This window comes from Streptomyces sp. JHA26, assembly GCF_002005565.1.
Lineage (GTDB): Bacteria > Actinomycetota > Actinomycetes > Streptomycetales > Streptomycetaceae > Streptomyces.
The window spans coordinates 111672-168831 of the sequence record NZ_BDJC01000006.1 but is presented as its reverse complement, the minus strand read 5'-3'; the positions used below and the strand labels follow the sequence as shown (position 1 = coordinate 168831).

Sequence of the window (57160 nt, the reverse complement as noted above, 5' to 3'; positions counted from 1 at the left end):
GAACTCGCCAGGTCCTGCCGGGACGTGAGTGCCGGCAGGGCACTCGGCGGTGCCCGCAGGCACGCGCTGACGGAGGCGGCCGGCGGCACCTCACGGGTGGACGCGTTCTGCCGGAGCGTCCTCGGCGGCGCCGACGCCGCGACCCGGGACCGGGCCGGGGACGGCGACGGCGTCGGTGAGACCGCGGAGGACCTCCTGCGCGGGACGGTGGGCGAGGGTGAGCCCCGGAAGGACACCGGCGGCAGGAGCGGCAAGGGCGAGAAGAACGGCAAGAGCGGCAACGGCGGCACGGGTAAGAAGAGCGACACCGGCGGCAACGACGAGAAGAGCGGCACCGGCAAGCAGGGCGCCGGCAAGCAGGGCGCCGGCAAGCAGGGCGGGGACGGCGGGGACGGGGACGACGACGACCCCCGCGCGGCCCCCCGCGCCCAGAGGGACCCCGCACCGCGACCCGCGCGCACCACGGGCGCCCACGCGGCCCTCGTGCCCCTGCCGGACCGGCGGCCGGAGCGCGCGCCGCAGGGGTCGGCGCCGCTTGGCAATACCGCCTGACTTGCGTTTTCGTCAGCGGGCAGAGCGCGTTCCGGCGTAGGTGTGACACTTTCGGCCGCCGATGCGCAGTACTGGGTGAGCCGACTGGTCATCGGCTTCCGCGCCGAGCCGGGGTTCCCCCCGTACCCGCGGCTCGTGCGCCCCCGGCGCGGGCGGGACCCGTTCCCCCGGTCCCGCCCGCGCCCCCTTTCCGCTCCCGTACCGTCTCACCGGTACACGACGACCTTGTCGCCGTTGCGCACCCGCGCGTACAGATCCGCGATCGCCCCCTCGTCCCGCACGTTGACGCACCCGTGCGAGGCGCCGGCGTAGCCGCGGGCGGCGAAGTCGTACGAGTAGTGCACGGCCTGGCCGCCGCTGAAGAACATCGCGTACGGCATGGGCGAGTGGTAGAGCGTCGACCAGTGGTGACGGGACTTCCAGTAGACGTGGAAGACGCCCTCACGGGTCGGCGTGTACTGGGAGCCGAACCGCACCGCCATCGTCGACACCGTCCGGCCGTCGACCATCCAGCGCAGCGTCCGGCTCGACTTGCTGACGCACAGCACCCGCCCGGTCATGCAGCGCGGGTCGGGCGCCGCGGCCGGCTGCCCGCCCATCAGGTACAGCTGCCACCTTCCCGGTTCGCGCGTCATCGCCAGCAGCCGCTGCCAGGTGACGGTGTCCGTACGGCCCGTCCCGGGCAGTCCGCGCTTGCGCTGGAAGCCGCTCACCGCCCGTTCGGTGAGGTCGTCGTACGTCCCCGTCGGCCCGTCGACGAGCCAGCCGATCTGGCGCAGCCGGGCCTGCAGTTCGCGGACGTCCCGGCCCGTGTCGCCCCGCGACCACAGCACCGGCGCGGGCCGGGCGGGCGGAGCGGCGGCCGGCCGACGGACGGACGGGGTCCGCTTCGACGGCACACCGGGGGCGGCCCCGGGCGCGGGCGAGCCCTCCGCCCCGTCGGCACCGGGCACGGACCGGCCCGTGCCGTCGACGCCCGGCAGCGGCCGGCCCGTGCCGTCGATGCCGGGGCCCTGCACCGTGCAGCCGCCCGCCGCCAGCACGGCGCCCAGGGCGCAGGCGACCGCGCCCCGTCCGTACCGCACACGTCTCACGCGCCTCATACGCATCACTGTCCCCGCCGTCCCACGGTTCCGCACGGATGTCCCCCGGAGATGCTCCCCGCGGATGACGTGTCGTGAACGGCGCGGCATCGTTGTGACCGGGACCGCAACACGGCTGTGAGGAAGGTCCCAGCGTGTGCCCCTCCACCCGGGTGCGCGCCCGCCGATACAGTCCGTCGGAGGGTCGGTCTGTACTGGCGAGTAACTGACGGGTAGTTCGAGCAGCTCGAACACATGCTCAGCGGGAGGCAACACACCATGACGCGCGAGTCGGGCGGTGCTCGATCCACCGAGAGCGGACTGCCCATCGAGCCGGTCTACGGGCCCGACACCCAGGAGGGCTGGGACCCGGCCGAGAAGCTGGGCGAGCCGGGGGCGTACCCCTTCACCCGCGGCGTGTACCCGTCGATGTACACCGGCCGGCCGTGGACGATGCGCCAGTACGCCGGCTTCGGCACGGCGACGGAGTCCAACGCCCGGTACAAGCAGCTGATCGCCAACGGCACGATGGGTCTGTCGGTCGCCTTCGACCTGCCCACCCAGATGGGCCACGACTCCGACGCGCCGATCGCGAGCGGCGAGGTCGGCAAGGTCGGCGTCGCCATCGACTCCATCGACGACATGCGCGTGCTGTTCGACGGGATCCCGCTGGACAAGGTCTCCACGTCGATGACGATCAACGCCCCGGCCTCCCTGCTGCTCCTGCTCTACCAACTCGTCGCCGAGGAGCAGGGCGTGAGCGCGGACAAGCTCACCGGCACGATCCAGAACGACGTGCTGAAGGAGTACATCGCGCGCGGGACGTACATCTTCCCGCCCAAGCCCTCCCTCCGCCTGATCGCGGACATCTTCAAGTACTGCAGGGCCGAGATCCCGAAGTGGAACACCATCTCGATCTCCGGCTACCACATGGCCGAGGCGGGCGCGTCGCCGGTGCAGGAGATCGCGTTCACCCTGGCGGACGGCATCGAGTACGTGCGCACGGCGGTCGCGGCGGGCATGGACGTCGACGACTTCGCGCCCCGTCTGTCGTTCTTCTTCGTGGCCCGCACGACGATCCTGGAGGAGGTCGCCAAGTTCCGCGCGGCCCGCCGGATCTGGGCGCGGGTGATGAAGGAGGAGTTCGGCGCGAAGAACCCCAAGTCGCTGATGCTGCGCTTCCACACCCAGACGGCCGGTGTGCAGCTGACGGCGCAGCAGCCGGAGGTGAACCTGGTCCGCGTCGCCGTGCAGGGCCTGGCGGCGGTGCTGGGCGGCACCCAGTCGCTGCACACCAACTCCTTCGACGAGGCCATCGCGCTGCCGACCGACAAGTCCGCCCGCCTCGCGCTGCGCACGCAGCAGGTCCTGGCCTACGAGACGGACGTGACGGCGACGGTCGACCCGTTCGCCGGGTCCTACGTCGTCGAGAAGATGACCGACGACGTCGAGGCCGCCGCCCTGGAACTGATGCGGAAGGTCGAGGACCTCGGCGGCGCGGTCAACGCCATCGAGCAGGGCTTCCAGAAGAGCGAGATCGAGCGCAGCGCCTACCGCATCGCCCAGGAGACCGACTCCGGCGAGCGGGTCGTCGTCGGCGTCAACCGCTACCAGCTCGACGAGGAGGAGCCGTACGAGCCGCTGCGCGTCGACCCGGCCATCGAGGCCCAGCAGGCCGAACGCCTCGCCAGGCTCCGCGCCGAGCGCGACCAGCAGGCCGTGGACACCGCCCTGGTCGCCCTGAAGAAGGCCGCCGAGGGCGAGGACAACGTCCTCTACCCGATGAAGGACGCCCTGCGCGCCCGGGCCACCGTCGGCGAGGTGTGCAACGCGCTGCGCGAGGTGTGGGGCACGTACGTGCCCTCGGACGCCTTCTGAGCGCCTTTCCGATCACCCGTCGGACGCGCTGCGTGCGCGTCCGTACCGACGGCTGGAACACCGGGGCGGAGTGTCGCACTCCCGTGCGACACTCCCTCCATGTTCGGCGTCATCGACCTCCCCACCTACCTGGCGGGCCTTGCCCTCATCGTCCTGCTGCCCGGCCCCAACTCCCTCTACGTCCTCTCCGTGGCCGCCCGCCGGGGCGTGCGCGCCGGGTACACGGCCGCCGCCGGGGTCTGGTGCGGGGACACGGTGCTGATGACGCTGTCGGCCGCCGGGGTGGCCTCGCTGCTCCAGGCCAACGCCGTGCTGTTCGGGATCGTGAAGTACGCCGGCGCCGGATACCTCACGTGGCTCGCGATCGGCATGATGCGGGCCGCGTGGGCGATGTGGCGGACGCGGCGGGAGCAGGACGCGCCGGACGCCACCGCCCCCGTGGCCGGGGACGAACGGCCCTTCCGCCGGGCCCTGGTCGTCAGCCTCTTCAACCCGAAGGCGATCCTCTTCTTCGTCGCCTTCTTCGTGCAGTTCGTCGACCCGGGGTACGCCTACCCCGCCCTGTCCTTCGTGGTCCTCGGCGCCTTCGCGCAGTTCTTCAGCTTCCTCTACCTCAGCGCGCTGATCTTCAGCGGCACCCGGCTGGCCGCCGCCTTCCGCCGCCGCAAGGGGCTGTCGGCGGGGGCCACCACGGCGGCGGGCGCGCTGTTCCTGGGCTTCGCGGTGAAGCTGTCGTCGGCCGGTGCGTAGGCACCGCCGCCCGGCGGGCCGTCAGGCCGGGCCGAAACGGGCCAGGTAACCGCCGAGGCCGGTCGCGTCGTCGCCCGCCCAGCCGACGTAGCCGTCCGGCCGGACCAGGAACAGCCCCGTCCCGTACGCCCCGTGACCGGGCCCCCGGACCACGGGAACCGACTCCGGCACCGGCGGCGCCGCGGTGCCCAGCGCCAGCAGCGTCCAGTGCGGTCCGCGGAACGCGTCGAAGAGCCGGACGCCGTCCACCGTGCCGTCGGGCGCGCGGTCGCCGGCCCGCAGCGCACCGTCCGGGACGGTCCGCGTCTCCGCCGTCAGGGACGACTCCCGGTACCCGATCCCCAGTTGCCGGGTCGCGTCCCCGCGCCGCACCTCGCCGCGGTGGACGCCGGTCGACAGGCCGAGCACCTCGGCGGCGACCGGGCGCCGCTCCTCCTCGTAACTGTCCAGGAGTCCGTCCGGGGCGCCGCCCGTGAGCACCGCGCCCAGCTTCCAGCCCAGGTTGTAGGCGTCCTGCACGCTGGTGTTCAGGCCCTGTCCGCCGGCCGGCGAGTGCACGTGGGCGGCGTCCCCGGCGAGCAGGACGCGGCCCGCGCGGAAGCGGTCGGCCAGCGCCGCCCGGGGCCGGAAGTCGGAGGCCCAGCGGACCTCGGTGACGTCCTCGGGGGCCAGGTGGGTGCGGTCGGCGACGACCTTGCGCACGCCGTCCGCGGTGAGGTCCACGTCGGTGCCCTCCGGGAACCGCGCGACCACCTGGAAGTCCTCGGTGCCGGCCAGCGGGCACAGGGTGAGGAGGTCGACGTCGCCGCGGGGCGGGAAGATGTGCCAGTTGTCGCGGTCCAGCCCGCTGATGCGCACGTCCGCCACCAGCGTCGGACCCGGGTCGACCGTCTCGCCCGTCATGCCGATGCCGAGCGCGCGCCGCACGGCCGACCGGCCGCCGTCGGCGGCGACGAGGTACCGGGCGCGGACCGGCTCCCCGGCGGCGAGGCGCGCGGTCACGCCGTCCGCGTCCTGCGTGAGGCCGACGACCTCCCGGCCGAAGGCCACCGTGCCGCCCAGCTCCTGGAGGCGGGCCAGCAGGATCTCCTGGGTCCGCCACTGCGGCACCATCCACGGCTCGTCGTACGGTGCGCCCTCGCTCGGCTCGGCCGGGTCGAACAGGGAGTGCTCGCCGAGCCGCTCGCCGTCCCGCCAGATCATGCCGACCGGGTAGCCGCCGCCGGCCGCGTGGATCGCGTCGAGGACGCCGAGGTCGTCGAAGACCTCCATGGTGCGGGGCTGGAGGCCCTTTCCGCGCGAGCCGGGGAACAGCGTTCCCGCCCGCTCCAGCACCAGCGCGTCCACGCCCCGCCGGGCCAGGTCGATGCCGAGGGCGAGTCCGGTGGGGCCCGCGCCGACGATCAGAACGTCCGTGTTCATGCCGCTTCTCCTTAACGGTGTTAAGTGCCGCCCGCCCCGAGGATGTCCTTAACGGCGTTAAGGTGTCAAGCTGTGGGCGTGGGAACGGAACGACGCGCCCCCCTCGACCGCCGACGGGTCGCGGACACGGCGCTGAAGCTGCTGAACGAGGTGGGCCTCGACGGGCTGACCCTGCGCACCATCGCCCGGGAACTGGACGTCAAGGCGCCCGCCCTGTACTGGCACTTCAAGGACAAGCAGGCCCTGCTCGACGAGATGGCCACCGAGATGTACCGCCGGATGGTCGCCCAGGGCTCGCTCGACCCGGCCGACACCTGGCGCGAACGGCTGCTCAAGACCAACCGGGGCCTGCGCGCGGCGCTGCTCGGTTACCGCGACGGCGCCAAGGTCTTCAGCGGCTCACGCTTCACCGGCCTGGAGCACGCCGAGCAGATGGAGGACAGCCTGCGCCTGTTCACCACCGCCGGCTTCACCCTCCCCCAGGCGGTGCGGGCGACCTCGACGACGTACGCCTACACGCTCGGTTTCGTCACCGAGGAACAGGGCGTCGCCCCCCTGCCCGACCAGCGGCGCGAGGGGTACGACGTGGACGAACGCGCCCGCCGGATGGCCGACTTCCCCCTGTCGGCCGCGGCGGGCGCGGAGATCTTCACGGACTACGACCGGCACTTCGAGGAAGGGCTGGCGCTGGTGATCGACGGGATCGCGGTGCGCTACGGCCTCGACTGAGCCCCGGCCCGCCGCCGGGCCGCCCGGCGGCGCACCGCCCGGGTGACGACCGGCGGCAGCAGGTCCAGGGCGAGGCGGCGGACCCGGGCGCGGGGGGACGGCGCGGGCGCCGGCCGTGCCGTGCGGACCGCCCGCGGTACCGCCTGCGTCCGGCCCGGCGGGGACGCGGCACCCGGCTGCCGGTCCGCCGGGCCCGGCGCGGGCGCCCGGTGCCGGGAGACCGGCAGCGACGCCGGCCGCACGGTCCCGCCCCTGGCGCGGACCCGCACCAGCCGGTGCCCGGCGGCCTGCTCCACGGTCACCGCGACGTCGTCGCGTTCCCGCAGCGCGGCGAGCAACTGCTCCCGGACGGGCTCGGGGTCGCCCCAGGTGCCGTACATCTTCTGGCTGCTCAGGCAGACCGGACGCAGTCCCCGGTCGAGCACGGCCTCCCAGGCGGCGGCGGCCACGCCCGGGGTGTGCTCGGTGCGGTAGTCGTCGAGGACGACGATGCCCTCGGGCAGCAGCAGATCACGGGCCGCGCCGATGTCCCCGTGGACGTGCTCGTACAGGTGCGAGGCGTCGATGTGGGCGAAGCGGCAGGTGCCGGGCGCGACCTCCCCGGTGATCGCGGAGCTCGGGGCCTGGACGATCGCGGGCAGGGCGTCGTGGAAGGACAGGTAGTTCCGTTCGAAGGCCTGCCGGGTGAGCGTCGAGTACGACTTCGCCCACTCGGCCCGGTTCGCCTCGTCCGGGGCGTCCGCCTCGAACAGGTCGCAGACGGTGAGCTTCTCGCCGTCCCGCAGGTGGTGGCCCAGCAGGATCGCGCTCTTGCCCAGGTAGGCGCCCAGTTCGAGCAGGTCGCCGCGGGTGCCCGCGGTCCCCTGCCGTTCCAGGAACCAGGAGAACAGCATCTGGTCGAGCGGCCAGAACCAGCCGGGGACGTCGTCCAGCCCAGCGGGATGCGTGTGCGTAGCCTGCGCGGTCGCCATGAGGGGAGGATGCCCCCTCGGCACCGGAAGACGGCGGGCGCGCGCGGTCCGGTGGGCGGAACATCGCACGAATCGCTCAACGCGGCCGGTTGAGCACCGCCCGCAGCCGCGGCGTCAGCGGCTTCTCGACGAACCGGTACAGCAGCCAGGCCAGCCCCAGCATCCCGGCCACCGTCAGCGCGAAGGTCGCCGCCGACGGCACGTGCAGCCCGCGGTGCAGGAACCGGATCACCACCCAGCCCAGGTGCTCGTGGACCAGGTAGAACGGGTACGTCAGCGCGCCGGCCACCGTCAGCCAGCGCCAGTTCGCCCGGTTCAGCCATCCCAGCGCGACGGCCGCGACCGCCACGAAGCCGAAGGCGACGACCAGGACGATGCCGAACGTGGTCCGGTGCGCGAAGGCGTTCGGGTCGGTGGCGTTCCACAGGTCGCGCACCGCGTGGTGCTGGCCGATCAGGAAGCCGGCGGCCACCAGGCCCCAGGCGTACGCGTCCCGCCGGTCGCGGTGGACGAGGTACAGGCCCACGCCGCCCACGAAGAACGGGGCGTACTCCGGCATCAGCACCAGCTCCAGCAGCGGCTCGTGCGCGGCCTGCGCGAGTGCCGCGGCCAGCAGCCAGCCGGCGCAGAACATCAGGACGCGCCGGCGGTTCACGCCGGGCAGGACGACGCACACCGCGAACAGCGCGTAGAAGCGGATCTCCACCCACAGCGTCCAGCACACGCCCAGCACCCGGTCCGCGCCCAGCGGCTGCTGGAGCATCGTCAGGTTGACCAGCGCGTCGCTCGGCGACACCGCCTCGTAGACGACCACCGGCAGCGCGAACACCGCCGTCACGAGGATCACCGCCGCCCAGTAGGCGGGCAGCAGCCGGGAGGCGCGGGAGGCGACGAACGACGTCAGGGACCTGCCCCAGCCGCTCATGCAGATCACGAAGCCGCTGATCACGAAGAAGATCTGGACGCCGAGACAGCCGTAGGCGAAGAGGGTGTGCAGCGTGGGGAACTGGAGCTGGGCCGAACTGCCCCACGCGTCGGTGACGGAGCCGCCGCGCCCGCCGTAGTGGTACGCCGCCACCATCAGCGCGGCCACCAGCCGCAACCCGTCCAGGGCCCGCAACCGGGCCGGCGCCGCCTTCGCCTTCGGCGCCTGCGGCGCCCCCGGTATCGGCGGGCCGGACTCCGCGGTGGGGGCGGCCGCCGTACCCGGCCCCGCTGCCGTCGTGCTCACGACCGTCTCGGTCACTGCTCGTCTCCCTTGGCCGTTCCCTCACCCGTCGTCGGTCAGGACGCCCGCGGACAGACCGGTGCGAACGGCCGTGCGGGGAACGCGTGTGTGGTGGGGTGGGCCAAGGCTAGGCACGCCCCCGGCCGGGAACGGCGCCGCCGAGCGAACCACCGGGGGAATTTCTCCCGAACGCCGGACGACGGAACGGTGACGGCACCCGGCTCCCCCGCCCGGTTCACCTTCCCGTCATCCGGCGGCACCTCAGCGTTTGATCGAGCGACGAATGGCCCGCGCCTGCCGCACCACCTTCCGCGCCGCCGAATTGCGCGGCAGAAAGGCCAGCCGCACCGGAATCCCGCCGGGCAGTCCCAGTGAGGTGAGCCGCCGCTTCTTGAAATACCGCCAGGTGCGGGTGTTCAGATTCCCGCGCAGGAATTCCTCCGCGTCCGGCCGCAGCCCGGTCAGGATCTTCGGCTGCATCGCGAAACCCACCGCCCGCACCAGCGCGCCGAGGGCCTCCGTGTCCATGCCCCGGGGCCCCTCCGCGACGGCCGCCGCGTCGTCCGGCTCGGGCAGCAGCGCGTCGACGATCGTGACGGGCACCCGGTTGCTGTTCTCGTACGGTGTCAGCCGGTCCAGCAGCGCCCCGGTGCCGACCCGCGCGACCGGCAGGCCGTACAGCGCGGACGCGGTGAGCAGCGCCGTGGAGAAGCAGCCGACCACCAGCGCCGGGCGCATCCGCTGGTACAGCACCTCCGCGAGCACCGGCGTGTCCACCACCGTGAGGGCGACGCCGAGCCGCTCCGCCTCCTCCTCCAGGATGCGCGTGAAGCGGGCCGGGGCCGTGGGGTGCGGCTTGAACACCACCCGGGTGTGCCCGAGGCCGACGGCGCCGGTGAGCATCCGCACGTGCAGGGCCTCCTCCTCCTCGGCGGTCAGGATGCCCAGCGCCGACAGGTACTGCCCGAGCAGCAGCGCGGGCCCCTCGACGTCCGGCAGACCGGCGCCGGTGTCCGCCAGCTCGGCCAGCACCGCGGTGAACGCCGGGGTCGGCACGAGCTCCGGGCCCACCCCGAACTCGGTCAGCAGCAGCGGGGTGAGCCCCGGCACCAGGTCGAGGTGGAGCAGCCGCTCCACACGGGTGCCGACCAGCGGGTCGAGCTTGTTGCGGGTCGGCCCGTAGCTCATCAGACCGTCCGCGTACACGGTCAGGGGCGCGTCCGGGAACATCTGCGCCACCCCCAGCGCCGGCTGCACCTGGATCGACTCCACGACCAGGGCCACGTCGTCGTCCCCGAGCCCCCAGGCCAGCCGCAGGTACCGCTCCCACATCGGGGCGTCGTCCACGCGCGGGGCCCAGCCGCCCGGGTGGAACGGGAAGACCGTCTCGTTCCACGACACCACGTCGTCGAACCGGTCCCGCAGCCTCCCGAACCCCGGCATCGTGTCCAGGGACGGCGTCGTCTCGGGCGTCGCCGCGTTGTTGGACACCAGCAGGATCCGCCGGTCGGCCGCATCGAAGCAGCCCGCGTCCAGGGCGGCGGCCAGCGTCGCCGTGCCGTACAGCGTCGACGCCATGAAGATCTGCGTGCTCACGCCGCCACCTCCGCGGCCGGCGCCGGACGGCGGCGCAGCCGGCGCAGCCGCGTCGCCCGCTCGGTGTCCATCGAGGCGAGCACCTCGTCGAGCGCGTCCTGCGGCATCCGCCGCAGCGCGGCGGCGCTCATCGTCTTCAGCTTGCGTGCCACGGCAGGCTCGAACCTCTCGATGGAACCCAGATGGTGGGAGATGATCGCGCAGTACGTGCGCACCGCCTTCGGCAGCAGCCGCGCGGCGTCGGCGTCCGCGGCCGTCTCCGCGACGACCTGGTCGAAGGCGCGGATGAAGTCCAGCTGGCGGACGTCCCCGATCTGGGTGAGCGAGGACGCCACCCCGCGCCGGTAGAAGACACCGAGCAGCCCGGTCACCGCGAAGGACTCCGCCTCCCGGTGCAGTTTCCAGATCCACGGCCGGTCCTCGGCCGTGCGCAACCCGTCGGTGAAGTGCAGCAGGCCCCGGTCGACCAGCCGGCGGTGGTAGATCCCCGCCCAGGCGTACGCGTAGTCGACCGAGGTGGAGCGGTGGGCGGGCAGGATCGCGTCGCGCGGGTCCAGGGAGACGTTCCGGCGCCCGTGCGGCACCCGGGACAGGGTCCGGGACCTGGCCGTGCACTGCACGTGGTCGGTGCGCACGAAGTCGCAGCCCAGGTCCTCGATCACGGCGACCAGACGGTCGTAGTGGCCGGGGGCCAGCCAGTCGTCGCCGTCCAGGAAGGTCAGGTACTCGCCGCGCGCCCGGTCGATGCCGGTGTTGCGGGCGGTCGCCAGACCGCCGTTGCGTTCGTGGCGGACCAGTACCGCCCCCGGCAGCTCGTCCTCCGCGCGCGCGAGGAGGTCCGCGGTGCCGTCGGACGAACAGTCGTCGACGAGAATGAATTCGAAGTCGTCCCGCGCGTTCGCGCGCAGACTCCGCAGGGTGTCGGGTGCGTATTGCCGCACGTTGTAGAACGGCACGATGACGGAGAGCTTGGGCACGTCCGCGACGTTAGGCGCCGGCCCGACATGCGGCTTTACCTGTGCCTTGATGCGAGGTGAACGAGGCATGGCGAAGCCGTGAAGTGGACGGGATTTCCGGCGTCCGGCGCCCCGATTCGCCGTTCGGCGACGTGCTGTTCACCCTTTGTTGCTTTCCGGTTGGGCGGTTCCTAGAAATGGGTTCCTAACGTCTTCGGCGTGCCAGCAAGTGCAACGAAGGCCCGGCGAGTCGCCGTTCTCGCGGATTCCGACACCCGGTGGAAATGGGGCGCGCTCACCGCGTCCCGCATCTCCCCCGACGGTGCGGACCTCCACCTGGACGGCTACCTCCTGCGGGGCCGAGCCACCCCCACCGCCCGCCAACTGGCGGAAGTCGGCGCCGCCGCGGACTCGCTCCGCGAGGTGACCGCCGCCGAGTTCCTGCGCGCCATGGCCGAGGAGCCGTACGACGTGCTCGTCCTCGCCCTGGTCGGCGGCGGCGTCCAGGCCGTGCTGCACGGTCTGCGCCACGCGTGGGAGGGCCGCACCGACCGGCCCGTCGTCGTCACCGGCTACGTCGGCGTCGTCTACGAGAAGCTCACCGACGGCCTGCTGCTGCGCCACGGCGCCGACCTCGTCCTCGCCAACTCCCGCCAGGACGCGGACCGTTTCCGCGCCGTGTACGAGGGGGTCGGCGCCGACGCCTCCGCGGTGACCGAGGTCGCGCTGCCCTTCCTGGGCGGGGCGGAGCACACCGGCGAGCACGGCCACCCCTACACGGTGGTCTTCGCCGCCCAGCCCTCCGTCCCGGACGGCCGCCGGGACCGCACGTACCTGCTCGACCGGCTCGTGGGGCACGCCCGCCGGCACCCCGAGCGGGAGGTGCTGCTCAAGCTGCGCTCCAAGCCCGGCGAACACACCACGCACATCGAGGAGCTGCCCTACCAGAAGCTGGTGCAGAAGGCCGACCCGCCGCCCAACTTCCGCCTGGTCTACGGGCACATGGGCGACGTCCTCGACCGCACCGACCTGCTGGTCACCGTCAGCTCCACGGCCGCCCTGGAGGCCCTGCACCGGCGCATCCCGACGGCCGTGCTGACCGACCTCGGGGTGCGCGAGGCCCTCGGCAACCACCACTTCGTGGGCTCCGGCTGCCTCGCCTCCTGGGACCAGCTCGACGACGGCCACCTGCCCGTGCCCGACCCGGCGTGGACCGCCCGGCAGGGCGTCGCGGCCGACGGCACGTACGGCACCGCCTTCGACACCGCCCGCGCCCGCATCACCGCGCTGCTGGACCGGCCCGGCGGCCTGCCCCCGCTGGCCCCCTACTACACGCCCGTCACCGCCCCCGGCTACCTGCCCGGCATCCTCGCCCGCCACCACCTCGCCCCGGACGGCAGCCCGCTGCCCGGCGCCCCCGCGGCCGACCGCGCGCCCGGCCCCGTCCGGCAGATCGTGCGCCGCGCCGCCCGCGGCGCCTACCGGCACGGCGTCCAGCGCGTCGCCCCGGTGATCCGGCGGATGGGGGAGCTGTGACCGGCCCGCACCCCGCCCGACCCCGCACCCGTGTACCCGCAGGAGACCGAGGAGCCCCTCCCATGACCCAGCCGGACGACCCGCGAGCGGGCCGAGGCGCCTCGGTGCGCCGCGTGCTCGCCGTCATCCCCGCGCGCGGCGGCTCCAAGGGCGTGCCCGCGAAGAACCTCGCCCCCGTCGGCGGCGTCCCCCTCGTCACCCGCGCCGTCCGCGAGTGCCGGGCCACCCGCCTGGTGACGGACGTCGTGGTCTCCACCGACGACCGGGCCATCGCCGCCGCCGCCCGCGAGGCCGGCGCCGAGGTCGTGCTGCGCCCCGCCGCCATCGCCGGGGACACGGCCACCTCCGAGGCCGCGGTGCTGCACGCCATGGACACCCACGAGGCCCTGCACGGCGCCGCCGTCGACGTGGTGCTGCTCGTGCAGTGCACCAGCCCCTTCCTCGTCCGCGAGGACGTCGACGCGGTGGCCGGCGCGGTCGCCGAGGACGGCGCCGACACCGCGGTCACCGTCGCCCCCTTCCACGGCTTCGTCTGGCGGGACGGCGAGGGCGAGGACGGCGGCCACGGCGTCAACCACGACAAGGCCCACCGCCCCCGCCGTCAGGACCGCCCCCAGGACCTCCTGGAGACCGGCGCCGCCTACGCCATGGACGCGGCCGGCTTCCGCAAGCACCAGCACCGCTTCTTCGGCCGCACCGAACTGGTCCGCACCGACCCGGCCCGCGTCCTGGAGATCGACGACCCGCACGACCTGGCCCGCGCCCGCGCCCTCGCCCCCCTCCTCGACGGCGCCCGGCCCGGCGCCCTCCCGACCGGCGAGGACGTCGACGCGGTCGTCCTCGACTTCGACGGCACCCAGACCGACGACCGGGTGCTGATCGACTCCGACGGACGGGAGTTCGTCTCCGTGCACCGCGGCGACGGACTCGGCATCGCCGCCCTGCGCCGCAGCGGCCTGCGGATGCTGATCCTGTCCACGGAACAGAACCCGGTCGTCGCCGCCCGCGCCCGCAAGCTCGAGATCCCCGTGCTGCACGGCATCGACCGCAAGGACCTCGCCCTCAAGCAGTGGTGCGAGGAACAGGGCATCGCCCCCGAGCGCGTGCTCTACGTCGGCAACGACGTCAACGACCTGCCCTGCTTCGCCCTCGTCGGCTGGCCCGTGGCCGTCGCGAGCGCCCACGACGCCGTCCGCGGCGCCGCCCGCGCCGTCACCACCGTGCCCGGAGGAGAAGGCGCCGTCCGCGAGATCGCGAGCTGGCTCCTCGGCCCCTCCCTCGACGTACCCGACTCCCTCTGAACCCCCACGCACACCCGGCCCACGTAAGGAACCCCCAGCCATGAGCACCGACTCCCGCATCCGCACCTTCGGCACCCGCGAGGCCGGCCCCGGCCGCCCCGTCTACATCACCGGCGAGATCGGCATCAACCACAACGGCGACCTCGAGAACGCCTTCAAGCTGATCGACGTCGCCGCCGAGGCCGGCTGCGACGCCGTCAAGTTCCAGAAGCGCACCCCCGAGATCTGCACCCCGCGCGACCAGTGGGACATCGAGCGCGACACCCCCTGGGGCCGGATGACGTACATCGACTACCGGCACCGCGTCGAGTTCGGCGAGGACGAGTACCGCCGGATCGACGAGTACTGCAAGGAGAAGGGGATCGACTGGTTCGCCTCCCCGTGGGACACCGAGGCCGTCGCCTTCCTGGAGAAGTTCGACGTCCCCGCCCACAAGGTCGCCTCCGCCTCCCTCACCGACGACGAGCTGCTGCGCGCCCTGCGCGCCACGGGCCGCACGGTCATCCTGTCCACGGGCATGTCCACCCCCAAGCAGATCCGCCACGCGGTCGAGGTCCTGGGCAGCGACAACATCCTGCTGTGCCACGCGACGTCCACCTACCCGGCCAAGGCCGAGGAGCTGAACCTCCGCGTGATCAACACCCTCCAGCAGGAGTACCCGAACGTCCCGATCGGCTACTCCGGCCACGAGACGGGCCTGCAGACCACGCTGGCCGCCGTCGCCCTCGGCGCCACCTTCGTCGAGCGCCACATCACCCTCGACCGCGCCATGTGGGGCTCCGACCAGGCCGCCTCCGTCGAGCCGCAGGGCCTGACCCGCCTGGTGCGCGACATCCGCACCATCGAGGCCTCCCTCGGCGACGGCGTCAAGAAGGTCTACGACTCCGAGCTCGGCCCCATGAAGAAGCTGCGCCGCGTCACCGGCGTCGTCGCCGAGGCGGAGATCGCCGCGGCGGCCGGCGAGCCGGTCACGGTCTGACCCACCCCCCCACCACGCCCTACGACGGGACGGTCGTACACCGATGAGCCCCCGTGCCGGGAACACCGGCTCCCGCACTCTCGCCTTCGTCGAGAGCCCGGTGCAGCTGCTGAACGTACTGGAGTGGGCGCACACCCGTGCGCCCGGCGCGGAGCTCACCCTCGTCGTCCTCTCCCCGGTGGACCCCATGACCCGGGGGCAGCTGCGCCGCATGGCGGAACTGGCCCGGCGCGAGGGCCACGAGGTCCGCTGGGAGGAGGCGCGGGGCGGCGCCACGGCCCCCTTCCGCACGGTGGGGGGCCTGACGGCCCCCCTGCGCCGCGCCGACCGGGTCGTCATGGGCGACCCCTTCTCCCGCTACGTCCAGCTGCTCCTGACCATCACCCGCGCCCGCGACCTGGTCGTCGTCGACGACGGCACGGCCACGATGGAGTTCGTCACCCAGCTGGCCCGCGGCGAACGCCTGGTCCGCTGGCACCGCAAGGGCGCCCGGCCCGGCCCCCGCGACCTGCTCTTCGCCCCCGTGTCGGCGTCCGCCCGGCGACGCCTGACCCCGGCCCGGGGCCGCGACGTGGAGGTCTTCTCCGCCATGCCCGTGGACGACACCCCGGACGGCGTCACCGTCACCCCCAACGCCTTCGCCTGGACCCGCGCCCGCTTCGGCCCGCCCCGCGTCACCAAGGGCGCCGACATGGTCGGCACCTCCCTGGTGGAGACGGGCGTCGTGGACGGCGACCGCTACGTGGACGCCGTGCGCGGCCTCGTGAGGACCCACGGCGCCGCCCGCTACTTCGCCCACCGTCGCGAGAGCGCGGAGAAGCTCCACCGCCTGGCCGTCGAGACCGGCTTGGAGATCGTCCGCCCCGACCTCCCCCTGGAACTGATCGCCCGCCGCGGCCCCATCGGCCGCACCGTCCTCAGCTTCCCGTCCACGGTCGTCCACACCCTCCCGCTGGCCCTGGCCGGCACGGACGTCCGCGTCGCCGTCTGCGACATCGACCCCGCCTGGCTCACCCGCTCCGCCTCACCCCGGGCGAGCGGCTTCCTGTCGGGCGTGACGGGCACGGCCCGGGACGTACACCGGCTGTCGACGGTGGCGGGCCAGACGGCGTAGGCACCCGGTGAAGCGACGACGGCGCCACCACGAGAGACGCCGCCCGGCCGGGCCGGAGCTTGCGCGGATCTGAGTACGGACACTCAGGTGTCCTGGTGACTGTCGCGGGTGGGACCCGTGCTGACGGCCCGTTAGCGTTCTCCTCGACCACAAGCAGTACACGCGTACGCACAGCTCAGCTTGGCGGCGTACGTCAGGAAGCCGGGGGAGGCCACGCATGGCGTGGGGCGAGTGGGAGCAGCTCAAAGCTGCGGCGGCCGAGCGGCGATCCGCGCACATGCAGCTCAATCAGTTACCGGCCGACCGGGGAGGAACGGGCGGTGGCGGTACCTACGGCCCTCCGTCGGGCAGGCTGCGGTCGGACAAGTCCGCATGGTCCAAGGCGGGGGAGGGCCTTGGCGAGGTGCGGACCGGTATCGGCAAGGCGTTGACGAAGCTGAAGGATTCCCAGACCGGTCTCGACGAGGGTTCCGCGTTTCTGACCGCCGCGGCGCAGAAGGGGGTCTTCGACTCGTGGGAGCGCCGGGTGAAGGACATCGACGAGTGGTGCGACGGGCTCGCCGGTGTGCTGGAGAAGACGGGGAACGACCAGCTGAGGACGGACCAGGCGATCGAGGCCGAGATCGCCGCGCTGAGCGTCGGTTCCCAGGACGCGTCCGCCGGCCACGGCAAGGGCCGGTGACCGGGCGTGGACCTCAAGACCCTCAAGGCGCTCAAGCCGGCCGAGCACGCGGAGGCCGCGGACGGATACCGCGCGATGAGCGATGCGGCCGACGCATCCAGGGAACGTATCGGCAAGCAGATCACCAAGGCCATGGACGCGGCCAACGAGGGAAAGGCCGCTGACGCCGCGCAGAAACAGCTGAAGAAGCTCGCGGAGAACCTTCACTACACCCAGGTCGAGTGCGGCCTGGTCAGCGGGGCGCTCAACGGCTTCTCCGCCGAGATCGCCTCACCTCGGCGCCGCCTGATCGAGGCGTTGGACGACGCGGCGGCTCTGGGATACCCGGTCAGCCCGGCTGGAGACGTCACCTTTCCCGCAGGCGGCGAGAACAAGGCGACCGGAGGCGAGGTCCCGGGCGGCACGGCCGTCGGCAACAACGGCATGCTGAGTCCCGACAACAGAGCCCTGTACGGCCCCGGACCCGACGGGTTGTACTCACCGGACGCGAGAGCCAGCGGTATCGACATCCACCACGGCAATCCGCACTTCGCGAAGGCCCAGGACATCGCCGACCGCATCGCCCACGCCCTGCGGGAAGCCACGGAGATCGACGAGCGCTACAGCGAGGCCCTGGGCAAGCTCAAGGCGGAGCCAGGGCTGGGCGTCACCACGAAGACGTGGGCGGACGTGGCGTCCGACGTCGGTGCCGTCAGTTCGGCCGCGAGCGAATACCTCCGGGACACCATCCCGCTGGACAAGCCTCCCGCCGACCGCAAAGAGTGGTGGGACAGCCTCAGCGACGAGGAACGCGAGGAATACAAGATCGCTTTCCCTGAGATCATCGGAAACCTGGACGGCATTCCGGCAGCGGTGCGCGACGAGGCGAACCGCGAGAACCTGCCCCTGCTCATCGCGTCACTGGAGGGCCGGCACGACGAGGCGTCGCAGACCAAGCTGGGTGGTCTGGAGAAAATCCAGGAGAAGCTCGGAAAACCCAGTGTGCCACCGATGTACCTCTTGGGCATCGGCCTCGAAGGTAACGGGCGTGCCATCGTCTCCTTCGGTAATCCAGATAAATCCAAAAATGTCTCGGCATACGTCCCTGGACTCGACACGAAGCTTGACGAGTCATTCGCCGGTGGCACCGTGAACCGCGCCTTCTACACCGCCAAGCTGGGCCAGGAAATGAATCCCTCGACGGCGTCGATCGTCTGGCTCGGTTACGATGCGCCACAGATGACGCCCGGTGACCTGGTGTCCGGGTCCAGCGTCATGTCGAAAAACAATGCCGAGGAAGGGGCTCCGGCCTACAACAGCTTTATGGGCGGCATAGCGGCCACCAACGAAAACGCCGATCCGCATATCACGGCAATCGGTCACTCGTACGGATCGCTGACCGTGGGGACGGCCGCGAAAAAGGGCGGGGGTATTCCCGGTGTCGATGACATCATCCTGGTCGGCAGTCCCGGTGTCGGCGTGGATAAGGCCAGTGACCTGGGAGTCGACAAGGAGCACGTCTGGGTGGGGGCAGCCGAAAACGATATAGTGACCAAACTGCCGTCCCCGAAGGAGGGCGGCGGCGCACTCCTCGGCGCCGGCATCGGAGCGGTCGCGGGTGGCTTGCCCGGCGCGCTCATCGGTGGTGCCGCCGGTGGCAGCGTGAGTGATTCCGACGACAATGACCTATGGTTCGGCAAGGACCCGGTGAGCGCAGAATTCGGTGCGAACAGATTCAAGACGCTACCTGGCCCGGCCCTCGTCTCGGTGCCGGACGTCTGGAATTCGGGCCTGACTATTGACGCGCATTCGAACTACTTCAATCCGGAGCAAGGAAAAGATCAGGTGTCCGCGAAGAACATTGCCGCCATCGTCGCCGGTGAACCGGGTTTCGTTTCGAGGGAGAAGCCCCGGTGAGAAGGACGGTATTGGCTGCTGCGGCGCTGACCCTGTTGCTCACTGGATGCGGACCCCTCGACTCTGATCCCTCCCCCAAGGAGCAGGAGGCCACGATGAACATGCAAGAGGCGGCCGATCGCGCCGATGCCATCCTCGACAAGACGTTCGCCGCGATCAAACCCCCCGTCCGATGGACGCCCACGTTCACCATGCCGGGCGACTGCTACGTGGACCGCGACCGGACAGTCATGACGATCATCTCGGAGCAGCGGCGCGCCGCGTTTCTCGGTGTGGTGGAGCGCCACTGGAAGAGCGAGGGCTACGAACTGGTCGACGTCAGCGCGAACGGGCTGGCTGCCAACTTCAGGACCAAGGACGGGTTCCAGTTGCAGGTGCTCGTCGGCGCCCACGGACAGGCCCACTTCAGTGTGACCACGCCCTGTGTGGAGAAATCCGAGGTGTCCGATCCGGCCGGCCCGCCCGACGGCCCGGACTACTCCCAGCAGCAGGTTCCGGCTCCGAACGTCCACTCGGACTTCTGGTCGTCCAGTGATCCCCTCCCCTCGTCGTCCCCCAGCCGGACGTGACGACAGGAGCGGGGCGGTGGCGGGCCCTCCGGCACCGTTGCCCAGGATGATCCCGGGGATCGCGCAGGACCGGTGATCGTCCCGTCGTGGTCCTGCGGGGGCCGGATGCCGGGGGCCGGAAGGGGAACGGGTGGGCGAGCCGCCCGTCCGGCCGGTGGACGGGGACGAGTGGGGTGCGCGGAGCGTGGTATCCGTGGAGGGAGTGAGGAAACAAGAAAAGCGGAGACGGGTGCGGCGGTCAAAAGGGTGAAAGCTTACCCACCTCCGTCGGCACCCATGCGCCGTACGGCCAACTTTTCTTCCCCTAACGGGTTGAACTTTTGTTGATCGCAGGACAGTTGACCGTCCCGGCGTCCTACCCTTCAAAGGGTGAAGCAATTGATGTCCCGAGAGTCCGAGGTCGACCCGTCCGGGGAAGCGCTGCTTCCCGGCACCCTTCCCGAGGCGCTGCGCGCCGAGCTCGTGGCCTTCCGCCGCGACCTGCACATGCACCCCGAGCTGGGCAATCAGGAGTTCCGCACGACCGCCGCGATCAAGGAGCGGCTCGAGCGGGCCGGCCTCAAACCGCGGGTCCTCCCCGTCGGCACCGGGCTCGTCTGCGACGTCGGCACGGACTCGGGACAGTGGGCCGGCGGGCCGCGCATGCTCGCCCTGCGCGCCGACATCGACGCGCTGCCCATTCCGGACACCAAGAGCGAGTGCCCGTACCGCTCGATCGTCCCGGACCGCGCCCACGCCTGCGGGCACGACGTGCACACCACCGTCGTCCTCGGGACCGGCCTGGTCCTCGCCGCCCTGCACGAGCAGGGCCTGCTGCCCCGCCCCGTGCGGCTGATCTTCCAGCCCGCCGAGGAGGTGCTGCCCGGCGGCGCCGCCGACGCCATCGAGGGCGGCGCGCTCGACGGGGTGCGCCGGATCCTGGCCGTGCACTGCGACCCCCGGGTGGACGCCGGGAAGATCGGGCTGCGAGTGGGCCCCATCACCTCCGCCTGCGACCGGCTGGAGATCTCCCTGAACGGGCCTGGCGGGCACACCGCCCGGCCGCACCTGACGACCGACCTGGTCACCGCCGCCGCCCGCGTCGTCGTCGACGTGCCCGCGATCGTCGCCCGGCGGGTGGACAGCCGCAGCGGCCTCGCCATGACCTGGGGCCGGATCGACTGCGGCCACGCCCCGAACGTCATCCCGCAGCACGCCGAGCTCGCGGGCACCGTGCGCTGCCTCGACCTCGACGCCTGGCGCCAGGCGCCCGACCTCCTGGTCGGCGCCATCGACGAGGTCGCCAACCTGCACCGGGCCAAGTCCGAGATCACCTACGTGCGCGGGGTCCCGCCCGTCGTCAACGAGGTGACCAGCACCGAACTGCTCCAGGCCGCCATGGCCGCCCGGCGCGGCACGGACGCCGTCGAGAGCACCGAGCAGAGCCTCGGCGGCGAGGACTTCTCCTGGTACCTGGAGCACGTGCCCGGCGCGATGGCCCGGCTCGGCGTCCGGCCGCCCGGCGAGCGCACGGTGCGGGACCTGCACCAGGGCGACTTCGACGTGGACGAGCACGCCATCACCGTCGGCGTGGAGATGTTCACCGCGGCCGCCCTCATCGACGCCGTGCAGTAACCCGCTCCGGTACCGTCCGGCCGCGTCCGGTCCGGTGGTCCACCGGACCGCGACGGGCCAGCGGCACGAATGGATAACGGCCCTGCGGAATCCCGTTCCCAGGAGTTTCTACGCGCGTTAATGTGCGCCGAACCGAGCGCCCGCTGCGGGGCTTTGGAGAATGGGGAACTTCAGATGCGTCGGATATCGAGACTGACCCGCGTCGCGGTCGGGGTCGCGTCGCTCGCACTCGCCGCCACGGCCTGCGGAGGCACCAGCAGCGAGAGCGACAGCGGCGACAAGGGCGGCAAGGGCGACAAGGGCCTCGCCCTCGCGTACGACATCGGCGGCAAGGGCGACCAGTCCTTCAACGACGCCGCGTACGCGGGCCTGGAGCAGGCGAAGAAGGAGTTCGGCTACGAGACGGCCGACATCGAGCCCACCGAGGGCGAGACGGACGCCGACAAGGAGCAGCGTCTCGCGTCGCTGGCGAAGCAGGGCTACAACCCGGTCATCGGCGTCGGGTTCGCCTACGGCCCGGCGATGAAGGCCGTCGCCGAGAAGTACCCGGACACCACCTTCGGCATCGTGGACTCCGTGGTCGAGGGCAAGAACGTGGCGTCCCTCGTCTTCGCCGAGAACGAGGCCTCCTACCTCGCCGGCGTCGCCGCGGCCAAGGCCACCAAGACCAAGACGGTCGGCTTCGTGGGCGGCGTGGACGTTCCCCTGATCCACAAGTTCCAGGCCGGCTTCGAGCAGGGCGTCAAGGACACCGACCCGAAGGTCAAGGTCCTGCCGCAGTACCTGACGCAGACGGCGGAGGAGGGCGGCTTCTCCAGCCCCGACAAGGGCCGCGCCGCCGCCGAGGGCCAGATCGAGAAGAAGGCCGACGTCGTCTACCAGGCGGCCGGCCTCTCCGGGCAGGGCGTGATCGAGGCCGCCGCGAAGGCGAAGGTCTGGGCGATCGGCGTCGACTCCGACCAGTACAAGCAGGAAGCCCTCGCCAAGTACAAGGACTACATCCTGACCTCCGCCCTCAAGGACATCGACGGCGCGGTGTACGCCCTGGCCAAGTCGGTCAAGGACGGCAAGCCGCTGACCGGCACCCAGACCTTCGACCTGAAGTCCGACGGCGTGGGCCTGTCCGACAGCAACCCGAAGTTCGCCCAGGTGCCGGGCGCCAAGGACGCCGTGGCCAAGGCCAAGGAAGGCATCGTCGACGGTTCGATCAAGGTCAAGACCGAGTAGACGGCCGGCACGGAACCCCGGAAGCGGGCGGGCGCCCCCGGCGCCCGCCCGCTTCCGCGTTCCCGCCGGGTGCTTCCGCGTCCCCACCGCCCGCTTCCGCGTCCTCGCCGGGTGCCGCCGCGTCCTCGCTGGGCGCCCGCACGTCACCCTCCGCCACCCCCCGTTTGCGGCCGGCAAGCCCCGCCCCTTTGACCCGGCCCCCTTGCTCACGGGCGGATAACAAGGTGGACAGAAGGGGTTTTCAGGCAGGTCTACGCGCGTTAATCTGCGGCGAAGCCAGCGCCGAAGCCGAACCGTACGGCGCTTGTACGACAGGAGCTCCACAATGCGCCGGATTTCCCGGATCACGGTCGCAGGCGCAGCGACCGCCTCCCTGGCCCTCGCCCTCGCCGCCTGCGGTGGTACCTCGACCTCCTCCGGGTCGTCCGAGTCGAAGGGCGACAAGGGCCTCGCCATCGCGTACGACGTCGGTGGCAAGGGCGACCAGTCCTTCAACGACGCCGCCTTCTCGGGCCTGGAGCAGGCGAAGAAGGAGTTCGGCTACGAGACGGCCGACATCGAGCCCACCGAGGGCGAGACGGACGCCGACAAGGAGCAGCGCCTCGCGTCGCTGGCGAAGCAGGGCTACAACCCGGTCATCGGCGTCGGCTACGCGTACGCCTCCGCCATGAAGAGCGCCGCCGAGAAGTACCCGGACACCACCTTCGGCATCGTGGACGACGCCACGATCAACGCGAAGAACGTGGCGGACCTGGTCTTCAACGAGGAGGAGGCCTCCTACCTCGCCGGTGTCGCCGCCGCCAAGAGCACCAAGACCAAGACGGTCGGTTTCGTGGGTGGCGTGGACGTCCCGCTGATCCACAAGTTCCAGGCCGGCTTCGAGCAGGGCGTCAAGGACACCGACCCGAAGGTCAAGGTCCTGTCGCAGTACCTGACGCAGACGGCGGAGGAGGGCGGCTTCTCCAGCCCCGACAAGGGCAAGACCGCCGCCGAGGGCCAGATCGAGAAGAAGGCCGACGTCGTCTACGCCGCCGCCGGTCTGTCCGGCCAGGGCGTGATCGAGGCCGCCGCGGCCCACAAGATCTGGGCGATCGGCGTCGACTCCGACCAGTACAAGCAGGAAGCCCTCGCCAAGTACAAGGACTACATCCTGACCTCGGCCACCAAGGACGTCGCCAAGGCCGTGTACAACCTTGCGAAGTCGGTCAAGGACGGCAAGCCGGCGACCGGTATCGTCAAGGGCGACCTGAAGTCCGGCGAGGTCGGCCTGTCGGTCTCCAACCCGAAGTTCGCGGGTGACGCCGAGCTCCAGGCAGCCATCAGGACGGCCAAGGAGAAGATCGTCAGCGGCGAGATCAAGGTCAAGAGCAGCTGAGCCCCAGCACCACCTCGAACAGCGTGTAACCGCGTGCCGGTTGCGCCGCTCGGCGGGGTACGGGGAGGGCCTCCTTCAGGACACCTTCCCGTACCCCGTCGTGTCGACGTGCCGCCGCCGCTTTCAGATGCCGTAGGGGCGCTACGCGCGTAGACGACCCCCGTCCCCAGGAGAGTGCGCCATCAACGCGTCCAGCAGCCCTCCGGCCGGAGCGGCGGTCAACGAATCGGTGACCGCCGTCGAACTCGCCGGGATCACCAAGCGTTTCCCCGGCGTCGTGGCCAACCGCGACATCCACCTCACCGTCCGCAAGGGCACCGTCCACGCCCTCGTCGGCGAGAACGGCGCCGGCAAGTCGACGCTGATGAAGATCCTCTACGGCATGCAGAAGCCGGACGAGGGCACCATCGCGATCGACGGCGAGCAGGTCTCCTTCTCGTCGCCCGCCGACGCCATCGTCCGCGGCATCGGCATGGTCCACCAGCACTTCATGCTCGCCGACAACCTCACGGTCCTCGAGAACGTGGTCCTCGGCAGCGAGAAGCTCCACGGCATCGGCGGCAGGGCCCGCCGCAAGATCAAGGAGATCTCCGACCGCTACGGCCTCGGCGTGCGCCCCGACGTCCTGGTCGAGGAGCTCGGCGTCGCCGCCCGCCAGCGCGTGGAGATCCTCAAGGTCCTCTACCGCGGCGCCCGCACGCTGATCCTCGACGAGCCGACGGCCGTCCTGGTGCCGCAGGAGGTGGACGCCCTCTTCGACAACCTGCGCGAGCTGAAGGCCGAGGGGCTGTCCGTCATCTTCATCTCCCACAAGCTGGGCGAGGTCCTCTCCGTCGCGGACGACATCACCGTCATCCGCCGCGGCACCACGGTCGGCACCGCCGTTCCGTCCGAGACCACCCCGCGCCAGCTCGCCGAGCTGATGGTGGGCAGCGAGCTGCCGACGCCGGAGACGGCGGAGTCGACGGTCACCGACCGCCCGGTCCTCACCGTGGACACGCTGCGCCTGGTGGCACCGGGCGGCAAGGCCCTGCTCGACGACATCTCCTTCACCATCCACGCCGGCGAGGTCCTCGGCATCGCCGGCGTCGAGGGCAACGGCCAGACCGAGCTGGTCGACGCGCTCATCGGCCTGCGCCACGCCGACTCCGGCAGCATCCGCTTCCTGGGCGAGGACATCACCTCCCTCCCCACCCGCAAGCGCCGCGAGCAGGGCGTCGGCTACATCCCCGAGGACCGCCACCGCCACGGACTGCTCCTGGAGTCCCCCCTCTGGGAGAACCGCATCCTCGGCCACGTCACCGAGAAGCCCAACGCCAAGGGCGTCTGGCTGGACCCGAAGGCCGCGCAGGAGGACACCCGCCGCATCGTCGAGACGTACGACGTCCGCACCCCCGGCATCGACGTCACCGCGGCCTCCCTGTCCGGCGGCAACCAGCAGAAGCTGATCGTCGGCCGCGAGATGAGCCACAACCCGCGCTTCCTGATCGCCGCCCACCCCACCCGCGGCGTGGACGTCGGCGCGCAGGCCGCGATCTGGGACCACATCCGCGAGGCCCGCCGCGAGGGCCTGGCCGTGCTGCTGATCTCCGCCGACCTGGACGAGCTGATCGGCCTGTCCGACACCCTCCGGGTGATCTACGACGGCAAGCTGGTCGCGGACGCCGACCCGGCCACCATCACCCCCGAGGAGCTCGGCTCGGCGATGACCGGCGCCGCCTCGGGTCACCTGGAACACGACGAGACCCCCGAGATCCGCAAGTCTCCCGAGTCTCCGGAAGACGAGGCCCGCTGATGAAGAAGTTCGACAAGGAGCGCGTGCTCCTCGCGGTGGCCGGACCGGTCATCGCGCTCGCCGTGGCCTTCGTGCTCAGCGCGATCGTCCTGATCGCCTCGGGCAAGAACCCGGTCGAACCGTTCGCCCTGATGTTCGAGCAGGCCGGGTTCTCCGACATCCAGGTCCTGATCATCAACCAGGCGTCGATGTACTACATCGCGGCCCTCGCGGTCGCCATCGGCTTCCGGATGAACCTGTTCAACATCGGCGTCGACGGCCAGTACCAGCTCGCCGCCATGATGGCCGCCATCGTCGGCGCCCACGCGAACCTGCCGGCCGCCCTCCAGATCCCGCTGCTGCTCCTGACCGCCGTGTGCACCGGAGCCTTCTGGTCCGGCATCGCCGGCGTCCTCAAGATCACCCGCGGCGTCAGCGAGGTCGTCGCGACGATCATGCTCAACGCCATCGCCACCGCCGTCATCGGCTACCTGTGGCTGCCGGACGTCTTCGGCGTCAAGATCGGCAACAACAACACCACCGGCGAGATGCACGAGTCCGGCTGGATCCCCGGCATCGACATGGGCGCGGCCGGCGAGATCTACGGCCTGGTGATCCTCGCCGCCCTGCTCGGCATCGGCTACTGGGTCGTCCTCAACCGCACCCGCTTCGGCTTCGACCTGCGCGCCTCCGGCGCCTCCGAGTCCGCCGCCGCGGCCAGCGGCGTCGACCCCAAGCGCATGGTGCTCACCGCGATGCTCATCTCCGGCGGCCTCGCCGGTCTCGCGGGCCTGCCGATCCTGCTCGGCGACACCCACACCTACAGCCTGAACTTCCCCACCGGAATCGGCTTCCTCGGCATCGGCATCGCCCTGCTGGGCCGCAACAGCCCGGTCGGCATCGCCTTCGCCGCCCTGCTGTGGGCCTGGCTCGACAAGGCCAGCCCCGAGCTGGACTTCCACGGCTACGACAAGGAGATCGCGGTCATCATGCAGGGCCTGATCGTCCTGTCCGTCGTCGTCTCCTACGAGGCCGTCCGTGAGTGGGGCCTGCGCCGCCAGCAGCGCCGGGTCGGCGCGGAGCTGGCCGCCGGTCACGTCCTCGGCGCCACCGACAACACCAAGAAGGAGGTGGCTGGCCGATGACCACCGCGACCGACCTCAACCAGCCCACGCTGCAGCCCGCGGCGCCGACCGGCCGCCGCATGTCGTGGCCGGTACTGCTCCTGGTCATCGTCGGCGCCCTGGCGCTGACCTCGATCGTCCGCCTGATCACCGGCGCCGACGGCATCACCAACGTCAGCCAGATGTCCACCGCGCTCCAGCTCGCCGTGCCCATCGGCCTCGCCGGCCTCGGCGGCCTGTGGGCCGAGCGCGCGGGCGTCGTCAACATCGGCCTCGAGGGCATGATGATCCTCGGCACCTGGTTCGGTGCCTGGGCCGGCTTCCAGTGGGGCCCGTGGACCGGCGTCCTCGTCGGCATCGTCGGCGGCGCGATCGGCGGCCTGCTGCACGCGATCGTCACCGTCACCTTCAACGTCAACCACATCGTCTCCGGTGTGGCCATCAACATCCTCGCCCTCGGCGCCACCCGCTACCTGGCCCCGCTCGCCTTCGAGGGCCACCAGGGCGGCTCGGCCAAGCAGTCCCCGCCGGTCGACTCCCTCGGCCACTTCACGGTGCCGGGCCTGTCCGACGGGCTGCAGACCCTCAACGACAAGGGCTGGTTCCTGGTCTCGGACGTCGCCGGCCTGCTCGGCGGCCTGGTCACCGACGTGTCCTGGCTGACCCTGATCGCCGTCGCCCTGATCCCCGCCACCTGGTGGATCCTGTGGCGCACGCCGTTCGGCCTGCGCCTGCGCTCCTGCGGCGAGAACCCGATCGCCGCCGAGTCCCTCGGCGTCAACGTCTACAAGTACAAGTACCTCGCCGTGATCATCTCCGGCGGTCTGGCCGGCCTCGGCGGTGTCTTCCTCTCCATCGTGGCCAACCCCTTCTACCTGGAGGGCCAGACCAGCGGCCGCGGCTACATCGGCCTCGCGGCGATGATCTTCGGCAACTGGATGCCGGGCGGCCTCGCCATCGGCGCCGGCCTCTTCGGCTACACCGACAGCCTCAACCTGCGCGGCGGCTCCGCCAACGTGCACGCCCTGCTGCTGCTCGGCGCGCTCCTGCTGGTCGTCGGCGCCGTCTGGCTGGCGGTCCGCAAGAAGTACGTCAACGCCGTGATCACGTTCGTCGTCGGCGCGCTGGTCTTCGCCTGGTACGCGGGCACCGACGAGGTCCCGAACCAGGTCGTCTCCGCCACGCCGTACGTCGTCACCCTCGTCGTCCTCGCCCTGTCCGCGCAGCGCCTGCGGATGCCCAAGGCGGACGGCATGCAGTACCGGAAGGGACAGGGCAAGTGACCGGCGCCGACTGGCAGACCCTGCGCACGGCGGCCCGGGAGGCGATGTCCCGGGCGTACGCCCCCTACTCCGGGTACGCCGTGGGCGCCGCCGCCCTGGTCGACGACGGCCGCACCGTCACCGGCTGCAACGTGGAGAACGCCAGCTACGGCATCGGCCTGTGCGCCGAGTGCGGCCTGGTCTCCCAGCTCCAGCTGACCGGCGGCGGCCGGCTGACGCACTTCGTCTGCGTCGACGGCCACGGCGAGATCCTGGTGCCGTGCGGGCGCTGCCGCCAGCTGCTGTACGAGTTCGGCGGCCCGGAGCTGCTGCTGGAGACGCCGGAGGGGATCCTCCCCCTGTCCCGGATGCTCCCGCAGGCCTTCGGCCCCGACCACCTCACCAAGTAAGGAAAGCCAAGCATGGCCATGGACGTCATCTCCGTCATCCGCACCAAGCGGGACCGCGGCGAACTCAGCGGTGAGCAGATCGACTGGGTCATCGACGCGTACACCCGCGGCGAGGTGGCCGACGAGCAGATGTCGGCCCTCGCGATGGCGATCCTGCTCAACGGCATGAACCGCGGCGAGATCGCCCGTTGGACGGCCGCGATGATCGCCTCGGGCGAGCGCATGGACTTCTCGTCCCTGTCCCGCCCGACCGCCGACAAGCACTCCACCGGCGGCGTCGGCGACAAGATCACCCTGCCGCTCGCGCCCCTGGTCGCGGCCTGCGGCGCGGCCGTCCCGCAGCTCTCCGGCCGCGGCCTCGGCCACACCGGCGGCACGCTCGACAAGCTGGAGTCCATCCCCGGCTGGCGCGCCCTGCTGTCCAACGAGGAGATGCTGGACGTCCTGGACACCACCGGCGCGGTGATCTGCGCGGCCGGTGACGGCCTCGCGCCGGCCGACAAGAAGCTGTACGCGCTGCGCGACGTCACCGGCACGGTCGAGGCGATCCCGCTGATTGCGTCCTCGATCATGTCGAAGAAGATCGCCGAGGGCACCGGCTCGCTGGTCCTCGACGTCAAGGTGGGCTCCGGCGCCTTCATGAAGACCATCGAGGACGCCCGCGAACTGGCCTCCACGATGGTCGGCCTCGGCACCGACCACGGCGTGAAGACGGTCGCGCTGCTCACGGACATGGCCACGCCCCTCGGCCTCACCGCGGGCAACGCCCTGGAGGTCCGCGAGTCGGTCGAGGTCCTGGCCGGCGGCGGTCCCTCGGACGTCGTGGAACTGACCCTCGCCCTGGCCCGCGAGATGCTGGACGCGGCGGGCCTGAAGGACGCCGACCCGGCGAAGGCGCTGGCCGACGGCTCCGCGATGGACGTCTGGCGCCGCATGATCGCGGCCCAGGGCGGCGACCCGGACGCGGCCCTGCCCACGTCGAAGGAGCAGCACGTGGTCAAGGCGTCCGCCTCGGGCGTCCTGACCCGCCTCGACGCCTACGACATCGGCGTCGCCGCCTGGCGCCTGGGCGCGGGCCGCGCCCGCAAGGAGGACCCGGTGCAGGCCGCCGCGGGCGTCGAACTCCACGCCAAGCCCGGCGACACGGTCACGGAGGGCCAGCCCCTCATGACCCTCCACACGGACACCCCGGACCGCTTCGCGTACGCCCTCGCGGCGGTGGAGGGCTCGTACGACGTGGCCCCGGCCGGCACGGCCTTCACCGCCTCGCCGGTGGTGCGGGAACGTATCGCCTGATCAAGGGATTGCCCGATCGAGTGAACGGGACCGGTGGACCCCCGCCGGTCCCGTTCGGCATGCTGGGATCGGTGACGCACCGATTGGAGAATCCCCATGAGCGCACTCACCGTGAGCCAGGAGCCCGACCAGAACTGGGACGACCTCGTCCGGTTCTGGGAGGAGATGGAATGGCCCGAGGGCAGCAAGGTGGAGATCATCGAGGGGATCATCACCGTGTCACCTGCTCCGGGACTGCCTCACAACGACATCACCGAACGAATTCAGCGCCGTTTGTACTCGGTGATTCCTGACCGTTGGGGGGTCTACCAGACCCTCGCGCTCTCGGTGCCGTCCCGCCTCGGGATGCTGATCCCGGATCTCGTGGTGACACAGTTGCCGGACCATTCGGAGTCCGACACCCACATCCCCGCCGCCCTCGCGGAACTCGTCGTCGAGGTCACCTCGAAGTCCAACGCCCGCCACGACCGCATCAGCAAGCCGGCTGCCTACGCCACCGCCGGCATCCCGCTCTACCTCCTCATCGACCGTTGGGCCCCCGGCGGACCCACCGCGACGCTCTACGGTGAACCGAAGGGTGACGTCTACCGGGTACTGAGCGCTGCCAAGTTCGGCGACTCCCTCACCCTGCCCGCCCCCTTCGACCTGGTCATCGACACCGGCGAGTTCCCCGAGGCCTGACTCACCCCAGCACCGCCGCCACCCCCACCAGCACCGGCACGGACACCACCGTCGACACCAGGATCGCGTCCCGCGCCAGCCGCTCGCCCACCCCGTAGGTGGACGCGTACGTGTACAGGTTCTGCGCGGCCGGCAGCGCCGACGTCACCACCACGTCCAGCAGTTGGGGGCCCCGCAGCCCGAACACCCCCGACGCCAGCGCCCAGGCCACCGCGGGCTGCCCCACCGCCTTCAGCGCGACGGCGAGCAGCACCGGCCGCCGTTCCGCGCCCCGCAGCGGCATCGTGGAGCCGCACAGGCCGATGCCGAAGGCCAGCAGCACCGCCGGCACCGACATGTTGCCGATCAGGGTCACCGGGTCCATGACCGCGTCCGGCACCCGCAGCCCGCTCGCGGCGACCGCGACCCCGGCGAGCGAGCCGAGCGCGATCGGATTGCGCAGCGGCGTCAGCAGCCGCCGCCACAGGGAGCCCTTCGCGTCCCCGCCCGACAGGTCCAGGATCGTCACCGCCACCGGCGTCACCAGCACCAGCTGGAACAGCAGCACCGGCGCCACCAGCGAGGCGTCGCCCAGCACGTACACGGCGATCGGGATGCCGAGGTTGCCGGAGTTGACGTAGCCGGAGCACAGCGCGCCGATCGTCGTCCGGCCCACGCCCCAGCCGCGGGCGGCACCCACCGCGACGAACACCCCGGCCACCGCGACCGTGGACAGCGCGGTCACCAGCAGGCGGCTGGAGAAGACCACCGACAGGTCGGCCCCCGCCAGCGTGGTGAACAGCAGGGCGGGGGAGGCCACGTGGAAGGCGAGCTTCGTCAGCACCTCGCGCCCCTGCGGCCCGAGGTGCCCGCGCAGCCCCAGCACATAGCCGACGCCGATCACCACCACGATCACCGCGAACCCGGTCAGCACCCCCTGCACGGCGACGCCTCCCCGGTCACGAGGAGGCGGAGGGCGTCGGGCGGTGCGGCGGGCGGAGGTATGTGAGGCACGGGGCCAACCCTCCGGGGCGGGCCGCACCCAGGTCAACGTGATCTTCGCCGTGCCCGCACCGATGAGTTCCACCGGTCCGCCCGGTCTACCGCACGTGGACGCCGTGACACCCGCCGTACTCGTGCTGCCGGGGCCCGTCTCCCGCGGGGAGACGCCCCGGTTCTGCGACGAGGTGCGCGCGCTGCTGGAAACCACCCGGACCGGGGTGGTCGTCTGCGACGTCGGCGGCCTCGGACCGCCCGGGCTCGCCGTCGTCGACCTGCTGGCCCGGCTGGAGCTCACCGCCCGGCGGGCCGGGGGCCGGATACGGCTGCGCGCCCCCGACCCCGCCCTGCACGCCTTACTCGACCTCGTCGGTCTCCGCTTCGAGGTGGAGGGGCAGGTCGAACAGCGGGAACCACCGCTTGGTGTCCAGGAAGCAGTGGAACCCGGTGATGTGGCCGTCTGAGATCTCCAGCACCTGGACCGCCCACGGCGTGAAACCGCCCGCCTCCGGGTCCGGCTTGTAGTGCGCGAAGGCCGGCAGGCCGTTGGCCTGGACCGGCACCAGCCGCGAGCCCGCGCACGCGGCACCGAGCGTCGCCATGAAACCGGTGATGTCCGCCGGTCCGGCCAGCCACAGGTCGAACGGCGGCATGGTCATGACCGCGTCCTCGTGCAGCAGCGCCGTCAGCGCCGTCATGTCGTAGCCCTCGAAGGCCGCGACATAGCGCTCCAGGAGCTTCTGCTGCTCCTCGTCCAGCGGGTCGGACACCGCCGCGTCCGCGCCCCTCTCCTCCCGCGCGGCGAGCGTCGCCCGGGCCCGCTGGAGGGCACTGTTGACGGACGCGACCGTCGTACCGAGCAGCTCGGCGACCTCGCTCGCCCTCCACGCCAGCACCTCGCGCAGGATCAGCACCGCCCGCTGCTTGGGCGGCAGTTGCTGGAGGGCCGCCATGAAGGCGAGCCGCACCGACTCCTTGGCGACCGCGGCCTCCGCCGGGTCGGCCGTCGTCGGCAGCACGCGGGCGTCCGGCACCGGCTCCAGCCAGGTGCTGTCCGGGCGGGGCGACAGGGCGGCCCGGGCGAGCGGCGTCGAGTCCGTCAGGTCCATCGGGCGGGCCCGCTTGTTGCCCGCGGTCAGCATGTCCAGGCAGACGTTGGTCGCGATGCGGTACAGCCAGGAACGGAGACTGGAGCGGCCCTCGAACCTGTCATAGCTCCGCCAGGCGCGGACCAGGGTGTCCTGCACCGCGTCCTCGGCCTCGAAGGAGGAACCGAGCATCCGGTAGCAGTACCCCGTCAGCTCGACCCGGTGCTTCTCCAGCGCGGAGTCCAGCTCCGGCGTCACGGTGCCGTCGGTCATCGTCCACCCACCCACCCCTGGGCCGTCCCGTCGTGCGCGTTGTCGCGCCTCGCACTTCGGAAGCTACCGCAGGGGACTGACAACGGCCCCCGGAGTCAGGAAAGGCGCACGTCAGCGGGTGGCGGCCAGGCCCCGCACCGGGGCGGCGCCCCGGCGGCGCGCCGCCAGCGTCCCGAGGGCCGTGATCGCCACGACGCCCAGCACCGCCAGCAGCCCGACCCCGACCGTCCCGGCCCAGCCACCGGAGTGGAAGGCCACCGCGCCCACCGTGCTGCCCGCGCTGGAGCCGATGTAGTAGGCGGACTGGTACAGCGCCGACGCCTGGGCGCGGCCGTGCGTGGCCGTCTTGCCGACCGCCGACGAGGCCACCGCGTGCCCGGCGAAGAAGCCCGCCGTGATCAGCACCAGTCCCAGCAGGACCAGCGGCAGCGAGGGCGCGAGGGACAGCAGCAGACCCGCCGCCGTCGTGCCGCCGCCCAGGTACAGGGCTCCGCGGCGCCCGAGCCGGCCCACCAGCCGGCCCGCCGTGGACGCCGAGACCGTGCCGACCAAGTACACCAGGAAGATCGAGCCGATGACACCCTGCGGCAGGGAGAACGGCGCCTCGGTCAGGCGGTAGCCGATCACCGTGTAGACGCCGCCGAACACCGTCATGAACAGCGCGCCGATGGCGTACAGGCGGCGCAGCAGCGGATCGGCCAGGTGGTCGCGGACCGTGCGGACCAGGACCCGGGGGCGCAGCGACCCCGCCGTGAAGTGCCGCGGCGCCGGCAGCAGGAGCCGGAAGGCCACCGCGCACACCACCGCGACCAGGCCGATCACCCCGACGGCGACCCGCCAGCCCCACTCCTGCGCGACCCAGCCGGTGATGATCCGGCCGCTCATGCCGCCGACGCTGTTGCCCGCCACGAACAGGCCGATCGCGGTGACCAGCGCCCGCGGCCGCACCTCCTCCGCGAGGTACGCCGTCGCCGAGGCCGGCAGTCCGGCCAGCGCCGCGCCCTGCACCGCGCGCAGCGCGACCAGCGCCGGCAGCGACGGGGCGAAGGGCACCAGCAGTCCGACGGTCACCGCGACCGTCAACGACGCCGTCATGACCGTGCGCCGTCCGAAGCGTTCCGACAGGGCGCTCATCGGCAGCACGAACACCGCCAGGCCGCCCGTAGCGGCGGCCACCGTCCAGCTCGCGTCGCTCGCCGTCACCCCGAGGTCGCCGGAGATCAGCGGCAGCAGGGCCTGGGTGGAGTACAGGAGCGCGAAGGTCGCGACGCCCGCGAGGAAGAGGGCGAAACTCATCCGGCGGTAGCCGGGACCGCCCGGTGCCATCCGGGAGTCGGCGGCGGAGGAGGGAGAGGGGGAGACGGATGCAGCGGCGCCCACGGTGGTGGACGCCCCGGTATCGGCGGGAGTCATGCTGCGAAGGTACGGAGCACACGACTCATCCGTCCAATGCATGGAATCGCGATAATCGTTCCCATGGTGCATCAGCAGAGCTCACAGGCACGCCTGTCACCTTCCGGTGACACAGAAGACATCGTCACGCTGCTCGTGCCACGCCTCGCGCACTTCGCCGGCGTCGCCCGCACCGAGCACGTCACCCGGGCCGCGCAGGAGATGAACGTCCCGCAGTCGACCCTCTCCCGCGCCCTCGTCCGCCTCGAGGCCGACCTCGGGGTGGACCTGTTCGTCCGCCGGGGCCGCACCCTCGCCCTCACCCCCGCCGGGCACGGCTTCCTCGGCTCCGTCGAACGCGCCCTCGCCGAGATCGGGCGCGCCGCCGAGGAGGTGCGCGCGGACGCCGACCCGGCCACCGGCAAGGTCGCCTTCGGCTTCCTGCACACCATGGGCGCCGAGACCGTCCCCGGCCTGCTGCACGCCTTCCGCGCCGACCACCCCCGCGTCCGCTTCAGCCTCGTCCAGAACTACGGCGAAGCCATGCTGGAGCGGCTGCGCGCCGGCGAACTCGACCTCTGCCTGACCTCTCCGGTCCCCGACGCCCCCGACCTGGTCGCCCGCCGTCTGGACGAGCAGAAACTGCGCCTCGTCGTCCCGGCCGACCATCCGCTGGCCGCCCGCCGGCGCATCCGCCTCGCCGAGGCGGCAGACGAGAACTTCGTGACCCTGGAGCCCGGTTACGGGCTGCGCCGCATCACCGACGACCTCTGCGGCGAGGCCGGCTTCCGGCCCCGGGTGGCCTTCGAGGGCGAGGAGGCGGAGACGCTGCGCGGCCTGGTCGCCGCGGGCCTCGGCGTCGCGCTCCTGCCGCCGCCGACCGTGCCCCGCCCCGGCGTGGTCGAACTGACGGTCACGGCACCGCGCGCGGCCCGCGAGATCGGCGTCGCCTGGCTGGCGGGCCGCACGGACACGCCCCCGGTGGCGGCCTTCAAGAAGTTCCTCCTGTCGAGAAGGGGCCGCCTGCTCCCCGGCTGAGCCCTGCTCCGGGCCCTGTCGCCGGACCCCCGCCCGCCTGACACCGCCGGTCCCGCCCTCCGCCCGGAGGACGGGAGTCCGGCGACGGGCCCTAGCGCCGCAGCGACTTCCCGAACCCCACCGCCAGCGGCATCCGCAGCCCCAGCGGCGGCGGCGCGGCCAGCGCGTCCTCCACCGGCCGCGAGAAGGACCGCCCGAACAGCGCACCCATCACGAAGTCCTCCGCCAGCGCGGCCACTTCGTCCCGGTAGTGCCGCAACCCGTGTCCGTCGGAGTGCACTTCGAACCGGCACACGTCCCGGTTGGCCTTCTTCGCCCGGGACGCCAGCCGGAACGACAGCTCGGGATCGCTGCGCGCGTCGTTCGTGCCGTGCACGATCAGCACCTGACGCCCGACGAGCTGCTTCACCGGTTCGGGTTCCGCCGCCAGGTCCTCCTCGGGCAGCCAGGGGGCGATCGCCAGCACGGAGGTGACGGCCTCGTGCCCGCCCGCGCGCAGCGCCGCCCGGCCGCCCATGCCGACGCCGGCGAGGCAGACCGGGACGTCGCCGTAGCGTCGCACGGCCTCGGCGGCGGCCCAGTCGGCGTCCCGCGCGAGATGCGCCTCGGTGCCGTTCCAGCCCCGGTAGCGGTAGTGCACGACGTGCGTGGCCAGGCCCTCGTCCCGGCCCGCGCGCGCCAGCCGGCGTCCCAGCGCGCGGACCGGCGCGGTCGCCAGCAGCGGTGGCGGCCTGCGGCCGGAGACCTCGTCACCACCGGGGAGCAGCAGCACCACACCGCTGACCGCCGTCCCCTCCGGACCGAGCGTTCGCCCCAGCCGGGCCCGACGGACCGGCGTCGCTTGCTGTGCCATGACAGAACATTCGCAGAAGTCGAGGCGGACGCGACCCGGTCTCGCGGGCACCGTTACATTTCGGCGGTGGCGTACACCGGTGCGCCGGGGGATTCCTCCGCGGGCGGACACATCTGTCCTCACTCGCCCGTGGTCCTGTCGTTCCCCGCGCGCAGGGAACTAGAGTGCGTGAATGACGAGCCAGGACACCGCGAAGGCCGGCGCGAAGACCGCCGGGGGCACTCCGACGCCGGACCAGATCCGCCGGGCGCCGAAGGTTCTGCTGCACGATCACCTCGACGGCGGGCTGCGTCCCGGCACGGTCGTCGACCTCGCTCGCGCCGCCGGGTACGGGAACCTCCCCGAGACCGAGCCCGACCGGCTCGGCGCCTGGTTCCGGGAGGCGGCCGACTCCGGATCGCTGGAGCGGTACCTGGAGACCTTCTCCCACACCGTCGGCGTCATGCAGACCCGCGACGCCCTCGTCCGGGTCGCCGCCGAGTGCGTCGAGGACCTCGCCGAGGACGGGGTCGTCTACGCCGAGGTCCGGTACGCCCCCGAGCAGCACCTGGAGGACGGGCTGGGCCTCGAGGAGGTCGTCGAGGCCGTCAACGAGGGCTTCCGCGAGGGCGAACGCCGGGCGCGGGAGAACGGCCGGCGCATCCGCGTCGGCGCCCTGCTCACCGCCATGCGGCACGCCGCCCGCTCCCTGGAGATCGCCGAACTCGCCAACCGCTACCGCGACCTCGGCGTCGTCGGCTTCGACATCGCGGGCGCCGAGGCCGGCCACCCGCCCACCCGGCACCTCGACGCCTTCGAATACCTCAAGCGGGAGAACAACCACTTCACCATCCACGCCGGCGAGGCCTTCGGACTGCCGTCCATCTGGCAGGCCCTGCAGTGGTGCGGCGCCGACCGGCTCGGACACGGGGTGCGGATCATCGACGACATCCAGGTCCACGAGGACGGCACGGTCAAGCTCGGCCGGCTCGCCTCCTACGTGCGGGACAAGCGGATCCCGCTGGAGCTGTGCCCCAGCTCCAACCTCCAGACCGGGGCGGCGGACTCCTACGCCGAGCACCCCGTCGGCCTGCTGCGCCGACTGCTCTTCCGCGTCACCGTCAACACGGACAACAGGCTGATGTCCCACACGAGCATGAGCCGGGAATTCGAGCACCTTGTCGACGCGTTCGGTTACACGCTCGACGACATGCAGTGGTTCTCCGTCAATGCGATGAAATCAGCGTTCATTCCTTTCGATGAACGACTGGCCATGATCAATGACGTGATCAAGCCGGGGTATGCGGAACTGAAATCCGAATGGCTGTTCCAGCAGACGTCCTCCACCAGCGGCTCTTCGCAAGAATGAGGGCTGGACGGCGCCGCGGGAAAAGGGGACTGTGAAGGGAGCGTTCACCATCCGTCCGCATTTCGATGTTTGCGGCGGACGGTGCCGCGTGTTTACGGTCGAGAACCGCTCACATCCCCGTCATCCATTTCGAGGACGCATTTCATGAAGCAGTCTGCTGCCAAGACCCTCGGCGTCGCCGCCCTCGGTGCCGCATTCGCCGCCGTCGGTGCGGGTGCCGCCCACGCGGCACCGCAGCTCCCGGACGCCACCGGAACCGTGGACTCCGTCGCCCGGGCCCTCCCCGCCGAGGCCGTCTCCCAGGTGGCACCGGGCGCCGGCACCGTGCTGGAGCAGGGGCGCCAGGTGGCGGGCGCGGGCCTGACCGCCGCGCAGCCGGTCGCCGGGCAGGCGCTCGGCGGGAAGCTCGCCGACAACCCGGCCGATCAGGCCACGGGCCTCCTCGGCGGACTGCCGGCGCACACCCTGCCGGCCCAGGCGCTGCCGCCGCGGACGCTGCCCGCGCACGACCTGTCGGTGAACGGCATGTCGTTGGGCGACTGACCCCACCCGCTCCACGCGCCGACGGGGCGCACCCGGACACCGGGTGCGCCCCGTCGGCGCGTGGAGGAGGGGCGGGGTCCGCGCGGACCGCCGTCACCGTCCGCGCGGGCCCGTCACCAGGCCGTCCGCGCCGCCTTCTCCTCCGACGGCAGGAGGATCCACAGGGCGAGGTAGAGCAGGAACTGCGGGCCGGGCAGCAGGCAGGAGAGTACGAAGATCACCCGCATCGTGGTGGTGGAGGTGCCGAAGCGCCGTGCCAGCGCGGCGCACACTCCGCCGATCATGCGGCCGTGGGTGGGGCGGGCGAGGCGGGACATCGCGGCTCCTTCGTGAGCGTGTGGCGGAGGCCGCCGGTCGGCCGCCCCCTCATCTGCCCTCCACGCTACGGAGACGAACGGAACAAAGCGTCGCTCTACGGGGCGATACCGACCCTGGGAATCGTCGGGGTCCGCCCCTGAGTCGACTCCTCCTGGGGAACGTCCTCCCGGTGCTCCCGCTCGGACCTGCGGCGGAGCCGCGCCCGGCCCGCGGGGACGACGGCGAGGTGGGCGAGGGCCACGCCCAGGGTGTTCAGCAGCAGCGAGTCGACGTCCACGGCCTGACCGGGCACGCCGGTCTGCAGCAGCTCGATGCCCAGCGACAGCAGGGCGCCCGCGGCCACGGTGCGCAGCAGGGACGCCGTCGGCGACACGACCAGCCGTCCGTTCGCCATCGGCAGCAGCACCCCCAGCGGCGCCAGCAGGGCCAGCGCCCCGCCGAGGGACCGGGCCGCCGCCGGCCAGCCCAGCGCCAGGTCGGCGCGGATACCGGCGAGCGGGTGCACATTGGGCGGCAGGACCCAGGGGACGTCCAGGGGCCGCAGGGTGTACCAGGCGACGAACGCGAGGTGCGCGACGAGGAGGACACCTCCTGTCACACGGATGCGGTGCGCGGCGCTGCCGCCGATGAACCCTTGACGCTGCACGCCCCCCTAGACGCGGCCTCCGGCTCGGTCGGTTCCGGTGCCTCCTCCGCAAGGGTGAGGCCTGCGCCACACGGCCCCGGGCCCGGTGTCAACCGCCGGCGACCGCCCGCGACGGCGGCTCGTGGTCGCCGGGCCGGGCGCGGACCCCCTCCGTGCAGGTGTAGCGGCGCGGGGCCTCGTCGTCGGGCCCGGCCAGCACCACGGAACCGTCGCCCTCGGCCGCCGCCGAGTCGGAGAAGGTGCAGACCACCTGGGCGAGGGCGTACGAGGTGAGGTCGCCGGGCGCGGTGCCGAGCCGCAGGGTGTCCTCGGGGTCGCCGGGGCGGGGCCCCTTCACGGTGATGCCGGCGCGCACGTCCGTGGTGTACCCGGCCTCCTTCTCCGCGGCCGACGGCGGCACGGCGAGCTGGTCCAGCAGCCCCTGGGCGACCAGCGCCCGCCGTGCCGGGCCGGCGGCGCCGTCCGGGACCCGCACCGCCCGGTCCACGCCGACCAGCGACGAGCCGCACAGCAGGAACACCCGCACCGGCATGCCGGTCGCGGCCCCGGCCGGCTCGCTGAGCGAGCAGCGCACCCGCGAGGGCGCGGGGCCGTAGTCCGTGGGCACCTCGGTGGCGCGGATCCCGCACCCGGCGAGCAGCACGGCCAGCAGGGGGAGCACGAGGAGTGCCGGCAGGCGGCGTACGGTCATCAGGCCTGTCCCTTCGCGTCCTTGCCCTGGTCCCGGTCCGCGTCCCCGCCCCCGTCGCCCGCCACCGCGTGCCCGGTGTCCCCGGTTTCCTCGGCGTCCTCCTCCGCGGGCACCGAGGCGTCCTGCGGCAGCCGCAGCGTGAACACCGCACCGCCCTCGGGGGAGTTCTCGGCGGTGATCCCGCCGCCGTGGATGTGGGCGTTCTCCAGGGCGATGGACAGGCCGAGCCCGCTGCCCTCGGAGCGGGGCCGGGAGGCGCTCGCCTTGTAGAAGCGGTCGAAGACGTGCGGTAGGACGTCCTCGGGGATGCCGGGGCCGTGGTCCCGCACCCGGATGACGACCTCGTGGTCCGCCCGCGTCACCGAGACCCGTACCGGTGACCCGCCGTGCTTGAGCGCGTTGCCGATCAGGTTGGCCAGGATGACGTCCAGGCGGCGCGGGTCGAGGCGGGCGTGGATGCCGCGCTCGGCGTCCAGGTCCACGGCGTCCAGCCAGGCCCGGGCGTCGATGCAGGCGGTGATCTGGTCGGCGACGTCGACGTCGTCCAGGACCAGCCGGGCGGTGCCCGCGTCGAAGCGGGTGACCTCCATCAGGTTCTCCACGAGGTCGTTCAGCCGCCGCGTCTCGCTCACCACCAGCCGCACGGCCGGTTCGATCATCGGGTCGATGCCGCCGCCCTCGAACTCCAGCTCGTCCTCCAGCACCTCCGTGACGGCGGTGATGGCCGTCAGCGGCGTGCGCAGCTCGTGGCTCATGTCCGCCACGAAGCGCCGCGAGGCCTGCTCGCGGTCGGCCATGTCCGCGACCCGCTTCTCCAGAGCCTCCGCCGCGCTGTTGAACGTCCGGGACAGATCGGCCAGTTCGTCGGTGCCGGACACGCGCAGCCGGGTGTCCAGCTTGCCCTCGCCGAGCCGTCGCGCCGCGACCCCGAGCCGGTGCACCGGCTTCAGCACGGTCGTCGCCAGCGCCTGGGCGAGCAGCGCGGAGCCGAGCAGCGCGAGCCCGGTCGCGATGCCCAACGACCAGGCCAGCGAGTTCAGGTCCTTGGCCTCGGGCTCCAGCGACTTGAACAGGTAACCGGTCGGCCCGCCGCCGATCACCTTCGAACCCGCCACGAGATAGGGGGTGCCGTCCTCGACGACCCGCTGCCAGTACAGGTGGTACGGGTACTTGTTGGTCGAGGAGACCTTCTGCTGCTTGTTCACCGCGGTACGCAGCGACTCGGGCACGTCGGCCGGCGAGAAGCCGCCGAGCCCGCCCGAACTGCCGTACACCGTCCGGCCGTCGGCGTTCTCGGCGACGAGCAGCACGCCGAAGTGCTGACCGCTGTCGGCCATCTGCTGCGCGGCGCGCTGCAACTCGTCCTGCGTGGGGCGCGCGGGCAGCGCACCCGCCCGGTTCTGCATCTCCCGCTCGAAGTCGTGCAGCACGGCGTCCTGGGTACGGGTGAGCACCGCCTCGCGGTTCAGCCAGTACGCGATGCCCGACGCCGTCACGGCGGCGGTGAGCGCGACGAGCGCGAAGACGACGACCAGCCGCAGGCGCAGGCTGGTGAGGCGCAGCCGGGACCGGACTACCTTGCGCGTCGCGGTCCAGCCGCGCGAACCCCCCTGGTGTTCCTGTGTCACTGAGGCGGATCCAACCGGTAGCCCACGCCCCGCACGGTTCGGATCAGGGTCGGTGACGAGGGCACGTCCTCGACCTTGGCGCGCAGCCGCTGCACACAGGCGTCCACCAGCCGTGAGTCGCCGAGGTAGTCGTGCTCCCACACCAGTCGCAGCAGCTGCTGCCGCGACAGCGCCTGCCCCGGCCGCCGGCTCAGCTCCAGCAGCAGCCGCAGCTCGGTCGGCGTGAGCTGGAGGTCCTCGCCGTTCTTCGTCACGGTCATCGCCGACCGGTCGATGACGAGGCTGCCGAAGCTCGCCGAGTCGCTCGACTCCCGTTCCCCGCGCCGCAGTACGGCCCGGATCCGGGCGTCCAGCACACGGCCCTGCACGGGCTTGACGACGTAGTCGTCGGCGCCCGACTCCAGGCCGACGACCACGTCGATGTCGTCGTTGCGCGCGGTCAGCAGGATGATCGGCAGCTGGTCGGTGCGCCGGATGCGCCGGCACACCTCGAAACCGTCGATGCCGGGCAGCATCACGTCCAGCACGATCAGATCCGGCCGCTGCTCGCGCAGCAGCTTCAGACCGTCCTCACCACTGGCAGCGGTCGCCACGCGATGACCCTGGCGCGTCAGAGAGAGCTCCAGGGCCGTCCGGATGGCGTCGTCGTCCTCGATCAGCAACAGGGAAGGCACGGGCTCATTCTGGCGCATGGAGGGGCCGGGGTACGACCCGCGGGCCGGGATGAGGTCCCCACCCGCCGACAGGCCCTGTGAAGGAACCGTGGTGCAACCGTGGCCGACCCCTGTGACAGGTCTGTGACAGTCGACGGACACGGCCATGAAGTCGGCGCGGCAAGCTTTTCGACACGAGCAGCACAGCACGTCGCACCACAGCACCACAGCGACACAGCAGTCCGAACACCGGAAGTCCACGACGGGGGGCGCGAGATGAACACGCTGAAGGGCACCAGCACCAGCGCAGTGGTCACGCGTCTGCACGACGTGCACGCACACCGGGGTTCCGAGAAGTCCGGTGCCGCCGTGAGCGGGCGGGGGTGCGCTCGCGGCACCGGGCGTCAGCACACCGTCCGCATGACGGTGGTCGACGCACGCACGGGGGAGACGGGGAACCGGGGGGAGACGTACGGGGGACCGGCGTACGGGGAGGCACCGGGGGAGCGGAGCTCGCTGTCGGAGGCGGAGTTCACCGCCTACGTCCGAGAGCGCCGCGCCTCCCTGTACGCCACCGCCTACCACCTCACCGGCGACCGCTTCGAGGCCGAGGACCTGCTGCAGAGCGCGCTGTTCTCGACCTACCGGGCGTGGGACCGGATCAGCGACAAGGCGGCGGTCGGCGGATACCTCCGCCGCACCATGACCAACCTGCACATCAGCGCCTGGCGGCGCCGCAAGCTCAACGAGTACCCGACCGAGGAACTGCCGGAGACGCCCGGCGACACGGACGCCATGCGCGGCACCGAGCTGCGCACGGTCCTGTGGCAGGCGCTGGCCCGGCTCCCCGAACTCCAGCGCACCATGCTGGTCCTGCGCTACTACGAGGGCCGCACGGACCCGGAGATCGCGGACATCCTCGGCATCAGTGTCGGCACGGTGAAGTCCAGCATCTGGCGCTCGCTGCGCCGGCTGCGCGACGACGAGGTCCTCAGCTTCGGCCGTGACCGGGAGGACGCCTTCGGCGAACTGGTCGCCTGAAGGTCCGGGGGGCGGGGGACCCCGGGGGGGGCGAAAAAAAGTTGGAGCCCGGGTGTATCACGGGGGTGGTCCCGGGCTCTTACTCACGGGGGAAGTACCACGGGGGAACAACGGGGGACGGGGGAAACGGGGGGAAACGGGGAACACGGGGGAGCACAAGGAAGCGGGACTGGAGGGCCGGGGGGTCCGTCCAGTCCCGTTCTCTTTGCGTCTCCTCGCGTACGCGCCCCGCGTACGCCCGTCACACCGCCGTACGCGTCGTACGTGCCGTGGGGCGGCGGCCCGCCGCCGCGGCCAGGCGGCCCATCGCCTCGTCGCGGTCGCAGGCGTGGGCGCCCAGGGCCGTCTGCCGGGCGATGATCGTCCGCTCCTGACGCATCAGCCGCCAGCCGCGGCGCAGCAGGAACGGCACGGACTTGCGGCCCTCCCGCAGATCCCGCAGGAAGCGCCGCCGGAAGGTGGTCAGCGGCCCCCGGCTCAGACACAACGCGTCCGCCAGGACACCCAGTTCACGGCAGCGCGCGACGATCTCCGCGGCGAAGATGCCCTCCGCGAGGAACACCGGGGTGCGCCCGATGTCGACCGCGTCCTCGCCGGTGCGCGCGCTGAGCGAGATGTCGTAGACGGGCACGTGCGTACGGCCCGACCGGCACAGCTCCGTGATCGCGGCGACGGCCGCGTCCGCGTCCCACGAGCCGGGGTGGTCCCAGTCGATGTCGGAACTCCCCGCCACCAGCGGCAGCGTCGGGTCGGTGCCCTCCTTGTAGAAGTCGTCGAGCCTCAGAACCGGGAGACCGGAGTGGGCGGCGAGGAGGGACTTGCCGGAGCCGGAGGGGCCGCAGAGCAGCACGACTCGCGTCGGTATGGGCGGAGGGGAGGTCACGGGACACCAGTGTGAGGCATCGACCGGGCGGCGTACGAGCCCGCGGGCGGGCTTTGCAGCGCGCGTCACACCCCGGCGACGCCACGCAGTGGTACGGTCACCCTCCGTGATGACGTCGGGGCGGCGCGAAGCATTCCGTGACGACCCGGAGCCGGAGGCGGCGGCGACGCCGACCCGGCACGCGCGGAGCCGCGCCCTTCCCGGACGGCGGAAGGGCGCGGCTCGCTCGCGGGTGCCTCAGTACGCGGAACCGGACGCGCCCAGGGAGCCCGTCGGGTGCCAGACCGTCTTGGTCTCCAGGAACGCCGTCATGCGGTCCGTGCCGGGCGTCGCCGTCCAGTCCTCCACAGGCTGTGGACGCAGGACGCGCTTGAGGTTGTCCGCCGCCGCGATCTCCAGCTCCTTCGCCAGCGCCTCGTCGGCGCCCGCGAGGTCGATCGCGTTGACGTCCTGGTGGGCGGCGAGCGGTGCGGCGATCTCCGCCGTACGGCCGGAGAGGATGTTGACCACGCCGCCGGGCAGGTCGGAGGTGGCCAGGACCTCGCCGAGGGAGAGGGCCGGCAGCGGGGACTTCTCGCTCGCGATCACGACCGCCGTGTTGCCGGTGGCGATGACCGGGGCGACGACCGAGACCAGGCCCAGGAAGGACGACTCCTGCGGGGCGAGGACGGCGACCACCCCGGTCGGCTCCGGGGAGGAGAGGTTGAAGAACGGGCCCGCGACCGGGTTGCCGCCGCCGACCACCTGGGCGATCTTGTCGGTCCAGCCCGCATACCAGACCCAGCGGTCGATCGTCGCGTCCACGACCGCGGCCGCCTTGGACTTCGACAGACCCTCGGCGTCGGCGACCTCCGCGACGTACTGGTCGCGGCGGCCCTCCAGCATCTCGGCGACGCGGTAGAGGATCTGCCCGCGGTTGTACGCCGTCGCCCCGGACCAGCCGCCGAACGCCTTGCGCGCGGCGACCACCGCGTCACGGGCGTCCTTGCGGGAGGAGAGCGGGGCGTTCGCCAGCCACTTGCCCTTTGCGTCGGTCACCTCGTACACCCGGCCGCTCTCGGAACGCGGGAACTTCCCGCCCACGTACAGCTTGTAGGTCTTGAAGACACTGAGTCGCGTGTCAGACATCGAGGTACGCCTCCAGGCCGTGGCGGCCGCCCTCGCGGCCGAAGCCCGACTCCTTGTATCCGCCGAACGGCGAGGTCGGGTCGAACTTGTTGAACGTGTTGGACCAGATCACGCCCGCGCGGAGCTTGTTCGCGACCGCGAGGATGCGCGAGCCCTTCTCCGTCCAGATGCCCGCCGACAGGCCGTACGGGGTGTTGTTGGCCTTGGCCACGGCCTCGTCCGGGGTGCGGAAGGTGAGGACCGACAGCACCGGGCCGAAGATCTCGTCGCGGGCGACGGTGTGTGCCTGGGTGACGTTCGTGAAGAGCGTCGGGGCGAACCAGTAGCCGGAGGAGGGCAGTTCGCAGGCCGGGGACCAGCGCTCGGCGCCCTCCGCCTCGCCGCGGTCGGCGAGCGCGGTGATCCGGGCCAGCTGCTCGGCGGAGTTGATCGCGCCGATGTCCGTGTTCTTGTCCAGCGGGTCGCCCAGGCGCAGCGTGGACAGGCGGCGCTTGAGGGAGTCCAGCAGCTCGTCGTGGATCGACTCCTGGACGAGGAGGCGGGAGCCCGCGCAGCAGACCTGGCCCTGGTTGAAGAAGATGCCGTTGACGATGCCCTCGACGGCCTGGTCCACGGGCGCGTCGTCGAAGACGATGTTGGCGCCCTTGCCGCCCAGCTCCAGCGTCAGCTTCTTGCGGGTGCCCGCGACCGTGCGCGCGATCTCCTTGCCGACGGCCGTGGAGCCGGTGAAGGCGACCTTGTTCACGTCGGGGTGCGCGACGAGCGCGGCACCGGCGTCGCCGTAGCCCGGGAGGATGTTGACGACACCCCTGGGCAGGCCCGCCTGGCGGCAGATGTCGGCGAAGAACAGGGCGGAGAGAGGGGTCGTCTCGGCGGGCTTGAGGACCACCGTGTTGCCCGTCGCCAGCGCCGGGGCGATCTTCCACGCCAGCATGAGCAGCGGGAAGTTCCAGGGGATGACCTGGCCCGCCACGCCCAGCGGCTTCGGGCCCGGGCCGAAACCGGCGTGGTCGAGCTTGTCGGCCCAGCCGGCGTAGTAGAAGAAGTGCGCGGCGACCAGCGGGAGGTCCGCGTCGCGGGTCTCCCTGATCGGCTTGCCGTTGTCCAGCGTCTCCAGGACGGCCAGCTCGCGGCTGCGCTCCTGGATGATCCGCGCGATGCGGAACAGGTACTTGGCGCGCTCGGAGCCGGGCAGCGCCGACCACTTCTCGAACGCCTTGCGGGCCGCCCTCACCGCGCGGTCGACGTCCTCGGCACCGGCCTGGGCGACCTCGGAGAGGACCTCCTCCGTGCTCGGGCTGACCGTCTTGAAGACCTTGCCGTCGGCCGCGTCGACGAACTCGCCGTCGACGAACAGGCCGTAGGCGGGGGCGATGTCGACGACCGAGCGGGACTCGGGCGCCGGTGCGTACTCGAATGCGGAAGCCATGGGGATCAGTCCACCGTCACGTAGTCGGGGCCGGAGTAGCGGCCGGTGGCCAGCTTCTGACGCTGCATCAGCAGGTCGTTCAGGAGCGAGGAGGCGCCGAAGCGGAACCAGTGGTTGTCCAGCCAGTCGTCGCCGACGGTCTCGTTGACCAGGACGAGGAACTTGATCGCGTCCTTGCTGGTGCGGATCCCGCCGGCCGGCTTCACGCCGACCTGGACGCCGGTCTGCGCCCGGAAGTCCCGAACGGCCTCGAGCATCAGCAGGGTGTTGGCGGGGGTGGCGTTCACCGCGACCTTGCCGGTGGAGGTCTTGATGAAGTCGGCGCCGGCGAGCATGCCCAGCCAGGAGGCGCGACGGATGTTGTCGTACGTCGACAGCTCGCCGGTCTCGAAGATGACCTTGAGGCGGGCGCTCGTGCCGCAGGCCGCCTTCACGGCGACGATCTCGTCGTACACCTTGAGGTACTTGCCGGCGAGGAACGCGCCACGGTCGATGACCATGTCGATCTCGTCGGCGCCCGCGGCGACGGCGTCCTTCACGTCGGCGAGCTTCACCTCCAGGGCGGCGCGGCCGGCCGGGAAGGCGGTGGCGACGGAGGCGACCTTCACGCCGGAGCCGGCGACGGCCTCCTTGGCCGCGGCCACCATGTCGGGATAGACGCAGACCGCGGCCGTGCTGGGCGTGGCGCGGTCCGTGGGGTCGGGGTGGACCGCCTTGGCGCCGAGCGCCCGGACCTTGCCCGGGGTGTCCGCGCCTTCCAGCGTCGTCAGGTCGACCATCGAGATGGCGAGGTCGATGGCGTACGCCTTCGCGGTGGTCTTGATGGAACGGGTGCCGAGGGACGCGGCGCGCGCCTCCAGGCCGACCGCGTCGACGCCGGGCAGCCCGTGCAGGAAGCGGCGCAGCGTGCTGTCGGACGCGGTGACGTCCGAGAGAGCGTGAGCTGTGGGTGCGGTAGTGGGCATGGTCACCAGCCGAGCATATCTACGCGCGTAGCGGCTGTACAGCCCCCGGCGCCCGTCCCGTCGGCCGGCACCGCGGCCGAAGGGCGCCCGGCCCGTCGGGCACAATCGGCAGCATGACGACCCCGGAGCCCCAGTCACCCTCGCCCCGCCCTTCGGCACCCGAGCCCAAGGACCGGGTCTACCGCTCGCCCGCGGGCATCCTCGGCGGCGTCCTGCTGCTCGCCCTCGTCGCCTGGCTCGGCATCGACGCGGTGGTCTCCGGCGAGGGGGACACCCCGTGGAAGGCGCTCGCCGTGATGCTGCTCGTCGTGCCGCTCGCCGCCGCCTACACGGTGCGGCCCGCCGTCTTCGCGAACGAGGAGCGGCTGCGCGTCCGCAACCCCCTCCGCGTCGTCGTACTGCCCTGGGACCAGGTCGCCTCGCTGCGGTCCGGCTACTCCAACGAGGTCTACGGCCAGGACGGCACCAAGTACCAGCTGTGGGCCATCCCCGTCTCGCTGCGTGCCCGCAAGAAGGCGGCGCAGCGGGAGGAACGGCGCCTGGCCGGGGACACCCGCGGGCGCGGCGGCCTCGGGGGCCCGACCGGCGGCGCCCGGGGCGCCGGGTCCGGGGCCCTCGCCGACGGGCCGGTGCGGGCGGAGGGCGACCGGGCCATGGACGAGCTGCGGGAACTGCTCGAGGCACGCGAACTGCGGGCCTCGGAACAGGGCGGTGCCGCACGGGGTGAGGCCGCGCAGGGCGGTGCCGCGCAGGGCGGGGTCACCGTCCGCTGGGCCTACGAGGTCGTCGCGCCGGCGGTGGCGGGGGCCGTGCTGCTGGCGGTGCTGCTGGGGGTGGGGTGACGGCCCTTCCGGGCTTCCGGGTTTCCGAGCTTCCGGACTCCTGGGTTTCCGGGCTCCTGGCCCGGGGTGATGTGACCGGCCGTCGTGGGTCGTCCCGCTACGGGGCGTCCGGCGGTGTTCGGTGGTGCGCCCTCCGGTCCACCGTTGCCCGGAGGGCGGCCAGGAGTGCGCAGGGCGGGGCGACGGGTGGGAAAACACCCGATGGGGTGCCGCCGGGTGGGGGCACCCCATCGTCGGGGCCGGGGCCGGGGCCGGGGCCGGGGCCGGGGTCAGGGCCCGGGCGGAAGCCTGAAGGCTCCTGTCAGATGCCCGCCGCTGCCGAGAGGTCCTGCTTCAGTGCCGCCAGCAGCTCCGTCGCCCTCGCGCGGGCCTCGGGGAGGCCGGTGTGCGCGGCGACCGGGACGACGACCTCCAGGTAGCACTTCAGCTTGGGCTCCGTGCCGCTCGGGCGGACGATCACCCGGGCGCCGTCGAGCGTGTAGCGCAGGCCGTCCGTGGGCGGGAGCGTGTCCGTGCCCCGGGTGAGGTCCTCGGCCTTCGTGACCGGCAGACCGGCGAGGCGCGTGGGGGGCTGCTCGCGCAGGCGGTGCATCGCGGCGGCGATCAGGGAGAGGTCCTCGACGCGGACCGAGAGCTGGTCGGTGGCGTGCAGGCCGTGCTCCACGGCGAGGTCGTCGAGGAGGTCCAGGAGGGTGCGGCCCTCCGCCTTGAGGACGGAGGCGAGTTCCGTGACCAGCAGCGCCGCGGTGATGCCGTCCTTGTCGCGGACGCCCTCCGGGTCGACGCAGTAGCCGAGGGCCTCCTCGTAGCCGTAGCGGATGTTCTCCACGCGGGCGATCCACTTGAAGCCGGTCAGGGTCTCCTCGTACGGCAGGCCCGCCTTCTCGGCGATGCGGCCGAGGAGGGAGGAGGAGACGATCGACTCGGCGAACGTGCCGTGCGCTCCGCGGGCGACCAGGTGGGCGGCGAGGAGCGCACCGACCTCGTCGCCGCGGAGCATGCGCCAGTCGGTGCCGTCGTGCACCGCGACGGCGCAGCGGTCGGCGTCCGGGTCGTTGGCGATGACCAGGTCCGGGCCGGTCTCGCGGGCCTTCGCGAAGGCCAGGTCCATCGCACCGGGCTCTTCCGGGTTGGGGAAGGCGACGGTGGGGAAGTCCGGGTCGGGATCGGCCTGCTCGGCGACGAGGACCGGCTCCGGGAAACCGGCGCGGGCGAAGGCGGCGAGGAGGGCGTCCTTGCCGACGCCGTGCATCGCCGTGTAGACGGTGCGGGCGGTACGGGGGGAGCCGGGGGAGAGGACCGCGTCCGTGCGGGCGAGGTAGGCGTCCAGGACGTCGTCGCCCAGGGTCTGCCAGCCGGTGGTGGGGCGGGGGACGTCGTCCAGGGAACGGACGGCGTCGATCTCCGCGGCGATGCCGGCGTCGGCGGGGGGCACGATCTGGGAGCCGTCGCCGAGGTAGACCTTGTAGCCGTTGTCGCGGGGCGGGTTGTGGCTGGCGGTGACCTCGACTCCGGCGACCGCGCCGAGGTGCCGGATGGCGAACGCCAGGACGGGGGTGGGGAGGGGGCGGGGGAGGACGGCCGCCCGCAGACCGGCGCCGGTCATGACGGCGGCGGTGTCGCGGGCGAAGTCCGCGGACTTGTGGCGGGCGTCGTAGCCGATGACGACGAGGCCGGCCGTGTCGTCCCCGTGGGGGGTCCCCTGCTTCTTGAGGTACGCGGCGAGGCCTGCGGCGGCCCGGATGACGACGGAGCGGTTCATGCGCATCGGACCGGCGCCCAGTTCGCCGCGCAGGCCCGCCGTGCCGAACTGGAGGGTGCCGGCGAAACGTGCGGCGAGCTCGGCGTGGTCCTCGGTGTCGATGAGCTTGGCGAGCTCCGCGCGGGTGTCCGCGTCGGGGTCCTCGGCCAGCCATGTCCTGGCGCGTGCGAGGAGGTCGTCGTCGTGCACGTCGGTCAGCCTCTCATGTGGTCGGTGGGGGGTCGGTCGTACGTGATGCCTGCGGCGCCTGTGCGGGTCCGGTGGGGGTGCGCGTGGCGCCTTGGGCGGTCTGTGGGGCGGGGCCGCGCCGGGGGTGTCCGTCCTCGGAACGGCGCGGAATCGGTTCCTCGACAGCAGGCGGGGCGTGGACGCGCCGACCGCTGCGGGCGGACACCCCCCGCACGTCCCCTTCCCGCCGTACGCGACTGACGGCCGTCACCCCGCTCGGGCGTACCCCCCAGTGCCCGAACGGTCGGGGAGGCGCCCCGGCAGCGCCGGGGCGCGTCGGCTACAGCCGGCCCAGTACCTGCGTCAGCAGCGCGCCCATCCGCGTCGCGGAATCGCGGCCCGCCTGGAGGACCTCCTCGTGGTTGAGGGGCTCGCCCGTCATGCCGGCGGCGAGGTTGGTCACCAGCGAGATGCCCAGCACCTCCGCGCCGGCCTCGCGGGCGGCGATCGCCTCCAGGACCGTCGACATGCCCACCAGGTCGGCACCGATGACGCGGGCCATGCGGATCTCGGCCGGGGTCTCGTAGTGCGGGCCGGGGAACTGGGCGTAGACGCCCTCCTCCAGCGTGGGGTCCACCTCCTTGCACAGGGCGCGCAGGCGGGGGGAGTAGAGGTCGGTGAGGTCGACGAAGTTCGCGCCCACGATGGGGGAGGTGGCGGTGAGGTTGATGTGGTCGCTGATCAGGACCGGCTGGCCGGGGCGCATGCCCTCGCGCAGGCCGCCGCAGCCGTTGGTCAGGATGATCGTCTTGGCGCCGGCGGCGACGGCCGTGCGGACGCCGTGGGAGACGGCGGCCACGCCGTGGCCCTCGTAGTAGTGGGTGCGGCCCAGGAAGACCAGCGCGCGCTTGTCGCCGATGGAGTACGAGCGGATCCTGCCGCCGTGACCCTCCACTGCGGGCTTGGGGAAGCCCGGCAGGTCGGTGACCTGGAGATCGGCCTCGGGGTCGCCCAGGGCGTCCACGGCCGGTGCCCAGCCGGAGCCCATCACGAGGGCTACGTCGTGGGTCTCGGCGCCGGTGAGTTCGCGCAGGCGGGCCGCGGCGGCGTCGGCGGCGGCGTAGGGGTCGCCCTGGATGTCGTCCGGAAGAAGAGATGCGTTCACGCCGATGAGGGTAGCCGGTTTGCGCCTACGCGCGTAGATGACGGAGCTCACGGGATCGTGATTGTTGTTTTGTCGTTTCCGACGAGGGCGCCGCTCAGCAGGGGCGCTTGCGGAGCTCCATGACGTAGTCGTGGGGCGCGCCCGCCGATTCCGCCGCGTCGGCCACCTCACCCAGGTAGCGGGCGGAGGGCAGGCCGCCCTCGTAGGCGTTCAGGACGTACGTCCAGGCGCCCTCCTCGCCGTCCAGGGTGTGGACGCGCACGCGCACGCGGCGGTATATGTCCAGGCCCACGCCCTCCCAGCGGTCGAGCGAGTCCTCGTCCATCGGGGCGAGGTCGTACAGGGCGACGAAGACCTGGGAGAGCGGGTCCTCCACCAGGGTCGCGAGCGCGCCCTCCCAGCCCATGTGCTCGCCCCCGAAGGTCAGCCGCCACCCGTTCAGCCAGCCGGTGGCACGCAGCGGCGAGTGCGGGGCGCGACGGGTCATCAACCGCGCGTCGAGGTTGCCGGCGTATGCGGCGTAGAGCGACATGGGGGAGAGCGTACGGCAGGCGTCCCGGGTGTCGCCGTCGTCACAGACGTGCCCCCGGACGGTCCCCCGTCGTGCGGTGCGGGACAATGGAGTACGTGACTCGGATCGTGATCATCGGTGGCGGACCCGGCGGATACGAAGCGGCCCTGGTGGCCGCGCAGCTCGGCGCGGAGGTGACCGTCGTCGACTGCGACGGCCTGGGCGGGGCGTCGGTGCTGACCGACTGCGTGCCGTCCAAGACTCTGATCGCCACGGCCGAGGTGATGACCACCTTCGACTCCTCGTACGAGGAGCTGGGGATCATCGTCGCCGACGACACCCCGCCCATGGAGCAGGCCGCCCGGGTGGTCGGCGTGGACCTGGGCAAGGTCAACCGGCGTGTGAAGCGGCTCGCGCTGGCGCAGTCCCACGACATCACCGCCTCCGTGACGCGCGCGGGCGCGCGGGTCGTGCGCGGGCGCGGACGGCTGGAGGGCATGCAGGCCCTCGACGGGTCGCGGAAGGTCGTGGTGCGGGCCGCCGACGGGAGCGAGGAGACGCTGACCGCGGACGCGGTGCTGATCGCGACCGGCGGGCACCCGAGGGAGCTCCCCGACGCGCGGCCCGACGGTGAGCGCATCCTCAACTGGACCCAGGTCTACGACCTGGAGGAGCTGCCGGAGGAGCTCATCGTCGTCGGCTCCGGTGTGACCGGTGCCGAGTTCGCCGGCGCCTACCAGGCGCTGGGGTCCAAGGTGACGCTCGTGTCCTCGCGCGACCGGGTGCTGCCCGGCGAGGACCCGGACGCCGCCGCCGTCCTGGAGGACGTGTTCCGACGGCGCGGGATGAACGTCATGGCGCGGTCGCGGGCCCAGTCCGCCAAGCGCGTCGGGGACCGGGTGGAGGTGACGCTGGCCGACGGGCGCGTCATCACCGGGTCGCACTGCCTGATGGCCGTCGGCGCCATCCCCAACACCGAGGGCATGGGCCTGGAGGAGGCCGGGGTCAAGCTCAAGGACTCCGGGCACATCCGGACCGACCGGGTGTCGAGGACCTCGGCTCCCGGCGTGTACGCCGCCGGTGACGTCACCGGTGTCTTCGCGCTGGCCTCGGTGGCGGCGATGCAGGGACGCATCGCCATGTACCACTTCCTCGGCGACGCGGTGACCCCGCTGAACCTCAAGACCGTCTCCGCCAACGTCTTCACCGACCCCGAGATCGCCACCGTCGGCTACTCGCAGGCCGACGTGGACGCGGGCAAGATCGACGCCCGGGTGGTGAAACTGCCCCTGCTGCGCAACCCGCGCGCCAAGATGCAGGGCATCCGGGACGGCTTCGTCAAGATCTTCTGCCGGCCCGGCACCGAGATCGTGGTCGGCGGTGTGGTGGTGGCGCCGCGCGCCTCCGAGCTCATCCACCCCATCTCGATCGCCGTCGACAACAACCTGACGGTCGAGCAGATCGCGAACGCCTTCACGGTCTACCCCTCCCTTTCGGGATCGGTCGCCGAGGTGGCGCGGCAGCTGCACACCCGGAAGACCAACGGAGAGGGCTGACGCGGCCGGAACCGGTCCCCGTCGGTCACGGGGAGTCGCGGGGCCCGCGGGTGGCAGGGGCGTCCGGAGTGAGCGCGTATACCACTTCCGTCCCTGCCGTGCGAACAACTTCTGTTATCCGGCGCATACTGCTGAAAGCAGACGGTCGTTGGGGTTACTGTCAGTTTCGTGTTCGCTGCAGAACGTCGCCAATTGATCCTCGAAATGGTGCGAGCGAACGGGGCCGTGTCGCTCCGTGAGCTCGCCCGCGTCGTCCAGACCTCCGAAGTGACCGTACGGCGGGACGTGCGCGCACTGGAGGCAGAAGGACTCCTCGACCGCCGGCACGGCGGTGCGGTACTGCCGGGCGGGTTCACGCGGGAGTCCGGCTTTCCGCAGAAGTCCCATCTCGCGACCGCCGAGAAGACGGCCATCGCCGACCTCGCCGCGGGCCTCGTCGAAGAGGGCGAGGCCATCGTGGTGGGGGCGGGGACCACCACCCAGGAGCTGGCGCGCCGGCTCGCGCGGGTGCCCGGGCTGACCGTCGTCACCAACTCGCTGCTGGTGGCCCAGGCCCTCGCCCACGCCAACCGCGTCGAGGTCGTCATGACCGGCGGCACGCTGCGGGGGTCCAACTACGCCCTGGTCGGCAGCGGCGCCGAGCAGTCCCTCCAGGGGCTGCGGGTGTCCAAGGCCTTCCTGTCCGGCAGCGGTCTGACGGCGGAGCGGGGCCTGTCGACGTCCAACATGCTGTCGGCGTCCGTCGACCGCGCGCTGGTGCAGGCCGCCGCCGAGGTCGTCGTCCTCGCCGACCACTCCAAGCTGGGCACGGACACCATGTTCCAGACCGTGCCGACGGACCTCATCACCCGCCTGGTGACGGACGATCCGCCCGGCCACGACGACCGCGCGGCCACGGAGCTCCAGGCCCTGGCCGACCAGGGCGTGCAGATCGCCGTGGCCGGGGCGCCGGGGGGTGCGGCCGACGCGGGAAATCACCAGGCCGCCCCGGCTGAGGCGGCTCCGGCACGGCAGCGCCGGGACGTGCCGCTGCCCGGGCCGCGCCGCCAGGTTCCCGGCGCGGGGGCGGCACTGCGGACGGCCACGGCGCTCGGCGAGCAGAACGCCGGGGCGGAGCGGGCCCGGGTCGCGGACCTGCGCCGGCGCTGAGGGGCCGCACGGGTCCGTCGCGTTCCCCGTGAGAACGGCGGGGCGCCCGGCGGACCGTGGGAGACGGTCCGCCGGGCGCCCCGGTCGTCCTGCTGTCGTGCGGGTGTCAGTCCTTGATCTCGCAGATCGCGGCGCCCGAGGTGACGGACGCACCGACCTCGGCGCCCAGGCCCTTGATGGTGCCGGACTTGTGGGCGTTGAGGGGCTGCTCCATCTTCATGGCCTCCAGGACGACGATCAGGTCGCCCTCCTGGACCTCCTGGCCCTCCTCCACCGCGACCTTCACGATCGTGCCCTGCATCGGCGAGGCGAGGGTGTCGCCGGAGGCCGTCGGGCCCGACTTCTTCGCCGCGCGGCGCTTCGGCTTGGCACCGGCCGCCAGACCGGTGCGGGCCAGCGACATGCCCAGCGACGCCGGGAGGGAGACCTCCAGGCGCTTGCCGCCGACCTCGACGACGACCGTCTCGCGGCCCGCGTCCTCTTCCGCCTCCACGTCCGCGGGGGCGGTGAACGGCTTGATCTCGTTGACGAACTCCGTCTCGATCCAGCGGGTGTGGACCGTGAAGGGGTCGGTGGAGCCGGTCAGCTCGGGGGCGAAGGCGGGGTCCCGGACGACCGCGCGGTGGAACGGGATGGCGGTGGCCATGCCCTCGACCTGGAACTCCTCCAGCGCGCGGGCGGCACGCTGCAGGGCCTCCTTGCGGGTGCGGCCGGTGACGATCAGCTTCGCCAGCAGCGAGTCCCACGCCGGGCCGATCACGCTGCCGGACTCCACGCCCGCGTCCAGGCGGACGCCGGGACCGGAGGGCGGGGCGAAGGTGGTGACGGTGCCGGGGGCCGGGAGGAAGTTCCGGCCCGGGTCCTCGCCGTTGATGCGGAACTCGAACGAGTGGCCGCGCAGCTCCGGGTCGCCGTAGCCGAGCTCCTCGCCGTCGGCGATGCGGAACATCTCGCGGACCAGGTCGATGCCCGCGACCTCCTCGGTGACCGGGTGCTCCACCTGGAGGCGCGTGTTGACCTCCAGGAAGGAGACGGTCCCGTCCGCGCCGACGAGGAACTCGACGGTGCCGGCACCGACGTAGCCGGCCTCCTTCAGGATCGCCTTGGAGGCGGAGTACAGCTCCTCCATCTGGGCGTCCGACAGGAAGGGCGCCGGGGCCTCCTCCACCAGCTTCTGGTGGCGGCGCTGCAGCGAGCAGTCACGGGTGGAGACCACGACCACGTTGCCGTGGCTGTCGGCCAGGCACTGGGTCTCCACGTGGCGGGGCTTGTCGAGGTAGCGCTCGACGAAGCACTCGCCGCGGCCGAACGCGGCCACCGCCTCACGCACGGCGGAGTCGTACAGCTCCGGCACCTCTTCGAGGGTGCGGGCGACCTTCAGGCCGCGTCCGCCGCCGCCGAAGGCCGCCTTGATGGCGATCGGCAGGCCGTGCTCCTTCGCGAAGGCCACGACCTCCTCCGCGCCCGAGACGGGGTCCGGGGTACCGGCGACCAGCGGAGCGCCGGCGCGCTGGGCGATGTGCCGGGCGGCGACCTTGTCACCCAGGTCGCGGATGGCCTGCGGCGGCGGGCCGATCCAGATGAGACCCGCGTCCAGGACCGCCTGCGCGAACTCGGCGTTCTCCGAGAGGAAGCCGTACCCGGGGTGGATGGCGTCCGCGCCCGACTCGCTCGCGGCCTTCAGCACCTTGGTGATGTCCAGGTAGCTGGTGGCGGGGGTGTCACCACCCAGGGCGAACGCCTCATCAGCGGCGCGGACATGCAGAGCGTCCCGGTCCGGGTCCGCGTAGACGGCCACGCTCGCGATCCCGGCGTCCCGGCAGGCCCGGGCCACGCGGACAGCGATTTCGCCACGGTTGGCGATGAGCACCTTGCGCACGATTGAGGCTCCCTCCTTGAAACAAGCCGAGTTTAGGGACTGCCGACACGGCACTTCGACCCGTCCCCAATGGTGAGCTTGCCCACACGGAGCGTGATTCGAGGCTCGCTCGACCCGCGAAAACCCTTGCCGCACCGCGATACGCAGCACTCCTCGGGCAAACCCTAGCCCTCCCATGTGGTCAAGGTCTCTATGAGAGCGTGCTGCGAGCCACTCCGTTTCTTTGTGGAGTCCCTACGAATGGCCCAATGATTCTTTGCTCGTGGCAGACCCCTTGTCGCGAGGTTTACCCGTTAGTAACGTTCGTGGGGTCTCGAACGTACTTGGGGTAACAGCTGTCCTGCGCGGCAGCGGTCGAAAGTGGGTGGGGACCGGTGAGGGTACGCAGACCGGTGGCGTGGACCGTGGCGGTCGTGCTCTTCGCGGAGGCGCTCGGCGTCGCCGCGCTGAACTGGTTCCTGGGGATCGTCGTCGACCGGCAGGACATGTCCCTGGCCGGTCTCGACCCGGACACGATGTCCGTGTCCTCGAAGATCGGCGGCGTCGTCTTCGGGCTCTACTTCGCGCTGTGCGGGCTGGTCGCCCTGCTCGTGGCGCTGCGCGACCGCCCGCCCGCGGGCCTCGGCCGGATCCTGCTGATCAGCGCGGCCGTGGTGCACGGGCTGCTCGGCGCCTTCACCTGGGGGCCGGTGGGCTGGAGCGCCTTCCTGTTCATGCTCCTCGTGCTGGGCCTCGTCGTGCTGCTGCTGATGACCTACGACGACCGGGAGGAGCCGGTCGCCGGTCCGGCCGGGGACGGCAAGGGCGACGGCGGGTCCCCGGTCAGTCCTCCGCCGGCGCCCACAGCTCCGTGATGCCGGTGCCGAGCTCGGCGAGCAGGCGCCGCAGGAGGGGCAGGCTGAGGCCGATCACGTTCCCGTGGTCGCCGTCGATGCCGTCGATGAACGGCGCCGAGCGGCCGTCCAGGGTGAAGGCCCCGGCGACGTGCAGCGGCTCGCCCGAGGCGACGTAGGCGGCGATCTCCTCGTCGCTCGGCTCGCCGAAGCGGACGACGGTGGAGGCGATGGCCGAGACGTGGCGGCCGGTGGCGGTGTCCCAGACGCAGTGGCCGGTCTGCAGCGTGCCCGCGCGCCCGCGCATCGCCTTCCAGCGGGCGGTGGCCTCCTCGGCGTCGGCGGGCTTGCCGAGGGCCCGGCCGTCCAGGTCCAGCACCGAGTCGCAGCCGATCA

The 57160-nt window shown here is 72.2% G+C and carries 52 protein-coding genes and 1 pseudogene (1 of these 53 running past the window's edge); 29 read left to right on the top strand and 24 right to left on the bottom strand.

The window, feature by feature from the left end; all coding sequences use genetic code 11:
- Window positions 1-552, top strand: a pseudogene (locus tag JHAT_RS34565) (hypothetical protein); the annotation flags it as partial.
- A gap of 206 nt (window positions 553-758) precedes the next feature.
- On the opposite strand, the gene JHAT_RS06110 reads toward JHAT_RS34565, so the two are convergent.
- On the bottom strand, window positions 759-1661 hold the full coding sequence (locus JHAT_RS06110) for a L,D-transpeptidase family protein (RefSeq protein ID WP_375603545.1): 903 nt from the start codon (window positions 1659-1661) through the stop codon (window positions 759-761).
- 252 nt (window positions 1662-1913) lie between these two features.
- On the opposite strand from JHAT_RS06110, the gene JHAT_RS06105 reads away from it, so the two are divergent.
- Together JHAT_RS06105 and leuE are read left to right on the top strand one after the other, a co-directional pair.
- On the top strand, window positions 1914-3512 hold the full coding sequence (locus JHAT_RS06105) for a methylmalonyl-CoA mutase (RefSeq protein WP_077796992.1): 1599 nt from the start codon (window positions 1914-1916) through the stop codon (window positions 3510-3512).
- Window positions 3513-3611: 99 nt separating this feature from the next.
- Window positions 3612-4262, top strand: coding sequence for a leucine efflux protein LeuE (leuE, locus tag JHAT_RS06100; RefSeq protein ID WP_077796991.1), 651 nt, complete (start codon window positions 3612-3614; stop codon window positions 4260-4262).
- 21 nt (window positions 4263-4283) lie between these two features.
- Here leuE and JHAT_RS06095 read toward each other — a convergent pair whose 3' ends face one another.
- The gene (locus JHAT_RS06095) at window positions 4284-5684 is read right to left on the bottom strand and encodes an FAD-dependent oxidoreductase (RefSeq protein ID WP_077796990.1); all 1401 of its coding nucleotides are present in this window, start codon (window positions 5682-5684) and stop codon (window positions 4284-4286) included.
- Between the two features lie 78 nt (window positions 5685-5762).
- Between JHAT_RS06095 and JHAT_RS06090 the strand changes: the two genes are divergently transcribed.
- Window positions 5763-6413 carry a TetR/AcrR family transcriptional regulator gene (locus tag JHAT_RS06090; protein WP_077797013.1) on the top strand — a complete coding sequence of 217 codons (651 nt, stop codon included), beginning with the start codon at window positions 5763-5765 and terminating at the stop codon, window positions 6411-6413.
- Here JHAT_RS06090 and JHAT_RS06085 read toward each other — a convergent pair.
- The 4 genes from JHAT_RS06085 to JHAT_RS06070 all read right to left on the bottom strand — a co-directional run bounded on the left by JHAT_RS06085 (window position 6398) and on the right by JHAT_RS06070 (window position 11185).
- Window positions 6398-7384, bottom strand: coding sequence for a class I SAM-dependent methyltransferase (locus JHAT_RS06085; RefSeq protein ID WP_077796989.1), 987 nt, complete (start codon window positions 7382-7384; stop codon window positions 6398-6400). The two genes, JHAT_RS06090 and JHAT_RS06085, sit on opposite strands and share 16 nt — an antisense overlap.
- A gap of 76 nt (window positions 7385-7460) precedes the next feature.
- A complete protein-coding gene (locus JHAT_RS06080; protein ID WP_077796988.1) occupies window positions 7461-8630 on the bottom strand; it encodes an acyltransferase in 1170 nt (389 codons plus the stop codon).
- A gap of 243 nt (window positions 8631-8873) precedes the next feature.
- Entirely contained in the window at window positions 8874-10208 is a 1335-nt protein-coding gene (locus tag JHAT_RS06075) for a polysialyltransferase family glycosyltransferase (RefSeq protein ID WP_077796987.1), read from the bottom strand.
- Window positions 10205-11185 (bottom strand): glycosyltransferase family 2 protein, encoded by a 981-nt coding sequence (locus JHAT_RS06070; protein WP_077796986.1) that lies wholly within the window; start codon window positions 11183-11185, stop codon window positions 10205-10207. The genes JHAT_RS06075 and JHAT_RS06070 overlap by 4 nt, the downstream gene beginning before the upstream one ends.
- A 198-nt stretch (window positions 11186-11383) precedes the next feature.
- Between JHAT_RS06070 and JHAT_RS06065 the strand changes: the two genes are divergently transcribed.
- The 16 genes from JHAT_RS06065 to JHAT_RS05990 all read left to right on the top strand — a co-directional run bounded on the left by JHAT_RS06065 (window position 11384) and on the right by JHAT_RS05990 (window position 30004).
- Window positions 11384-12700, top strand: a complete 1317-nt coding sequence (locus JHAT_RS06065; RefSeq protein WP_077796985.1) for a DUF6716 putative glycosyltransferase — start codon at window positions 11384-11386, stop codon at window positions 12698-12700.
- A gap of 62 nt (window positions 12701-12762) precedes the next feature.
- On the top strand, window positions 12763-14001 hold the full coding sequence (locus JHAT_RS06060; protein ID WP_077796984.1) for an N-acylneuraminate cytidylyltransferase: 1239 nt from the start codon (window positions 12763-12765) through the stop codon (window positions 13999-14001).
- 40 nt (window positions 14002-14041) lie between these two features.
- A complete protein-coding gene (locus JHAT_RS06055; RefSeq protein WP_077796983.1) occupies window positions 14042-14980 on the top strand; it encodes an N-acetylneuraminate synthase family protein in 939 nt (312 codons plus the stop codon).
- A 43-nt stretch (window positions 14981-15023) separates the two neighbouring features.
- A complete protein-coding gene (locus JHAT_RS06050) occupies window positions 15024-16094 on the top strand; it encodes a hypothetical protein (protein ID WP_077796982.1) in 1071 nt (356 codons plus the stop codon).
- Between the two features lie 217 nt (window positions 16095-16311).
- A complete protein-coding gene (locus tag JHAT_RS06045; protein ID WP_077796981.1) occupies window positions 16312-16776 on the top strand; it encodes a hypothetical protein in 465 nt (154 codons plus the stop codon).
- 6 nt (window positions 16777-16782) lie between these two features.
- Window positions 16783-18672, top strand: coding sequence for an alpha/beta hydrolase (locus JHAT_RS06040; RefSeq protein ID WP_253195408.1), 1890 nt, complete (start codon window positions 16783-16785; stop codon window positions 18670-18672).
- 95 nt (window positions 18673-18767) lie between these two features.
- Window positions 18768-19241: a hypothetical protein gene (locus JHAT_RS06035; RefSeq protein WP_077797011.1), complete on the top strand. Its 474-nt coding sequence runs from the start codon at window positions 18768-18770 to the stop codon at window positions 19239-19241.
- Between the two features lie 381 nt (window positions 19242-19622).
- Window positions 19623-20855 (top strand): M20 family metallopeptidase, encoded by a 1233-nt coding sequence (locus JHAT_RS06030; RefSeq protein ID WP_077796980.1) that lies wholly within the window; start codon window positions 19623-19625, stop codon window positions 20853-20855.
- Window positions 20856-21029: 174 nt separating this feature from the next.
- On the top strand, window positions 21030-22082 hold the full coding sequence (locus JHAT_RS06025; RefSeq protein ID WP_077796979.1) for a BMP family protein: 1053 nt from the start codon (window positions 21030-21032) through the stop codon (window positions 22080-22082).
- Between the two features lie 325 nt (window positions 22083-22407).
- Window positions 22408-23457 carry a BMP family protein gene (locus tag JHAT_RS06020; RefSeq protein ID WP_077796978.1) on the top strand — a complete coding sequence of 350 codons (1050 nt, stop codon included), beginning with the start codon at window positions 22408-22410 and terminating at the stop codon, window positions 23455-23457.
- A 229-nt stretch (window positions 23458-23686) separates the two neighbouring features.
- Window positions 23687-25252 (top strand): ABC transporter ATP-binding protein, encoded by a 1566-nt coding sequence (locus JHAT_RS06015; RefSeq protein ID WP_077796977.1) that lies wholly within the window; start codon window positions 23687-23689, stop codon window positions 25250-25252.
- Window positions 25252-26376, top strand: coding sequence for an ABC transporter permease (locus JHAT_RS06010; protein ID WP_077796976.1), 1125 nt, complete (start codon window positions 25252-25254; stop codon window positions 26374-26376). Before JHAT_RS06015 ends, JHAT_RS06010 begins: the two co-directional genes overlap by 1 nt.
- A complete protein-coding gene (locus JHAT_RS06005; RefSeq protein ID WP_077796975.1) occupies window positions 26373-27638 on the top strand; it encodes an ABC transporter permease in 1266 nt (421 codons plus the stop codon). The genes JHAT_RS06010 and JHAT_RS06005 overlap by 4 nt, the downstream gene beginning before the upstream one ends.
- Window positions 27635-28027, top strand: a complete 393-nt coding sequence (locus JHAT_RS06000; protein ID WP_077796974.1) for a cytidine deaminase — start codon at window positions 27635-27637, stop codon at window positions 28025-28027. Before JHAT_RS06005 ends, JHAT_RS06000 begins: the two co-directional genes overlap by 4 nt.
- A gap of 18 nt (window positions 28028-28045) precedes the next feature.
- Window positions 28046-29323: a thymidine phosphorylase gene (locus JHAT_RS05995; RefSeq protein ID WP_171990765.1), complete on the top strand. Its 1278-nt coding sequence runs from the start codon at window positions 28046-28048 to the stop codon at window positions 29321-29323.
- A gap of 96 nt (window positions 29324-29419) precedes the next feature.
- Window positions 29420-30004 (top strand): Uma2 family endonuclease, encoded by a 585-nt coding sequence (locus JHAT_RS05990; RefSeq protein WP_077796972.1) that lies wholly within the window; start codon window positions 29420-29422, stop codon window positions 30002-30004.
- Window position 30005: 1 nt separating this feature from the next.
- Here JHAT_RS05990 and JHAT_RS05985 read toward each other — a convergent pair whose 3' ends face one another.
- Window positions 30006-30926, bottom strand: a complete 921-nt coding sequence (locus tag JHAT_RS05985; protein WP_077796971.1) for an AEC family transporter — start codon at window positions 30924-30926, stop codon at window positions 30006-30008.
- Window positions 30927-31059: 133 nt separating this feature from the next.
- On the opposite strand from JHAT_RS05985, the gene JHAT_RS05980 reads away from it, so the two are divergent.
- Complete coding sequence (locus JHAT_RS05980) at window positions 31060-31446, top strand: STAS domain-containing protein (protein ID WP_077797010.1); 387 nt, start codon at window positions 31060-31062, stop codon at window positions 31444-31446.
- Here JHAT_RS05980 and JHAT_RS05975 read toward each other — a convergent pair.
- Both JHAT_RS05975 and JHAT_RS05970 read right to left on the bottom strand, forming a co-directional pair.
- A complete protein-coding gene (locus JHAT_RS05975; RefSeq protein ID WP_077796970.1) occupies window positions 31339-32343 on the bottom strand; it encodes a sigma-70 family RNA polymerase sigma factor in 1005 nt (334 codons plus the stop codon). The genes JHAT_RS05980 and JHAT_RS05975 overlap by 108 nt on opposite strands.
- Window positions 32344-32454: 111 nt before the next feature.
- A complete protein-coding gene (locus JHAT_RS05970) occupies window positions 32455-33756 on the bottom strand; it encodes an MFS transporter (protein WP_077796969.1) in 1302 nt (433 codons plus the stop codon).
- 63 nt (window positions 33757-33819) lie between these two features.
- Here JHAT_RS05970 and JHAT_RS05965 point away from each other — a divergent pair, with 63 nt between their 5' ends.
- Entirely contained in the window at window positions 33820-34773 is a 954-nt protein-coding gene (locus JHAT_RS05965; protein WP_077796968.1) for a LysR family transcriptional regulator, read from the top strand.
- 91 nt (window positions 34774-34864) lie between these two features.
- Here the strand turns inward: JHAT_RS05965 and JHAT_RS05960 are convergent, their stop codons facing one another.
- Window positions 34865-35626, bottom strand: coding sequence for an alpha/beta hydrolase (locus JHAT_RS05960; RefSeq protein WP_077796967.1), 762 nt, complete (start codon window positions 35624-35626; stop codon window positions 34865-34867).
- A 172-nt stretch (window positions 35627-35798) separates the two neighbouring features.
- Here JHAT_RS05960 and JHAT_RS05955 point away from each other — a divergent pair, with 172 nt between their 5' ends.
- Together JHAT_RS05955 and JHAT_RS05950 are read left to right on the top strand one after the other, a co-directional pair.
- Window positions 35799-36974: an adenosine deaminase gene (locus JHAT_RS05955; RefSeq protein ID WP_077796966.1), complete on the top strand. Its 1176-nt coding sequence runs from the start codon at window positions 35799-35801 to the stop codon at window positions 36972-36974.
- A gap of 144 nt (window positions 36975-37118) precedes the next feature.
- Window positions 37119-37517 carry an ATP-binding protein gene (locus JHAT_RS05950; protein ID WP_077796965.1) on the top strand — a complete coding sequence of 133 codons (399 nt, stop codon included), beginning with the start codon at window positions 37119-37121 and terminating at the stop codon, window positions 37515-37517.
- Window positions 37518-37630: 113 nt separating this feature from the next.
- On the opposite strand, the gene JHAT_RS05945 is transcribed toward JHAT_RS05950, so the two are convergent.
- From JHAT_RS05945 to afsQ1, 5 genes are all read right to left on the bottom strand, one after another.
- Window positions 37631-37834, bottom strand: coding sequence for a PspC domain-containing protein (locus JHAT_RS05945; protein ID WP_077796964.1), 204 nt, complete (start codon window positions 37832-37834; stop codon window positions 37631-37633).
- Window positions 37835-37929: 95 nt separating this feature from the next.
- Window positions 37930-38481, bottom strand: coding sequence for a VanZ family protein (locus tag JHAT_RS05940; protein WP_077796963.1), 552 nt, complete (start codon window positions 38479-38481; stop codon window positions 37930-37932).
- Between the two features lie 88 nt (window positions 38482-38569).
- Window positions 38570-39172, bottom strand: coding sequence for a hypothetical protein (locus tag JHAT_RS05935; RefSeq protein ID WP_077796962.1), 603 nt, complete (start codon window positions 39170-39172; stop codon window positions 38570-38572).
- Window positions 39172-40800, bottom strand: coding sequence for a HAMP domain-containing sensor histidine kinase (locus JHAT_RS05930; protein ID WP_077796961.1), 1629 nt, complete (start codon window positions 40798-40800; stop codon window positions 39172-39174). The genes JHAT_RS05935 and JHAT_RS05930 overlap by 1 nt, the downstream gene beginning before the upstream one ends.
- On the bottom strand, window positions 40797-41474 hold the full coding sequence (gene afsQ1, locus JHAT_RS05925) for a two-component system response regulator AfsQ1 (protein WP_029394402.1): 678 nt from the start codon (window positions 41472-41474) through the stop codon (window positions 40797-40799). The genes JHAT_RS05930 and afsQ1 overlap by 4 nt, the downstream gene beginning before the upstream one ends.
- Window positions 41475-41729: 255 nt before the next feature.
- Here afsQ1 and JHAT_RS05920 point away from each other — a divergent pair, with 255 nt between their 5' ends.
- Window positions 41730-42494: a SigE family RNA polymerase sigma factor gene (locus JHAT_RS05920; RefSeq protein WP_077796959.1), complete on the top strand. Its 765-nt coding sequence runs from the start codon at window positions 41730-41732 to the stop codon at window positions 42492-42494.
- A gap of 241 nt (window positions 42495-42735) precedes the next feature.
- On the opposite strand, the gene JHAT_RS05915 is transcribed toward JHAT_RS05920, so the two are convergent.
- The 4 genes from JHAT_RS05915 to deoC form a co-directional block, all read right to left on the bottom strand.
- Window positions 42736-43446: a uridine kinase gene (locus tag JHAT_RS05915; protein WP_171990764.1), complete on the bottom strand. Its 711-nt coding sequence runs from the start codon at window positions 43444-43446 to the stop codon at window positions 42736-42738.
- A 168-nt stretch (window positions 43447-43614) separates the two neighbouring features.
- Entirely contained in the window at window positions 43615-44505 is an 891-nt protein-coding gene (locus tag JHAT_RS05910) for an aldehyde dehydrogenase family protein (protein WP_077796957.1), read from the bottom strand.
- Window positions 44498-45934, bottom strand: coding sequence for an aldehyde dehydrogenase family protein (locus JHAT_RS05905; RefSeq protein ID WP_077796956.1), 1437 nt, complete (start codon window positions 45932-45934; stop codon window positions 44498-44500). The genes JHAT_RS05910 and JHAT_RS05905 overlap by 8 nt, the downstream gene beginning before the upstream one ends.
- A 5-nt stretch (window positions 45935-45939) precedes the next feature.
- Entirely contained in the window at window positions 45940-46899 is a 960-nt protein-coding gene (gene deoC / locus JHAT_RS05900; protein ID WP_077797009.1) for a deoxyribose-phosphate aldolase, read from the bottom strand.
- Window positions 46900-47012: 113 nt separating this feature from the next.
- Here deoC and JHAT_RS05895 point away from each other — a divergent pair, with 113 nt between their 5' ends.
- Entirely contained in the window at window positions 47013-47741 is a 729-nt protein-coding gene (locus JHAT_RS05895; protein WP_077796955.1) for a PH domain-containing protein, read from the top strand.
- A 301-nt stretch (window positions 47742-48042) separates the two neighbouring features.
- On the opposite strand, the gene JHAT_RS05890 is transcribed toward JHAT_RS05895, so the two are convergent.
- The 3 genes from JHAT_RS05890 to JHAT_RS05880 form a co-directional block, all read right to left on the bottom strand.
- Window positions 48043-49701, bottom strand: a complete 1659-nt coding sequence (locus JHAT_RS05890; RefSeq protein WP_077797008.1) for a phospho-sugar mutase — start codon at window positions 49699-49701, stop codon at window positions 48043-48045.
- Window positions 49702-50011: 310 nt separating this feature from the next.
- Window positions 50012-50836: a purine-nucleoside phosphorylase gene (locus JHAT_RS05885; protein WP_077797007.1), complete on the bottom strand. Its 825-nt coding sequence runs from the start codon at window positions 50834-50836 to the stop codon at window positions 50012-50014.
- A gap of 94 nt (window positions 50837-50930) precedes the next feature.
- Window positions 50931-51368 carry a gamma-glutamylcyclotransferase gene (locus JHAT_RS05880; protein WP_077796954.1) on the bottom strand — a complete coding sequence of 146 codons (438 nt, stop codon included), beginning with the start codon at window positions 51366-51368 and terminating at the stop codon, window positions 50931-50933.
- A gap of 86 nt (window positions 51369-51454) precedes the next feature.
- On the opposite strand from JHAT_RS05880, the gene JHAT_RS05875 reads away from it, so the two are divergent.
- On the top strand, window positions 51455-52903 hold the full coding sequence (locus tag JHAT_RS05875; protein ID WP_171990763.1) for an NAD(P)H-quinone dehydrogenase: 1449 nt from the start codon (window positions 51455-51457) through the stop codon (window positions 52901-52903).
- A 168-nt stretch (window positions 52904-53071) separates the two neighbouring features.
- On the top strand, window positions 53072-54052 hold the full coding sequence (locus JHAT_RS05870) for a DeoR/GlpR family DNA-binding transcription regulator (RefSeq protein WP_077796953.1): 981 nt from the start codon (window positions 53072-53074) through the stop codon (window positions 54050-54052).
- Window positions 54053-54158: 106 nt separating this feature from the next.
- On the opposite strand, the gene JHAT_RS05865 is transcribed toward JHAT_RS05870, so the two are convergent.
- Window positions 54159-55931, bottom strand: coding sequence for a biotin carboxylase N-terminal domain-containing protein (locus JHAT_RS05865; protein WP_077796952.1), 1773 nt, complete (start codon window positions 55929-55931; stop codon window positions 54159-54161).
- Between the two features lie 374 nt (window positions 55932-56305).
- Here JHAT_RS05865 and JHAT_RS05860 point away from each other — a divergent pair, with 374 nt between their 5' ends.
- Window positions 56306-56785 carry a hypothetical protein gene (locus JHAT_RS05860; protein WP_077796951.1) on the top strand — a complete coding sequence of 160 codons (480 nt, stop codon included), beginning with the start codon at window positions 56306-56308 and terminating at the stop codon, window positions 56783-56785.
- Here JHAT_RS05860 and JHAT_RS05855 read toward each other — a convergent pair.
- Window positions 56754-57160: the 3' portion of a nucleoside triphosphate pyrophosphatase gene (locus JHAT_RS05855; RefSeq protein ID WP_077796950.1), read on the bottom strand. 214 nt of this gene lie beyond the right edge of the window; 407 of the gene's 621 nt are visible here — the last part of the coding sequence; its start codon lies beyond the right edge, outside the window — the gene reads right to left on this strand; its stop codon occupies window positions 56754-56756. The two genes, JHAT_RS05860 and JHAT_RS05855, sit on opposite strands and share 32 nt — an antisense overlap.

What these genes read in the sequence shown, in the direction of transcription:
- JHAT_RS06110 (WP_375603545.1), bottom strand. Translation starts at nt 1,661, where the DNA reads ATGCGTATGAGGCGCGTGAGACGTGTGCGGTACGGACGGGGCGCGGTC.
- JHAT_RS06105 (WP_077796992.1), top strand. Translation starts at nt 1,914, where the DNA reads ATGACGCGCGAGTCGGGCGGTGCTCGATCCACCGAGAGCGGACTGCCC.
- leuE (WP_077796991.1), top strand. Translation starts at nt 3,612, where the DNA reads ATGTTCGGCGTCATCGACCTCCCCACCTACCTGGCGGGCCTTGCCCTC.
- JHAT_RS06095 (WP_077796990.1), bottom strand. Translation starts at nt 5,684, where the DNA reads ATGAACACGGACGTTCTGATCGTCGGCGCGGGCCCCACCGGACTCGCC.
- JHAT_RS06085 (WP_077796989.1), bottom strand. Translation starts at nt 7,384, where the DNA reads ATGGCGACCGCGCAGGCTACGCACACGCATCCCGCTGGGCTGGACGAC.
- JHAT_RS06060 (WP_077796984.1), top strand. Translation starts at nt 12,763, where the DNA reads ATGACCCAGCCGGACGACCCGCGAGCGGGCCGAGGCGCCTCGGTGCGC.
- JHAT_RS06055 (WP_077796983.1), top strand. Translation starts at nt 14,042, where the DNA reads ATGAGCACCGACTCCCGCATCCGCACCTTCGGCACCCGCGAGGCCGGC.
- JHAT_RS06050 (WP_077796982.1), top strand. Translation starts at nt 15,024, where the DNA reads ATGAGCCCCCGTGCCGGGAACACCGGCTCCCGCACTCTCGCCTTCGTC.
- JHAT_RS06045 (WP_077796981.1), top strand. Translation starts at nt 16,312, where the DNA reads ATGGCGTGGGGCGAGTGGGAGCAGCTCAAAGCTGCGGCGGCCGAGCGG.
- JHAT_RS06035 (WP_077797011.1), top strand. Translation starts at nt 18,768, where the DNA reads ATGAACATGCAAGAGGCGGCCGATCGCGCCGATGCCATCCTCGACAAG.
- JHAT_RS06030 (WP_077796980.1), top strand. Translation starts at nt 19,623, where the DNA reads ATGTCCCGAGAGTCCGAGGTCGACCCGTCCGGGGAAGCGCTGCTTCCC.
- JHAT_RS06025 (WP_077796979.1), top strand. Translation starts at nt 21,030, where the DNA reads ATGCGTCGGATATCGAGACTGACCCGCGTCGCGGTCGGGGTCGCGTCG.
- JHAT_RS06020 (WP_077796978.1), top strand. Translation starts at nt 22,408, where the DNA reads ATGCGCCGGATTTCCCGGATCACGGTCGCAGGCGCAGCGACCGCCTCC.
- JHAT_RS06010 (WP_077796976.1), top strand. Translation starts at nt 25,252, where the DNA reads ATGAAGAAGTTCGACAAGGAGCGCGTGCTCCTCGCGGTGGCCGGACCG.
- JHAT_RS06005 (WP_077796975.1), top strand. Translation starts at nt 26,373, where the DNA reads ATGACCACCGCGACCGACCTCAACCAGCCCACGCTGCAGCCCGCGGCG.
- JHAT_RS05995 (WP_171990765.1), top strand. Translation starts at nt 28,046, where the DNA reads ATGGACGTCATCTCCGTCATCCGCACCAAGCGGGACCGCGGCGAACTC.
- JHAT_RS05990 (WP_077796972.1), top strand. Translation starts at nt 29,420, where the DNA reads ATGAGCGCACTCACCGTGAGCCAGGAGCCCGACCAGAACTGGGACGAC.
- JHAT_RS05980 (WP_077797010.1), top strand. Translation starts at nt 31,060, where the DNA reads ATGAGTTCCACCGGTCCGCCCGGTCTACCGCACGTGGACGCCGTGACA.
- JHAT_RS05975 (WP_077796970.1), bottom strand. Translation starts at nt 32,343, where the DNA reads ATGACCGACGGCACCGTGACGCCGGAGCTGGACTCCGCGCTGGAGAAG.
- JHAT_RS05970 (WP_077796969.1), bottom strand. Translation starts at nt 33,756, where the DNA reads ATGACTCCCGCCGATACCGGGGCGTCCACCACCGTGGGCGCCGCTGCA.
- JHAT_RS05965 (WP_077796968.1), top strand. Translation starts at nt 33,820, where the DNA reads ATGGTGCATCAGCAGAGCTCACAGGCACGCCTGTCACCTTCCGGTGAC.
- JHAT_RS05960 (WP_077796967.1), bottom strand. Translation starts at nt 35,626, where the DNA reads ATGGCACAGCAAGCGACGCCGGTCCGTCGGGCCCGGCTGGGGCGAACG.
- JHAT_RS05955 (WP_077796966.1), top strand. Translation starts at nt 35,799, where the DNA reads ATGACGAGCCAGGACACCGCGAAGGCCGGCGCGAAGACCGCCGGGGGC.
- JHAT_RS05950 (WP_077796965.1), top strand. Translation starts at nt 37,119, where the DNA reads ATGAAGCAGTCTGCTGCCAAGACCCTCGGCGTCGCCGCCCTCGGTGCC.
- JHAT_RS05945 (WP_077796964.1), bottom strand. Translation starts at nt 37,834, where the DNA reads ATGTCCCGCCTCGCCCGCCCCACCCACGGCCGCATGATCGGCGGAGTG.
- JHAT_RS05935 (WP_077796962.1), bottom strand. Translation starts at nt 39,172, where the DNA reads ATGACCGTACGCCGCCTGCCGGCACTCCTCGTGCTCCCCCTGCTGGCC.
- JHAT_RS05920 (WP_077796959.1), top strand. Translation starts at nt 41,730, where the DNA reads ATGAACACGCTGAAGGGCACCAGCACCAGCGCAGTGGTCACGCGTCTG.
- JHAT_RS05910 (WP_077796957.1), bottom strand. Translation starts at nt 44,505, where the DNA reads ATGTCTGACACGCGACTCAGTGTCTTCAAGACCTACAAGCTGTACGTG.
- JHAT_RS05905 (WP_077796956.1), bottom strand. Translation starts at nt 45,934, where the DNA reads ATGGCTTCCGCATTCGAGTACGCACCGGCGCCCGAGTCCCGCTCGGTC.
- deoC (WP_077797009.1), bottom strand. Translation starts at nt 46,899, where the DNA reads ATGCCCACTACCGCACCCACAGCTCACGCTCTCTCGGACGTCACCGCG.
- JHAT_RS05895 (WP_077796955.1), top strand. Translation starts at nt 47,013, where the DNA reads ATGACGACCCCGGAGCCCCAGTCACCCTCGCCCCGCCCTTCGGCACCC.
- JHAT_RS05880 (WP_077796954.1), bottom strand. Translation starts at nt 51,368, where the DNA reads ATGTCGCTCTACGCCGCATACGCCGGCAACCTCGACGCGCGGTTGATG.
- JHAT_RS05875 (WP_171990763.1), top strand. Translation starts at nt 51,455, where the DNA reads ATGGAGTACGTGACTCGGATCGTGATCATCGGTGGCGGACCCGGCGGA.